The organism is Enterococcus sp. DIV1368f (assembly GCF_051712245.1).
Classification (GTDB): domain Bacteria; phylum Bacillota; class Bacilli; order Lactobacillales; family Enterococcaceae; genus Enterococcus; species Enterococcus faecalis.
In genome coordinates this window covers 1,230,858-1,288,528 of record NZ_JBIOON010000001.1, presented here as the reverse complement: position 1 = coordinate 1,288,528, position 57,671 = coordinate 1,230,858, and the positions used below count along the sequence as shown (strand labels likewise).

Sequence of the window (57,671 nt, the reverse complement as noted above, 5' to 3'; positions counted from 1 at the left end):
ATTAGTATGCGCTGCGTAAACAGCAATATCGTGTTTTAATAAATCAGCGTACATTTTTTCTTGAAAATTATCTGTGGTTAATCGCTTAACTGGGCGGAAAATAGGTGGGTGTTTCGCAATAATTAAATCAACCTGCTTCTCAATTGCTTCTGCAACGACCTCAGGACGAACATCTAAGGTAACCATCACATTTTCAATTGGTTTATCTAACGTACCAATGTGCAAGCCCACAGGATCTCCCGTTTCAGCTAACCACTCGGGACAATAGTCATTGAAGCGTCGAATCAATGTCTTACCGTTCACAGCCATTGGCCAGCACCTCCTCAATTAATTGTTGGTCTTGCTGTAGTTTCGCTTGTTTTTCAATATGTTCTCCACTTGCTTTTGCTAGTTGTGCAAGAACAGTTTTGCGCTGTTTTAATTCTCGATGCCATTTTTTGGTAAAAACCGGTCCTTGTTTTTTAATTAAAACTGGCCCAAATAGTAATTCTCGGTCCGTATAAGAAACGGATTGCTCTGTTTTTTCGGCTACGATAATTTCATACAACTTACGGTTTTCTTCCACGATTGTTTCATCAATAATACTGTAGTCATTTGCCATTAACCAGCGGCGTAAAGTTGGTTCACCAATATTCGGTTGTAAAACAAGGCGTTCCTTCCCTGTTAAACGATTTTTTTTGCGTCCTACTTCTAAAATATCTCGGATTAATGTGCCGCCCATTCCACAAATACTAATGACGTCTATTTGATCTTCAGGTTCAATTGCATCTAGCCCGTTCGCTAAACGTACGATAATTTTATCCGTCAAATTGGATTTACTGACTTGGGTTTTGGCAGATTGATAAGGGCCTTCTACCACTTCCCCAGCCACAGCAAAAGACAGTTTATTTTCTAACATTAAAGCAACTGGTAAATAAGCATGGTCTGAACCAATGTCTGCTAAGCGACTTCCTCTAGGGATTAAATCACCAACCGTTGCGAGACGTTTTGATAATTGATTTTCATTCATATTTTTGATTCCTCCGTTGCTTATTATACCATTGTCAATTGAAGATGAAAACTTACACATTCGTGCAATCTACTGTTTCCTCTCCTTAATCATTTATAAAAAAGAACCCCCTTCAAAATCAATTTCATAACTTTGAAGAGGGCTGTCATTATTGCTATAAAGAGCATTCTCCTTATATTAATAATAGGGAAAACATTTTTAATTAGGCCTTTGCCAACCAGTTTTCAACTTCTGCTAAGGCATCCGCAATCCCTGCTGGATTTTTCCCACCAGCTTGAGCCATATCAGGACGACCACCGCCGCCACCGCCAACTTTTGGCGCAATTGCTTTGATTAAGTCACCGGCTTTTAAGCCTTTCCCGTTCATGTCTTTTGTCATAGCCGCTAACAAGCTTACTTTTTCATCTTGTGCAGTTGCCAGAACTAGTACATCAGACAATTCTTTTTGTTTCCATTGGTCGGCCAATTGGCGTAATTGATTCATGTCTTTAACATTGACTTGAGCGGCAATATAACGAACACCGTTGACGTCTTTGACATCTTTAAAAATGTCACCAGCTTGTTGATTCGCTAATTTGCCAGCCAATTGTTCGTTTTCTTTTTGTAGATCACGTAATTGTTGTTGCAATTGCTCTGTTTTCGTAACCACTTCTTTTAATTGAGGTGATTTAACTAATGTAGCAATCTCTTTCAATTGACGTTCTTCTTCTTGTAAAAGTTGATACGCTTCTTTACTCGTCACTGCTTCAATACGGCGTACTCCTGCACCAATCCCAGATTCAGAAACAATTTTGAAAATCCCGATATCTTCTGTATTAGCAACGTGTGTTCCACCACATAATTCGATAGAGTAATCCCCAATATTAACTACACGGACTTCTTTGCCATATTTTTCACCAAATAACGCCATTGCGCCCATGTTTTTCGCTGTATCAATATCTGTTTCAATTGTGACAACAGGAATAGCTTCCCAGATTTTTTCGTTAACGATGGCTTCCATCCGCGCTAGTTCTTCTGATGTAACTTGCCCAAAATGAGTAAAGTCAAAACGTAGATGTCCTGGTGCAACTAATGAGCCTGCTTGGTTGGCATGCTCCCCTAACACATCTTTTAAAGCACGATGCAATAAATGGGTTGCCGTATGGTTTTTCAAAATACGTGTCCGCATCCGTTCGTCCACTTGCAATTGATAAATTTGGCCTTCAGCTAATGGCGCCAAAACTTCTACTTTGTGTAAAAATTGACCGTTTGGTGCTTTTTTCACATCCACCACGTTGGCAACGACTTCCCCTGCGGTATTTTTTACATAGCCGCGGTCAGCAATTTGTCCACCCATTTCCGCATAAAATGGTGTTTCAGCAAAAATTAATTCGGCTGTTCCTGCAGATGCTTCATTTACTAGTGCGTCACCTTGAATAATAACAAATAATTCACTATCATGTGTTAATTCTGTATAGCCAACAAATTTACTTTCTACTTTAATATCTGTTAATAAAGCAGATTGAACACCCATTGAAGTTTCTTTACTGCGGGCAGAACGAGCACGTTCACGCTGTGCTTCCATTTCTGTTTCAAACCCAGCATGGTCGACTTTCAAGCCTTCATCTTCTGCAACTTCTTCCGTTAATTCTACTGGGAAGCCAAAAGTATCATAAAGTTTGAAGATAATTTTTCCATCTAATGTATCGCCTTTTGCATCTTTAACTTCTTTAATAACCTCATTTAACATGCTTAAACCTTCATTGATGGTTTCATGGAAACGTTCTTCCTCTGTCCGAACCACTTTTTCGATGAAGTCTTTTTGTTGTAATACTTCTGGATAGTAACTTACCATGATTTCGCCAACAACAGGCACTAATTTGTATAAAAAGGCTTCATTAATGCCTAATTTTTTCCCGTGCATTACCGCACGACGTAATAAACGACGTAACACATAGCCACGACCTTCATTTGAAGGAAGCGCACCATCACCAATTGCAAAGGATAAAGCACGAATATGGTCAGCAATCACTTTAAAGGAAACATCCGTTTGTGGTGCATCTCCATATTTTACGTTGGTTCCTAAAGCTTCTACCGCATGAATGATTGGCATAAATAAATCAGTTTCAAAATTTGTTGGTGCATCTTGAATAATAGATACAACACGTTCCAAGCCCATGCCCGTATCAATGTTTTTATGTGGTAATGGTTCATACGTATCTTCTGGTGTATGGTTAAATTCAGAGAACACTAAGTTCCAAATTTCTAAATAACGTTCATTTTCGCCACCAGGATAATTTTCTGGATCATCTTCTGGAATATCTAAAAATTCTTCGCCGCGATCATAAAAGATTTCCGTATCCGGACCACTTGGACCAGCACCGATATCCCAGAAGTTATCTTCTACATCAATAATATGATCTTCAGATAAACCAACTTCATCACGCCAAATGCGTTTTGCTTCTGTATCTTTCGGATAAACAGTCACATATAATTTTTCTGGATCAAAAGCAAGCCATTCAGCACCAGTTAAAAATTCCCAAGCCCAGTGAATCGCTTCATTTTTAAAATAATCTCCAATTGAGAAGTTCCCTAACATTTCAAACATTGTATGATGACGAGCCGTTTTCCCAACATTCTCAATATCATTTGTACGAATAGATTTTTGAGCATTCGTAATTCTTGGATTTTCTGGCACAACAGAGCCATCAAAATATTTTTTCAAGGTTGCAACACCAGAGTTAATCCATAATAATGTTGGATCGTTTACTGGTACTAAAGAAGCGCTTGGTTCTACTGAATGTCCTTTAGACTTAAAGAAGTCTAAATACATTTGGCGAACTTGACTACTTGTTAATTCTTTCATTGATTTTCCTACTTTCTATTAATAATTAACTATTTATATTTTGTACCCTCTTAAGTGGCAGATTGTGAACACAAAAAACACCATTGCAGTCAAGGACGATTGCTCGCGGTACCACCTTGATTGCAATGATGTTGGATCATTACCTCTTAAGCTCTATAACGCAGAGTCGCGTTGATATTTCTATCAAGTCCATCTAAAGGGAGCAAGTAAATTTATCTGATGCCCTTCTCTCAGCAATGAACGGCTTTCTGTGATCAAAATAAGATTCCTCATATCCTTTAGCTTATAGTCAAAAGTATAAGAAAGATCTGCTAAAAAGTCAATTGTTTTCGTAGGAATCTTTCCTTACTAAGCTGTTTCAAACAACGTTTGCTCTAAATAAGGCAAAATTTGTTCATTTATTTGATACCCTTTTCCCCAAGAGGTTGTAATAATCTCTTCATTCATGCCTGCATCACTAAATTTTTGTTTCACTCGTTTACATACGAAAGACAGCTGCGATTTTGTAGAAGCATCTGGTTCTTTCTGCCAAAGCAAGCGACAAATTTGATCACGATCCAACCCTTCGTGGGCATGCTGATACAAGATTTTTAAAAAGCGTTGCTCGTTTTTTGTAAAGCGAATCTTTTTTACTTGGTCATCAAGTAGCTCGGCTGTTACTTCGGCAAAACTTTGATCGACCGTGTCAATTTTTTCACGAATATCTTCCAATGAATCTTTGAGGCCTAACCACCGGATAATACCTCTTTCCTGCCAAATCTCCGCTTCACGTTTATTGCACATCGATTGTGAACGTCGATAAATCGGCTTCTCTAACGAGGAAAGACTTCCTAATAATCTCAAGCAATCGTTCTGAGAAAGTGTTTCGCTTAATACAATTGCATCAAAATAATTAAAAAAAGTTAACTCATGTTCTATAGTTTCTTCACAGCAGTTCGTACAAAAGACTTCATAATTTAAATGTTGTAATTGCTGCTGAAATGTTTGCTCAACTAAAATGTTCTTTGTTAATACCAAAATCCTTCTCATTTCTTCTTTCCTCCTAGAACTCTTTCTGCTACCAATAACTAAACGCACCAATCAAACTACGTTACCAAATCGCGTGTTTTCTCCATCGATTGGTTAATAAACACCTTTTTATCTTCATCTCTCTTCGCTCCTTTATTCTTTATTTTGGTGGTTATTTATATTATATTAGAAAATGATTTTTTTTGTGTGTAAAATTTTTTTATCCTCCGTAAAAAAAAATGAATTTCCTTTAATATCAACTAATAAAGCTGATTTTTTAACAAAAAAAGTGCCGAAACTTCCTACTTTTTGCTAAAACTCGCCAAAAAATCTGTAATTTTATTATTTTTTTCTCGAGAAAACATCAAAATGTTGGTTCTAAACACCAACATTTTGATGTTTTTTAACAAAAATCTTTACAATTAATTGGTAAATTTCTCTACTTTTAGCAATAGTCACTTTAAAAAAAGGATTATTTTAAAAGTGACTTAAATATTTATCATATAAAAAAGTAAGGGACGAGAATCTTCACGATTCTCGTCCCTTACTTTAAATAATCCACAACAATGTTAGTTAGAAGAATTCTTTTTTGCTTTTCTAGCAGAACGATCTTTTTGACGACGTTCAATTTTACGTTTTTTCTTATTGCTGTCTTCAATTGCCCAATTAATTTTTTTCTTGTATCCTGGTTTAATTTTTTTCTTTTTCTTTTTCACTAAACCAATTAACGTTGGGTCTAATTCTTCTCGAGATTTTTCTCGTTTTGTTCGACGATTGCGATCATACGTTTCTACAATCTCACCATTTTTAATTTCTTTTGGTTTGAAAGAAACACCTAACTGCTCAATCTGAGTAATCGCTTCATCATCCGCTGGTGAATATAATGTTATGGCAGTTCCATTCAATCCATTACGTCCTGTGCGGCCAACCCGATGGATAAAGAAGTCCAATTCATGTGGAACTTCTGCATTGATGACATGTGAAACCCCTTCAATATCAATCCCACGTGCGGCTAAATCAGTAGCTACCACATATTGGTAGTCAAGATTTTGAACTTGACGCATCACACGTTTTCTTTCGCGTGGTGTAATGTCTCCATGAATTTTGGCAACTTTTAGGCCCTGATCTTTTAAGTAATCGGTGATTTCATCAACTCTTTGTTTAGTATTTGCAAAAACAATCGCTAAATAAGGATGCCCGATAGTCAATAATTGATAAATTATTTGATTGCTGTTTTTTCCTTTGGTGGAAATCAACCAATTGTCAATTGTTTCTGAAATAACTGCTTTTGGTTTGATATGTTCAATCACTGGATTTTCTAAATATTTTTTTAAAAATGGTCGTAATTTTTCTGGAATGGTTGCAGAAAAAACGAGCATTTGTAATTTTTCTGGCAAACGACCAGCAATTTGATCGACTTCTGCTAAAAAGCCCATATCTAATGTCATGTCTGCTTCATCGACAACAAAGGCAAAAGCCGTATGCACTTTCAAGGCTTGTTCATTCATCATATCTAAAATACGCCCTGGTGTACCAATCACCACATGAGGTTGCTGATGCTTTAATTTATTTAATTGACGTTGTTTATCTGTTCCGCCAACAAAATTTGACACTCGAATTTCTGGTTGACTGAAACGAGCCAGTTGCTGCGCTTCTTGATAAATTTGATTGGCTAATTCACGACTAGGCGCAGTAATCACAATTTGTACTTCGTCGATAGTTGGCTTAACTTTATCCATTAATGGAAGTAAAAAAGTATGCGTCTTTCCACTTCCTGTTTGCGATTGTCCAATAACACTTTTCCCTTTCTTAATGATTGGGATTAATTTTTCTTGGACTTCTGTTGGTTCTTCAAACCCTTTTTCTGCGAGTGCTTCGTTGATAAAAGGTTGAAATTGAAATTGTTTAAATGAAGGCACTTGCCTCACCTCTTCTCGTTAAATTCTTTATGCACTTTGGCATTATAACACAAAAACAACTTTTACTCACCTGCTGATTCCTTTGTTTTCGCAACTTCTAATGTACTGACTGTATAAGTATGGCTGGCTTTTTCATAAAACAAACGCCGTTTTTTACGAATCAAGGTTAACAAAACGTTGATCAAAAATAGTAAATATAAAATTAAACAGAACAAATACAGAAGCAACGACACCATTTGCAACATCCGATTAGAAGAATTCAATAAATCAGTGGCATTAGCTAGATAAATACTAATTAAACCATACACAAAATACAAATAACCATAGCGAACAAACAAGGCTTTTAAACGAATTTTTTCATGTCCTGTTTCAACCACCCGAATGCGAACAACTTTTTTACCTAACGTTTGACCATTTGTCAGTTTCATCATGACGATAAAGACCGCAAACACCATGATAAAGAACCACATCCGATCTGAAAAAATCGGATAATTGGTTGCCCAATTTTTATAAGCTGGAATGAAATTTAGTCCAAAAACGAGCAGGCCTTGCACAAAGCCAATCACCAACCAATCAATCCCCCATGCAAAGAAACGTCTTAACAGGCTAACTGTCTGACCTTTTTCATAAGAGGTGGCATCAATTTCTTCTCTTGTTGGCAATAAAAAGGTAAAGAGTGGCGTCAACCAATAACCGACCATGCCTCCGACGGTATTATTAATTAAATCATTGACATCCGCCAGGCGATACGAACGTGGATAAATAAAATAAAGGCCAGATAACTGTGTTAATTCAAAAAATAATGACAATAAAAAACTCGCAAGAACTGTTTTTAAAAATGAACATTTGAAATAATACCGTAAATACACACCAAAAGGTAAAACTAATAAAACATTAAACAGTGGTTCTAAAACGGCATGCTGTTTTAATGCTGGCAAATACGTACTAGGATCTTTGAGCGAAAAAACAGTTTCGTTTAAAATCCCTGAAATAAAATGAAAAGGCCGCAGTTCCATTGTTGGTCCTGTGTATTGAGCCACTTCTGCCCGAGATGGCAAAGGTAAAATCACCAAGAAATAGGCACATAATAAATAAAAAACAAATGAATACAAAATCATTGCTCGTGTCCAAACAAATGAACCATATTTGCGGTATTCATAGATTAATAATGCCCCAGAAATAAAAAATGCTAGAAACGGGAAAATAATGATTGCCCATTTAATTGGTTCGCTATATACTGCCATAAAAATTCCTCCAAGATAAACAATTTCAAGTATGAATGCCTCAATAACACTATACTTGTTTCTAAAAAAATGTACCAACAATAAATTTTATTTTGCAAATCCTCTCCTTTGCAGTATCATTAAGAAAAAGGAGGACGTTCTCATGTTACAGCCATATTTTGCGTTTGGAGTGCCGCTATTCTTACTTGTGCTCTACTTACTCTTTGCACTGATTCACCGTCAAACAACGATTCATTATTTACGGTTTATTTTGTTACTTATTTCAACATTTCTCATGGTTTTTAGTTTCCAAGTATTGCAAGAATCATGGACCATCAACCCTGAAACGTTAAAAGATGCCGCTTATTCTCCGCAATGGTTATGGATTCCTTTAGGTATCGGGTTAATCCTCACACTTTACAACGCTTGGCACGGCCTTCGTACAATGATAAAATACAAGACCGATAAACATTAGTAAGAGTCTAGGACGATGGTTGTGTCCTAGACTCTTACTGTCTCATCATTCAAATGAAATTTAATTTTTCTTAACAAACTCTGATTTTAACTTCATTGGACCAAAGCCATCTACCTTACAGTCGATGTTATGATCGCCTTCCACTAAACGAATGTTTTTCACTTTTGTGCCTTGTTTAATTGCGCCACTGGCACCTTTAACTTTCAAATCTTTGATTACAGTAACACGGTCACCATCCGCTAAAAGATTGCCATTTGAGTCCTTGACTACTAAGCCTTCTTCTGCAACTTCTTCTGTTGGTGACCATTCATGACCGCATTCTGGACAAATAAATAATCCGCGATCTTCATAGGCATATGCCGACCCACATTCAGGGCAGTTTGGTAATTGCTCTGTCATTAACGTTCTCCTTTGTAAAAAATAATTCTTTTTCATTTTACCTTATTTTCTAGTGAATGAAAAGTAGTCCGAATGATTTATCAACGACCGATAACTACTTTCTAATTACTTATTTATTTTTGAGCCCACTCTTGGCAAGCTGCTTGGATTTCTTGGTAAATCACTTCAATTTCAGCCGCATCACGTGCATTAGCGCCACTTGCCAAAGGATGGCCGCCGCCATGATGGTTTTTAGCAATTGTATTAATGATGGGTCCTTTGGAACGTAACCGAACGCGATAATAACCTTCCGGCTGTTCAACAAAGATTGCCCATGAGAGAACATCTTCAATTTTTCCTGGCATTGAAACAATAGCTGCCGTTTCAGAATCGACAATATCATAACTGTTTAAAATACTTTGTGGTAAAACGACACGAGCAGCGCCATTTGCGTCGATTTCTAAATTTTGATAAATATAACCCGCTAATTTAGCAACCTTTAAAGGCATTTGGTCTAACTCACGATTTAAGTCTGCGGCATTAAAGTTAAACGTACGCAATTGCGCAGCGACAGCGAGTGTATGCGCCGAAGTGGAAGGATAAAGAAAACGTCCTGTATCCCCCACAATCCCAGCATACAATAAACGAGCTGCATTATCTGTCATCGTTAATTCTGCTAAATGCTGTTGCCAAAAATCAACAATAATTTCACTACAACTACTTGCATTTGTATTCACCCAAACTAAATCTCCATAAGGTTCATCATTCGGATGATGATCGATTTTAATTAATTGATCGCCTAAAGAAAAACGCGCATCACTAATTCGTGGAGCATTTGCAGTATCTGTTACAATGACTAATGCACCTCGATAGACATCGTCAGTAATAACGTCCATTTCAGCTAAAAACTCTAAGCCTTCCACTGGTCCGCCTACTTGATAAATATTTTTTTCAGGAAAGCTCGCTCTTAAGAGTTCTGCTAACCCAACCTGTGAGCCAATCGCATCTGGGTCGGGCCTTTGATGTCTATGAATAATAATTGTTTCATATTGTTTAATTGCTGCCATAATTTCTTTTACTACGTCCATTCTTTGTAGCCTCCTACGTTCTCTCCATCACTTGGCAAACAACAATTGCTTTTGCCACAATGACATTTTCTAAATAAACTTCGATATCTAATTTTGCAGAGCGACGACCAATTTCTAAAATACGTGGACGAATGTCCAATTCACTTTCCAACTGGATTAGCCGCAAATAATGTAGATTCACTTGTTCAATTAGTACATTTCTTTTTTGATTCATCAACATTGTTCGTTGTGTCACGTTAGAAATAATTTCACTTAGGACACCGAACGAGATGGTACCAACACTGTTAACCATTTGGGGCGCAACCGAAAAACGAAAACGGGTTGTTTCTTTGCCATTTTCTTCAACAGGCATCACTTCCCCGGAAATTTGATCTGAAATTGTATCTGCAATTTGTGGTTGTCGTTGCACCAATTGCATGGCTTTCATCACATCTTGGCGAGAAACAATTCCAACAAGCGCTAAATCATCTTCCACCACCGGCATGACTTCTAGACCATCCCAAATCATTTGGTGACTGACACTCGCTACACTCATCATCTTTTTCACAACATTGGGATCCTTTGTCATGACTTTATCCACGGTTAAATGTTCACTTTTACCAATGACATCTTTGGCTGTGACAATCCCCACTAAACGTAATTTCTTATTTACTACTGGGAAACGAGAATGATGGGTACTTTCAGATAATGCCTGATAATCTGCAATCGTCTGAGTTGTCAATAAATAATTGGTTTTTTCAAGCGCTGTATAAATATCACTGACGAGTAAAATGTCTTTTTTAATCAGCTGATCACTTAAAGCACGGTTAATCATAGTAGCCACAGTAAATGTATCATATGTGGTTCTCAAGACAGGCATACCCAGACGATCTGCTAACTGCGCAATCTCTTCAGATGTTTCAAATCCACCTGTAATTAAAACGGCTGCCCCATTTTCTAAAGCAAGCTTTTGCACGCCTTGACGGTTACCAACAATCATTAAGGAGCCTGGAGTAATATATCGCGTCATTGCGGTTTCTGTCATCGCACCAATTACAAATTTATTAAGGACTTTGTCTAGACCAGAGCTACCGCCTAACACATCCCCTTCAATAATCCGGACCACTTCACCAAATGTTAATTTTTCAATATGTTTTTTTAACTTACGCTCAATTCGTATCGTACCAACACGTTGAATGGTGGAAACAAGCCCAATATTTTCTGCATCTTTGATGGCCCGATACGCTGTTCCTTCACTAACACTTAAACTTTTGGCAATGCTTCGAACAGAGATTCGATCGCCAATCGGTAATTCTTCAATATGTTTTAAAATTTGATCATGTTTCGTCGCCATAATTTCCTCCTAAACTAGGATCGTCTCTCCTGGGTTTAATACTTTCCCGCCAACTACTTGCTCTACGAATATTGCTGGATTTTGTTGGATAACAGGAAAGGTATTGTAATGAATTGGAATGGTTATTTTGGGATTTAAGTAAGAGACTGCTTCTAGCGCATCCTCTGGTCCCATCGTATAATTATCGCCAATTGGTAAGAACGCTACATCAATGGATTTGTCTTTTGCAAAAAGGCGCATATCTGAAAACAACGCCGTATCACCAGCGTGATAAATTTTTTTATCTTCTGCTTCTAAAATAATCCCACTTGCTTCGCCCATGTAGGTCATTACGCCGTCTATTTCATAACCGGAACTATGCAAAGCTGGCACAAATTTAACCGAACCAAAAGGAAAGACATAACGCCCACCTAGATTCATTCCATGCGCTTTTACCCCTTGCGACTGCGCATACGTAGCCACTTCAGCTATCGCAATAATCGTTGCCTTGTTGGCTTGAGCAATTGCTAGCATATCGCCAATATGATCGCTGTGTCCGTGGGTGATTAAGATGTAATCAGGGTGTAAATCTGCAAGTGAAACGTCCGCTAAAGGGTTGCCATTAATAAAAGGATCAAATAAAAGGTTCGTGCCGTCGTTTAGACGAATTTCAATACATGAATGTCCATGTCCTATCAGTTCCATTTGTATTCCTCCTACGGTATTTTCTACACACTCTTATGATAATTAATCGTCAAATCCATTCTTAAAAGTAGTACAGTTTAGTACAGTTTACTTTCTTTATTGTAACAGAGAATTAGAAATATACAATCGCATTTGCTTATTTTCTTAGCTAGTAAAGAAACAGACGAGAAAAATCATGGATCTTTCTCGTCTGTTTCTTTTTACTTATTTGGTTGTTTTCCGAAAACGTAAAATCGTTAATATAAAGGCCGCCACACATAATAGAAAGGCGACAAAAAAGGTTTCACGCATTCCCACAATAAATATATCTGGGCGATTAGCCAGATACGTGGTTACTCGTTCACCATAGGCTTCGCTCATGCCACGATATAAAATGGTCGTTGACAACGCAATCCCAATAACCATTCCTAAGTTTCTAGCAAAAGAATTCATACTTCCTGCTACACCTAAATCTTGCTTTTCAACACTGCTCATAACCATTGTATTGTTTGGAGACTGGAAAAGTGCATTTCCCAAGCCCATAATGGCTGTTGCAATGACATAATACCAGATGGGCGAATTCATATCTAAAAACATATACATTAACGACGTACAGCACAAGAGCAACAATCCGCCAAATGTTAAAATACCTGGGCCAATTTTATCCGTCAAATAGCCACTCAGAGGAGCCCCAACCACCATTAATAACGGAAATACCATCATTAATAGACCAGCATAACTAGCACTTAGTTTGCGTGCATCCTGCAAATAAAATGGAATGACAACATTTACAAAAAAGTTTGAGGCAAAAATTAAAACGGCGGACAATAAACTTAAAGTAAAAATTTTGTTTTTAAAAATTGCGAACTTGATAAGTGGACTTTTTCGTTTTCGTTCAACCATGATAAATAATCCTAGTGCGATTACTGCAATAATGAACAATAAATAGGACTGTAACGAGCCAAACCCACTCTCTTGCCCGAGGAAAATCCCGCCGAAGAACGTCATAATTGCAATGGCAATACAAGCAAATCCAGGAAAATCGATTTTTTCTTTTGTTTTTGTAATATCTTTTGGTAGAAACTTTTCGCCAATTAAAATTGTAACTAGCCCCACGGGAACATTAATCCAAAAAATATACGACCAAGAAAAGTTTGATAAGATCAATCCACCAATCCCAGGACCAGCAATCGCGCCTAAAGAGACAAAGGCACCTACTGCACCAAGCGCCCGCCCTCTTTCATTTAAAGGGAATACTTCCGTAATAATTCCTGAATTGGTCGCCATGGTCATGCTAGCACCAATACTTTGAACGACTCGCGCAAATAATAGAAAGCTCAGCGATTGATTAAAGCCACAAAGTAACGAACCAATCGTAAAAATAACCGTGCCAATTCGATAAACTTTTATTTTTCCAAAACTGTCGCCAATTTTTCCAAATAATAATAAACAAGCACAGACAACCATTAAATAAATAGATACGACCCATTCCGCTTGATTCATGGGTACGGACATTTCTTTTGAAATAGTCGGTAAAGCAATATTTACAATGCTGGAATCTAATGTAGACATGAAGGTAAACATAGCCACAGAAACTAAGATCCACCAACGATTTTTCTGCACTTCAGAATCCTCTTGGTAACTTTTAATTTTCTCCATTGATTCATCCCCTCTCGCTCCAAAACAGTTTACTTACTAATAATAACTCTATTTCTTCTTTTTTTCATCGGAAATTTTCTAAAAAATCACTCATGAGATGTTCACCTTCTTATTACACGCTCGCAATTGACAACCATTCGCTTTTACGCTAATTTAAAATTAGCAAACGGAAAACGCAAGGAGGACTTGAAATGACCTTAATTTCTCGCATTAAACAATTAGCTCAGTCAAAGCAATTAACCCTCGCCCAATTAGAAAGAAACGTCGGCATTTCCAATGGACAAATTCGTCGTTGGGATACCTCTTCGCCTAAAGTAGAGAATCTTTTAAAAATAGCAGACTATTTTTCTGTTTCCTTGGACTATTTAATGGGCCGCACCCAACAAACAGAGATCAATCATCAGGCACCTATGACAAGCACACAAAAAGAGTTACATATTCAGATTACTACGGAAGAGTTAACAGAAGAAGAAATTACTCAGTTAGAGGAAGAAGCAAATCGTTTCTTGCGGTTCCGTAAATTTGAAATGACAAATTCTTAAAGAGCGTTCACTACTCCTAGTCAATTAATAGCAAAAACTAGAACCTAAACAAAAAAACCACCACGACCGTCGTCTGTGGTGGAAATGAAGGTTGTTATTTACTCTTGGTAGGAGTAAGTATGAAAAAACCAATTCGGGATAATTGGCATAACGTAAGTATAGTGGTTTGTGCCTTTTTTATCATGAGTTTCAGCTATATTTTTTATAAAACTTTTATTAGAGCACCATTAACAGTCCTTTATTTAGATTCTTTAAAGCGTTTTCTTTTATTGAACATATTGTTTTAAACATTCGATTTCCTGTGCTACACTTACTTTTAGAAGGGGGATTTTATTATGGCAAATCAAAAAAAAGATAGCTTATCAACATTATTTTCTGAAGAAGTTCATGGACCGTTTGTTACTTTCTTGTTTAACACCCATGTCGCTCATCAAAACGTAGAAAAAGATTCGCTTGTTTTGAAAAATTTTGCAAAAGCGGCAAAAACACGCTTTGAAAAAAAATTTCCTGAGGAAAAATGGGCCGTTTTTCAAGAAAAAATTGACGCACTTCTAGCTGATGCTTCCTTCTGGCGCAACGGCACAGCAAGTGTTTCAATCATCTTATCTCCAGAAAACACCTTTGTTCAACGATTAGATGTGCCCGTTGACGATCAATATTACGTGGACACGATTCCTTATTTACTTGGACTAGTCAAAGACAAACAATTTAACTACCATTATTACCTACTTGCTCTAAATCGCGATTCAATGAAACTTTACAAGGTCGATCATACGACTGTGACTCCTGTTGAATTGCCTAAAGATGCACCAACAGACGTGGTTACAGCTTTAGGTGATGAATTAACGGGGGGTAATTTAAACTTTTCAACTCAAGGTAGTTCTAACGGTTCTAAAGAAGGTGTCGCTTATCATAGCATCAATACTAAAGATAAAGAAGTTGAAATTGATTGGGTGAACTACTATCAAGCAGTCGATACTTTCTTAAAAGATCAACTGGATAATCCTGAAAAATTACCGCTTTATCTTTATGCTTTACCAGAAAACCAAACACTCTTTAAAAAGATTGCTAAAAACCCTTATTATGATTGCTCAATTTCAGTTGCTGCTTCACCTGCACAAGCAACCATTCAAGATATCCGCAGCGCTAGTGAAAAAATAGCTGCAGAGTTAACAGAAAAAGAAACAGCTTCTTATAACAATTTACTAGATCGTAAATTCTTAGATCAATTTACAGATATTTCGCCAGCGGCAGCTGACGGCAAAATTTCCCATCTTTTTATTGCAACGTCACTCTTTGTTACTGAAAACAATGAAATGTCATCTGAAGAGTACGATCGTCGCAAACTTTTAAACACCATTGCTTACCAAGTCATTCAAAACGGCGGTCAAGTTTTTGTTTTAGACCAAAAAGCTGCACCAGATGAAAAATCTTTAGCGGCTATCCTCCGTTATTAAAAACAGGCAAAAAGCCCATTGTAAGAAAGCGCCTTACAATGGGCTTTTTTTCTGAGTCTTATTGAAACAGCACTATAACAGCCTTATCTTCACTTTCTAGTTTTTAAAAAACATCCGATAAAAAAGAAAATAAGGTTATCGCTATACAAAAACCAGTTAGTATGCTATAGTAATAGATGTAGTTTTTGTTCGGTAATATGGGTAGCTGTTTCAAATAAACATCTTCCACATTTTTCACCTTTCAAGTAATTGCAAAATATGAATGTGTTATAACACACATCTAGGAGGATATTTATTATGGAAACAGGTACAGTAAAATGGTTTAACTCAGACAAAGGCTTTGGCTTCATCACTGCAGAAAACGGAAACGATGTATTCGTACATTTCTCAGCTATCCAAGGTGACGGCTTCAAAACTTTAGAAGAAGGTCAAGCAGTAACTTTCGAAATCGAAGAAGGTCAACGTGGCCCTCAAGCAACTAACGTTACTAAAGCTTAATTAAACAATACTGACTCAAAAACCTGACGTTAATCGTCAGGTTTTTTTTATAAAAAAAAGAACAAGAAAACTTTCTGAAACTAAGTGCTTCCTCTATTTTTTTTGAAGAGTTTTCGTTATACTGAAGAGGAAAAATGTTTTAAAGGAGTTTATTTATGCAATTTTATGGTGATTTAACCTTTTTAGGTGTTTATTTATTGGGTCTCTTTTTCATTCCCTCGTGGCGGAAAAAGAAAAAAGAACACGATTGGTTGCCGTGGATGTTTGGCTGGACTGTCTTTATGTTCTTCTCATATGTTTTATATTTAGAAATCATTCGTGGTACAGCCTTCTTTTTAATCCCCATTGCTTTTTTTGGCTTGTTTGCGCTCTTCTATTTCAAAGAAAAAAGGCGTTTACTGAATGGAACATTATTTAATATTTTTCTTGTGGTTCTAGCGACTTATTTAGGGATTACTGCGATTCGTACAAACAACTACTTTTTAATAACCTTAGCAATTATTGCAATTCTAGCTATTTTAATTGCTTTGGCTCTAGGAATCTATGCTTTAATTATTTTCCTCTATTGGAATGCGGTCGTTGTTATGAGAAAAGAAGGTCGGTCTCTAGGGAACTTGTTGACGTTGTTGCTGGCAATTGGCTTAACATTACTATTAATTTATAATTTCTTTTTTCAATCGTTGTTACCAACTTGGCTCTCCTTACCCTTAACTATTGCGCCATTTATTTTGACTTATTTCGCGTTTGTTTTTTATAATTTTTTAACTGTTTCTACGTTGTATCAATTTAATCAGCCAAAATATACACAGGATTATATTGTTGTGTTAGGTTCGGGGTTAATCAATGGTGAGATTGTGCCGCCGTTATTGCAAGCCCGCATCAACAAAGCCATTCAATTTTACAAGGCTCAAAATCGCGCAACGTTAAATCCACCAAAAATCGTCATGTCTGGTGGCCAAGGTCCCGATGAATTACTTCCTGAAAGTGTCGCGATGAAAATGTATGCTTTGACACAAGGTATTCCTGATGATGATATTTTAGTAGAAGCTCATTCAAAAAACACACTAGAAAATATGCGTTTTTCCAAAGAAACAATGATTGAGGATTTTGGAAATGCTAATTTCCAAGCCATTTTTACTACAAACAATTATCACCTTTTCCGAGCGGGTCTTTTCGCTCGAATGGCTGGCTTAAAAGCTGATGGCATTGGTGCAAAAACCGCTTTTTATTTTTTACCTAACGCGTTTATTCGAGAGTTCATCGCCATTGTAGTGATGTACAAACGCCGCCATATTATTGTTTGCGGCCTAGCTGCCATCGGTATGGTTATGTTATTCTTAACAGGATTGATTATTCAGTAAAGAAGGAGTTTCCCCTATGAGTTTGTATCAAAAATTTATTCAAAATGAACGTTTGCGACGTTTTTGCGTCCTTGCTTTGATTATTTTTGTGCTTTATTTATCCAGAAGTATGATTACAACCATTCTTTTAACATTTATCTTTACCTATTTAGCTGTTCGTTTGGTCCATTTTGTTCAACGCTATATGAAAATCCCGACGATTGTCATCGTTCTCTTAACCTATGCATTGGTTGTTTTTCTAATCTATCTAGCGATTACTAAATATGTTCCCGTTCTAGTTAACCAAACGACTCAAATGATTAATTCTGTAGTTGATTTTTATCAAAGTCCACATACAGATACAAATCAAGTATTGCAATTTATTGATCAATACTTGGAAAAATCTAACTTACTCTCTCAACTCCAGAATGGCGCTTCAATGATTTTACGCTACATTCAAGATATTGGCGCTGTCGGCTTATCATTTGTCATGTCCTTTATTTTAAGTTTCTTCTTTATGATTGAGAAGAAGCAAATGGCCGATTTTTCTAAGTTATTTTTAAAAAGTGATTTTGATTGGTTTTTTCAGGATATCTATTATTTCGCCAACAAGTTCGTCAACACATTTGGTGTCGTAATGGAAGCTCAGTTTTTCATTGCTGTGGTGAACACAGTCATTACTACTTTGGCCTTGGCGATAATCGGCTTTACTCAGTTACCTAGTTTAGCCATTATGATCTTCATTTTGAGCTTAGTCCCAGTTGCTGGTGTGATTATTTCCTGCATTCCGCTAAGTTTCATCGCTTATTCCCAAGGTGGCTTGAACGATGTGATTTATATCTTAGCTTTAATTACAATCGTCCATTTATTTGAATCTTACGTGCTAAATCCTAAATTCATGTCTAGTAAAACAGAGTTACCAATCTTTTATACGTTTGTCATTTTATTAGTTAGCGAGCGTCTCTTTGGTGTATGGGGACTTATTGTAGGAATCCCTGTGTTCACTTTCTTCTTAGATGTCTTAAAAGTAAAACCGATTCGTGGCCTGAAACGGCTACCTAATGTGAAAAAAAACAGTTCAGCAGAATAATTTCTGCTGAACTGTTTTTTTATTGTTTTCTTAAATCATTTAAAATAGCCAAGGCTCGGTCTTGGTTCATCGTTTTTTGACGTTTTAATTGTTGAGCGACTGCCTCAACTTCTTTACCAGTAGCTCCGACCGTCATCGCTAAAGAACGTGCTTGTAGAGCCATGTGTCCTTTTTGAATTCCTTCAGAGACTAAGGCCCGTAACGCCGCTAAATTTTGTGCCAAACCAACAGCCGCTACTACTCGACTTAGTTCTTTTGCATCCGTCACTGCTAACAAATCAGCGGCTGCTTGAGATTTAGGTAAGACTTTTGTGGCACCGCCAACCGTGGCTAAAGCAAGCGGAACTGAAATTTCACCAATTAGTTGTTCGCCATCCAGCGTCCAACTAGTCAAGCCTTGGTAGCGACCTTCTTTCACCGCAAAAGCATGACAAGAAGCGCTAACAGCGCGTGTATCATTTCCTGTAGCTAAAACTACAGCTTCAATGCCATTCATGATCCCTTTGTTATGCGTGACTGCCCGATAGGGATCTAATGAAGCATAGCGTGAAGCTAAAACAATTTTTTCAGCAATTTCCCGGCCATTGATCCCCTTACTTAAACGTGAAACTGGAATAGCCGTTTTCATCGTAACAACCGACTCCGTGGCATAATTACTTAAAATACTGAATAAAATCTTTTGCTCCGCAAACCATTCACGGAACAACTCGGCCACACCTTCCAACATAGCGTTAACGATATTTGCCCCCATTGCATCCTTAACATCTACTAAAAAGTCGACAGATACAAATGATTCATCAAAAGCACGATATTGCAAATCTCTTAAGCCGCCGCCCCGTTTAACGATAGATGGATAACTTAACTCTGCTTGTTGAAAAATTTCCGCTTCTCTTACTTGTAGTTTATCAATCAATGACTCGGGGTCTGCAACATCGTAAAAAACGATTTGTCCACGCATTAAGCGTTGTTGACTCACTGTTTTAAATCCTTGTGCTATTTTTGCACCATTACTCAAAGCCGCAATCACTGAGGGCTCTTCTGTCGCCATTGGTACCAAATAATCAGTTTCGTCCACTGTTAAATGTAAGCCAACGCCCATCGGCACTTCTGTTTCACTGATTTGATTTTCAATCATATGATTAGCAATCTGCGAAGATAAAGCCGTATTTTCAAATTCTTTTTTTGTATCAGCAGAAATCTGGCCTTCATTAAGAAGAGAAGCCAGGCGTTCCTCAGGACTCATTTGATAAAATCGGCTGTTTTTTTTTTGCTGAGGTCTCTCTAGTAGCATAGCGAGTCCTAAGCCACCGCCGATACATAAAGAAGCCACGCCATATTTCTTTTCTTTTTGATTTAATTGATAACTTAAACTCGTTAATAAACGAGCACCTGTGGCACCAATCGCATGACCTAATGAAATACCGCCACCATAAATGTTAACCTTTTCCTCTGGTAAAGCCAGTTCTCTTTGGACCACAATTGAAGTTGCTGCAAATGCTTCGTTGATTTCATACAGATCAATTTCTTCCGTAGTAAGTTGATTGCGCGCTAACAGTTTTTGAATGGCTTTAATCGGCGAAATTCCCATATAGGCTGGATCAATACCGACTTCCACACTGTCTCGAATAATAGCTAAATAAGGAAGACCGTGTGCTTCGGCATATTCTTGTGAAGCAATAATCAAAGCAGAAGCCCCATCATTAATGGTTGATGCATTCCCTGCTGTTACAGTACCGTCTTCTTTAAAAACAGTTTTAAGCGTTCCTAGCTTCTCGACGCTCGAATTAGGGCGAATCCCCTCATCTTTCTCCACAAGCGTTCCTGATACTTCTAAGGGGGCTATTTCGTCAGCGAATATCCCTTCTGCTTGTGCTCGAGCTGCTTTTAATTGTGAATGTACAGAAAATTGATCTTGCTCTTCTCTGGTTACATGATACTTTTCGGCAACATTTTCAGCAGTTAAGCCCATTGCTTGACCGCTAAAGGCATCTGTTAACCCATCGTACATCATACTAGAAAAAGGCGCATCGTAGCTTTCTGTTTCGTAATTAAATCGTTGTAATTTAGGTGCTTGGGACATATTCTCAATCCCACCAGCAATTAAAACTTCCGCTTCTCCTAATTGAATCAATTGTTTCGCCAAAATAACGGCCTTCATGCCTGATCCGCAGACCTCATTAACCGTCATGGCGGGAATTTCATGAGACAAACCGCTGTTTATAGCTATTTGTCGTGCGGGATTTTGGCCATTTCCAGCTTGTAAAACATTTCCAAAGATTACTTGATCAATTTCTTCAGAAATAGTGGAATGTCTTTTTAAAAGTTGTGTTGTAACATGTGTTCCTAAGTCTACGGCACTTACTTGACTTAAGCTGCCTTTATATTTTCCAATTGGTGTTCGTAATGCATCAATAATAACTACTGTTTTCAACTAAATGCACCTCCATCTTGAAATATATCATAAAATCCCAGAATCACAAGTGCCAATTACTGAATGTTAACAGACTTATAAGATATTTTTTAATAATCTATGAAGTTAATACAAAAATTCCCCATTTTGGTTCATTTCGTGCTATTTTATATAATGAATCTATTTATCGTAAAGGAGTTAAAGAAATGACAATTGGGATTGATAAAATTAGTTTTTTTGTGCCCCCTTATTATATTGATATGACGGCACTGGCTGAAGCCAGAAATGTAGACCCTGGAAAATTTCATATTGGTATTGGGCAAGACCAAATGGCGGTGAACCCAATCAGCCAAGATATTGTGACATTTGCAGCCAATGCCGCAGAAGCGATCTTGACCAAAGAAGATAAAGAGGCCATTGATATGGTGATTGTCGGGACTGAGTCCAGTATCGATGAGTCAAAAGCGGCCGCAGTTGTCCTACATCGTTTAATGGGGATTCAACCTTTCGCTCGCTCTTTCGAAATCAAGGAAGCTTGTTACGGAGCAACAGCAGGCTTACAGTTAGCTAAGAATCACGTAGCCTTACATCCAGATAAAAAAGTCTTGGTCGTAGCGGCAGATATTGCAAAATATGGCTTAAATTCTGGCGGTGAGCCTACACAAGGAGCTGGGGCGGTTGCAATGTTAGTTGCTAGTGAACCGCGCATCTTGGCTTTAAAAGAGGATAATGTGATGCTGACGCAAGATATCTATGACTTTTGGCGTCCAACAGGCCATCCGTATCCTATGGTCGATGGTCCTTTGTCAAACGAAACCTACATCCAATCTTTTGCCCAAGTCTGGGATGAACATAAAAAACGGACCGGTCTTGATTTTGCAGATTATGATGCTTTAGCGTTCCATATTCCTTACACAAAAATGGGCAAAAAAGCCTTATTAGCAAAAATCTCCGACCAAACTGAAGCAGAACAGGAACGAATTTTAGCTCGTTATGAAGAAAGCATCATCTATAGTCGTCGCGTAGGAAACTTGTATACGGGTTCACTTTATCTGGGACTCATTTCCCTTTTAGAAAATGCAACGACTTTAACCGCAGGCAATCAAATTGGGTTATTCAGTTATGGTTCTGGTGCTGTCGCTGAATTTTTCACTGGTGAATTAGTAGCTGGTTATCAAAATCATTTACAAAAAGAAACTCATTTAGCACTGCTGGATAATCGGACAGAACTTTCTATCGCTGAATATGAAGCCATGTTTGCAGCAACTTTAGACACAGACATTGATCAAACGTTAGAAGATGAATTAAAATATAGTATTTCCGCTATTAACAATACCGTTCGTTCTTATCGAAACTAAGTATTTATATCCCCCGATTCAATCAACAAAAGAGCTAGACATTCAAGTTTTTGCTTGAATGTCTAGCTCTTTTTATGAAAGCCAAACTTCTTTGACCCCGTCTGTCACGGCGATACCATCTGTCAAAGCTAAACGTTGTGAATAAGAAACGTAGCCATAATAAACATCAACACCGCCGCCATTGTTCCAAGTAACAGTGATTTTAACATTTGGAGTAATCGATTTTGTAGCTGGTTGGGTCGTCGGGCGATAACTAGTCGTATCATAACTTAAAATAGTGCCCGAAGCTCCACTTATTTCGGCTTTTCCTGTGTAAATTTCGCCATTCGTATTCGTCTGCGTGACCGCTCCATTCGCTTCAATGATTAAACCCGCTTGCTTTTGATCTCCTCGTGGATAATAAAAAAGATACGTGGTTGCCCATTTAGCAAATTCATCTGGAATTGGTTTAAGTGATTCCGTTGGTGCCGGACTCGACTTCGTTTGCTTTTCAACCGCGACTTCTTCTTGTCTTTTTAAGCCTTCATTATTTTGATTATTTAGTTTCTCAACCGTTTCTTTAACGATCGAATAGTGTGGTTTCCCTAAATCGCTAATAGGGATCGTAGCTAATTTTTCTTCTGATTCTTTATATTGCCCCTCTGCCGTTAACTTTTTAGCTTCTGTAATAATGGCATCATACTTGGTTTGGTCTACAGAAGAGGATGTGCTTTGTCCCGTAGCTTCGACTTGTTTTGTGACACTGGTTTTTTCCGTGGTCACGTCTGACGAATTTCCACAAGCACTTACAAACATTGAGCTAACGATTAATAAACATCCCACAATCACATGCTTTTTCATCTTTAAATCCCCCATTGGTCTATCTTTGTTATTTTTTGTTACTTAAATTATCCCATAGATAAACAAAAGAAACCATTATTTATAAAAAAGTTTAGCAAGCGCTTCAAGAGAGGCACTTGCTAAACTTTTTTCTCACTGTTATTGATTGATTACTTTGACTAGTTCTTCAAATAATAATGCACTAGATGCTGCTCCTGGATCAATATGACCAATTGCTCGTTCCCCTAAATAAGAGGCACGTCCTTTTTTCGCCACCCAATCTTTTGTTGCTTCAGCAAATTGTTCAATTTTTTCTTCATTAAATTGTTCCGCTCCAATTACTTCAGCAACAGGTGCCCAGACATCAACCATCGTTTTATCTCCTGGTTCAGCTTTGCCGCGCATCTGAATCCCAGCTAGACCTTGCTGAACAATTTCTTTTAATTGCTCTGGCGAACTGATGGTTTCCAAATCTTTTGTCGCTTTAGTCATATTCATAAACGCAGTACCATATAAAGGACCAGAAGCTCCGCCAACTTTTGAAATCAAGGCCATGGATAGGACTTTAAATGTCTCCGTGATTGTTGTTGGTACTTTTTTGTCAAACGCAATTTTGTATTCAGCCATACCACGAGCCATATTGTTGCCATGATCCCCATCACCAATCGGCGTGTCTAACTCACTTAGATAGTCTTTTTTTTCTTCAATAACTTTTGAATAATTATCTAACCATGTTTGAATGTCTTTTACTGTTAATTCCATCTTTTATCACCCTTACCAAGAAATTGTTGTTACATTGCTTTCTAGCGCTGTTTGCCAGTCTTTTGTCGCCAAATCAATCATCGTTAAAGATAAACCTTGCATGTCAATAGACGTCATATAGTTACCCACTTTATGGAAGGTCACTTGAACACCTTTATCTTCTAATAATGTTAGCACGTCGTTCATAAATACAAATTGTTCCATTAATGGCGTGCCGCCCATGCCATTGACAAGTACCCCCACTGTTTGTGGTTGTTGTTCATAGCTACTTAATGTTTTTTCAACTAATTCTTTCGCTAACTCTTTCGATGGTTGGATTTTTTCACGACGATAGCCTGGTTCTCCGTGAATCCCTACGCCAAATTCAATTTCATCTTCTGGTAAAGTAAAACCTGGTTTGCCAACTTCAGGCACAGTGGCTGCTTTTAAAGCCACTCCAATTGTTTTCGTGGCTGCTACAATCTTTTCTCCTAAAGAAACGAGCTCTTCTAAAGAAGCACCTTGGCGGGCATGATGTCCTAAAATTTTATGGACAAGAACAGTCCCGGCAACGCCGCGTTTTCCAGCGGTATAGGTGCTATCTTCGACAGCAATATCGTCATCGACAACGACCATTTCTACATGAATGTCTTCCATATCAGCCATATCTTTGGCCATTTCAAAGTTCAAAATATCGCCTGTATAATTTTTTACGATTAACAGAACACCGGCCCCTTGGTCTGCCGCTTGGATCCCTGTTAAAATTTGATCTGGTGTTGGTGAAGTAAAGACATCACCTAAAACTGCGGCATTTAACATTCCATCACCAACAAACCCAGCATGTGCAGGCTCATGACCACTTCCACCACCAGATACTAACCCAACTTGTTTGTTTGAGTCGTTGCGAGCAATCACGCGAGAATCTTCGACTTGATGAACAAGGTTTCCATAGCTTTTCACAATTCCTTGGAGCATTTCTTCAACAATTTTACCAGGTTCATTAATAATTTTTTTCATTTAGTTCCACCCTTTCTTACCAGCATTTTGAGCTTCTGCTAAAATTTGCGTCAAATCATCTGAGACACCTGCAGTAATTGCTGCCGCAAAGGCACCTTCAACCAATGGGGCATCGACTAAATGATAATGTTTCTGTTGGTCTTCTTCTAGCATATCAAAAGCTAATTCTGAACTTAAAACGGCACTGCCTAAATCGGCAAAAATTAAAAATTCTCGGTCAGAGTCCGCTTCGTTAATCGTGTCAATGATTTTCATTGGATCTGAACCTAATGAACCATCTGATGTGCCACCAAGTGAATGAATTGTAATTTCTTCACTGGCGTTCATCTGTTCAATCATCTCTTTAATACCATCTGTAATCATTTTGCTATGTGAAACGAGTAAAATATCTGCTTTCATGTGGACACTTCCTTAATCTAATTTATGTCTTGTTTTATATTCTTGTCCGACTTTATCTGCAACAATGATTGCATTCGCTACTTCTTCAACGACAATTGGGAATGGCATTGAATGAATTGATTCTTCTGGAATGCAAGCAATTTTGGCTACTTCTAACGCTTCTTCATAAGTGATTTCATCGACACCAATATCTGAAAGCGTTAATGGTAAACCTACAGAAGCGCTAAAGTCTAAAACAGCTTCTAATTCGTCTTTTGCTGCATCTTCTAATACAAGTTGTGCAATTGTTGCAAAGGCTACTTTTTCACCATGTAAATAACTGTGCGCACCAGGTAAGACTGTCATACCGTTATGAATCGCATGCGCTGCAGCTAAACCGCCACTTTCAAAACCTAAGCCTGAAAGTAAGATATTTGTTTCGATAATCTTATTCAATGATTCAGTAACCACGTTTGCATCACAAGCTAATTTCGCTTTTAACCCATCTTCCTGTAGGTTTTCCCAGCAAAGTTTTGCCATGGCCAAAGCTGCATATGTGCCGCTAGCAGCGGGCGTTAAGCCTTCTCTTGAACCCATGGGCAAACTAGCATTAACCCGAGAATATGAATTGTGTGTTGCGCGTGCTTCAAAATATGTGGATAAGGCATCCCCCATTCCAGCAACTAAAAATCTAGTTGGCGCTTTGGCAACCACTTTTGTATCAACCATCACGACGCTTGGACTTTGTTTAAAGTAAGCATAATCATCAAATGAGCCATCTTCATGATATAGTACAGCTGAATGCGAAGTTGGTGCATCTTGAGCCGCAATCGTTGGTACAATAATTAAGTTTTCACCTTCTGCTACGACTTTTGAAGCATCGATTGCTTTACCGCCACCTAAACCAATGATACAGTCTGCTTGTTCTTTTTGTCCAACGTTTTGCAAGCGCTTTGTTTCTTCACGCGTTACTTCTCCACTAAAGCCGCCCTCTACGAAGGTAATGTCAAACTTTTTCGCTGTTTCTTCCAATTGCGGACGTACACGATCAACGTCAGCAGGATTTGCAATTAGTAACGCTTTTTTTCCAAAAGTTGAAACGAAGTAACCTAAGTTTAGTAATTCATCTTCCCCTTGAACATATTTCGTTGGTAAAATCAATGCTTTTCTCATGTTGATAGCCTCCTATATTTTGTTTACATACATAGTATAAAACGCTTTCATCCAAAAAGCATTGAACTTTTGGTATCGTTTTCTTGCAAAAAATGATAGAATTATTTTGTGAAATAATAAAATATTATGATTTTTAAACTTTAGATTGAAGGATTGCCTTATGACTGTAGAATTAAAAAATATTTTAGATTTAGAAAAGTGGGAAAAATTGCAAGAATCATTAGCCTTAAGCACTCGTTTAGCCATTATTTTAGTCGATTATAAAGGTCGTCCTGTGACGAAACATAGTCAAGTTCAACCCTTTTGCCAACTGGTACGTCACTCCCCTGAGCTCTCGAAACTTTGTGAAAAATGTGATGCTCGTGGTGGCTTGGAAGCCGTTCGCACTGGTCAGCCTTTTATCTACCGTTGTCACTTTAATATCGTTGATATGGCCATTCCCATTATTGTTGATGACCAGTATGTAGGAGCCATTATGGCTGGTGAAGTTTTGCTCGAAGATCACCAAGAAGAGTTAGAACAGGTTTTAACCATGAATGATGCCTTCATTCAAGAATTTTTAGTAACACACCAAGAGCTGTATCAACAATACCCTGTTTTAGAACTAGCAGACTTAGAAAAGAGCGCGACATTAATCGCAGATTTAAGCCAATATATTATTTCTGAAGCCATCAAAAAAGATTATTTAATCAATACGTACAAACAATCCTTACAGATTAGTTCGCGAAAAGAAGAGCTGGAGCCATTGACTATGATCCAAAAAGATATTCAACAAACTTTATTAACTGCTCAATTAACTCCTTCAAGTGCCTATCAAACTAAAAATAAGCAATTACAACCGGTTTTAGATGCCCTTTGGGAAAACAAAGCGCTGCGTTTAAATTTACAAGAACTGGCAGACCTTGTTCATTTGACACCGACGTATTTAAGTCGTTTATTAAAAGAGGAGTTTGGTATTCCCTTTAGTCAATTTTATCGACAATTAAAAATCACATGGGCTAAACAGCTTCTTTTGGAGACAGATAAAACAATTGCCCAAATCAGTGAAGATTTAGGGTTTGTTGAAGATAGCTATTTTGTCCGGATCTTTAAACAAGAAACGGGTGAAACACCTCTTAAATACCGTAAAAGAAAGAACAGAGCATAAAAAAACAACGACTCCGAGAAGTCGTTGTTTTTTTACACCTTTTGCTCTTGCTGTGGCTAATGCAACAAGTGCAAAAGGCGCATTATATCTGTCGTGCGACAAAGTGATACTATTAAATATGAATTGGTAAACCTAAAGCCAATTCAGCTGTATCCATAGTAATTTCGCCCAATGATGGGTGTGGGTGGATTGTTAAAGCAATGTCTTCTGCATTCATGCCAGATTCAATAGCTAAAGCTAATTCAGAAATCATGTCACTTGCACCGACACCGGCAATTTGTGCACCGATGATGACATTGTCTTCTACAGTTGTAACTAAACGCATGAATCCTTCAGTTTTATCTAAAGAGATTGCACGGCCGTTACCAGCAAATGGGAATTTGTAGCCTTTTGCTTCGATTCCCGCTTCTTTTGCTTCTGCAACAGTCATACCAACGCTTGCCAATTCTGGATCAGTAAAGGCAACAGCTGGCATTGCTTTGTAATCAACTGCAACTTTCTTACCAGAAATTGCTTCAGCAGCAATTTTTGCTTCGTAGCTTGCTTTATGCGCTAACGCAGCACCTGGTACGATGTCGCCGATTGCGAAGATGTTTTTCACGTTAGTACGTCCTTGGTTGTCAACTGGGATTAAACCACGTTCGCCAATTTCAACGCCCGCTTGTTCTAAGCCTAAGTCGTCTGTGTTTGGACGACGTCCAACAGTGACCATTACGTAATCTGCTTCAACACTTTCTTCTTTTCCGTTAACTTCATATTTAACAGTGACGCTATCGCCATTGTCAACAGCTTCTTTAGCCATTGCAGAAGTCACGATTGTTACGTTTTTCTTCTTGAAGTCGTCTGTGACAACTTTAACCATATCTTTTTCATAAGTTGGTAAAATTGATGGGCTACCTTCTAAAATTGTTACTTCTGAACCTAAGTTAGCATAAGCGCCACCTAATTCAGCACCGATGACACCGCCACCGATAATAACGAATTTTTTAGGAACTTCTTTTAAGTTTAAACCGCCTGTAGAATCTAACACGCGTCCGCCAAATTTGAATCCTGGGATTTCAATTGGACGAGAACCTGTTGCTACAATAGCATTATTGAATGAGTAAGTTTGTGCTGAGTCTGGGTGAATAACACGCAATGTATTTTCGTCAACGAAGAATGCTTCGCCTTCAATAATTTCCACTTTGTGTTTTTTCAATAACATGCCAACGCCGCCTGTTAATGATTTAACAACTGTGTTATCTTTCCAGTCTTGTGTTTTTGCAAAGTCTAATTCGACTCCTTTAGCTGTTACACCAAAAGTTGAAGAATCTTGTGCTTCTTGGTAATGATGTCCAGCAGCAATTAAAGCTTTTGAAGGAATACATCCAACGTTTAAACAAACGCCTCCGATGTATTCACGTTCGATAATCGCAACTTTTTGACCCATTTCTGCGGCACGAATTGCAGCAACGTATCCTCCAGGTCCAGCTCCGATTACGACTGTATCTAGTTCAATGGCGAAATCTCCTACTACCATTTGTTAATCATCCTTCCATTAATAGTAATTCTGGATCAGCTAATAAGCGTTTAATGTTGTTCATTGCTTTTTGAGCAGTTGCGCCGTCAACGATACGGTGGTCAAAGCTTAATGATAATTTCATCATGCGTCCCACAACGATTTCGCCGTCTGCATTAACAACTGGTTCTTGTGCAATTGTACCAACGCCTAAAATAGCAACTTCAGGGTAGTTGATTACTGGTGTAAACCAGCCGCCACCGACTGAACCAATGTTACTAATTGTGATTGTACCATCACGCATATCTTGTGCAGTTAATTTGCCTTCGATAGCCAATGCTGCTTTTTCGTTGATTTCATCAGCGATAGCAAACATGCTCTTCGTATTAGCATTTTTAACATTTGGTACATATAAACCATGATCTGTATCAGTAGCGATACCAATGTTAAAGTAATTTTTGTAAACAATTTCTTGTGCTGCGTCATCGATTGATGCATTCAAGATTGGGAATTTTTGAACAGTTGAAGTCAATGCTTTTACAACGTATGGTAAGAATGTTAATTTTGTACCATTTGCAGCAGCAACATCTTTAAATTTCTTACGGTGATCCCATAATTTAGAAACTTCTACTTCATCATGTAATGTTACGTGAGGAGCAGTGTGTTTGCTGTTAACCATTGCTTTAGCAATTGCTTTACGTGTTGGTGTCATTTTTTCACGTGTTTCCATTTCGCCTAAATCAGAAGTAAAGGCTTTTGGCGCTGCTTTAGGTGCTGCTGCTTCCGCTTTAGGTGCTGCTTCTGTTGCGGCAGCTTCAGTAGCTGGTGCTGCTTGAGAACCACCAGAAACAAAGGCATCAATATCCGCTTTAATGACACGGCCACCTTTACCAGTTGCAGTTACTTGTGTAATATCAACGTCTTTTTCACGCGCATACTGACGAACAGATGGCATTGCTAAAACGCGTTTGTTTGGATCAGCGGCTGCAACTACGCCTGTTGAAGCGGCTGGAGCTGATGCTTCCGCTTTAGGAGCGTCAGTAGCTGGTGCTGCGGCTGCCGGTGCTGCTGAATTATGACCAGGTGCGTCAATTTCAACTAACACGTCACCAACATTGGCAACTGTTCCTTCTGGTACAACGATATTTTTTACAGTACCTGTTACTGGTGATGGAATTTCTTCTACTGATTTGTCATTTTGTACTTCTAATAATGAATCATCTTCATTAATTGTATCGCCAGCTTTAACGAACCATTTAACGATTTCGCCTTCGGCAATTCCTTCACCGATGTCTGGTAATTTAAATTGGAAAAATCCGCCAGCTGCTTCGGTTGTTGGTACAGCAGCAGGTTGTGCTGGTGTTTGTTCTTGTGCAGGAGCTGCCGGTGCTGCATCGTTATCTTCGTGACCAGGTGCGTCGATTTCGATTAACACGTCACCAACGTTTGCAACTGTTCCTTCTGGTACAACGATATTTTTTACAGTACCTGTTACTGGTGATGGAATTTCTTCCACTGATTTGTCATTTTGTACTTCTAATAACGTATCGTCTTCGTTGATTGTATCGCCAGGTTTTACAAACCATTTAACGATTTCGCCTTCGGCAATCCCTTCACCGATATCCGGTAATTTAAACTGATAAGCCATTTTTTAAGTCTTCCCTTCTTCGTTGGATCTGTCTATTTTCTTAGGAGCAAAACGCGGGGAAACGACTATAGTAGCTGAACATCTCATGCCTATAGCCGTATTCCACCTGTTTAATTCTTCGTTTATCTACTTCGAATAACTATTAAAATTCGACGATTTCTCTAGCTTTTGCTTCGATATCTTTCGCATTTGGTAACCAGATATTTTCTGCTTGTCCGAATGGGAAGATTGTATCTGGAGCAGATACACGTCCGATTGGTGCTTCTAATGATAATACGGCACGTTCAGAAATTTCAGAAACAACCATAGCGCCAACGCCAGCTTGTTTTTGTGCTTCTTGAACGACAACCACACGGCCAGTTTTTTCAACAGAGTTAATAATTGTTTCCACATCTAAAGGAGCCACTGTACGTAAATCAATGATTTCTGCTGAAATATTGTCTTTCGCTAAGCTATCAGCTGCTTTAATCGCTTCACGAACCATAGCGCCGTAAGTGATGATTGATACGTCTGTTCCTTCACGAGTTACAGCCGCTTTATCTAAAGGCACTTCATAAGCTTCGTCTGGCACTTCCTCACGGAATGAACGGTATAATTTCATGTGCTCTAAGTAGACAACTGGATCGTTGCTGCGAATAGATGAAATTAATAGTCCTTTTGCATCGTAAGGGTTTGATGGAATAACAACACGAACACCTGGTGATTGTGCGATTAATCCTTCTAAGTTATCTGAGTGAAGTTCTGGTGTATGAACACCACCACCAAATGGGGCACGAACAGTAATTGGCATATTACGAGTTCCACCCATACGGTAACGCGTACGAGCCATTTGACCAACGATTTCGTCAAATACTTCAAAAACGAAACCAAAGAATTGGATTTCAGGAACTGGACGGTAACCTTGCAAGGCAAGACCGAAAGCCAATCCACCGATACCAGATTCAGCTAAAGGTGTATCGAAGACGCGGTCTTCACCAAATTTTTCTTGTAAACCTTCAGTTGCACGGAAAACCCCACCGTTGTTACCAACGTCTTCACCGAAGATTAAGACATTTTCGTCTTTCTCTAATTCAAGAGCTAAGGCATCTGTAATTGCTTGGATCATAGTTTTTTGTGCCATTTTTATTTCGACTCCTTCGCTTCATAAAATGCAATTTGTTCTTTAATTGTTTGAGGTTGAACTTCAAACATATTTTTCAAGAAATCAGAAACTTTTTGTTTTGGCGCTTTATCCGCTTCTGCAATCGCTACTTTGATTTCTTCTTTTGTTTTTTCAATAATTTCTTCTTCTTTTGCTTCAGACCATAAGCCTTTATCTGTTAGATATTTACGGAAACGAGTCAATGGATCTTTTTGTACCCATTCGTCATCCATTTCTTTTGAACGGTAACGTGTTGGATCGTCTCCAGATAAAGTATGTGGACCATAACGATAGGTTAATGTTTCAATTAAAACTGGACCGTTTCCTGCAGCTGACCAATCGCGTGCTTCTTTTGCAATTGCGTAAACTGCTAATGGATCCATACCATCAACTTGAATACCAGGAATTCCTGCTGCAACAGCTTTTTGAGCTAAAGTTTTAGCCGCTGTTTGTTTTTCACGAGGTGTAGAAATCGCAAAACCATTGTTTTGGATAATGAAGACACCGTTTGCTTGGTAAGCACCAGCAAAGTTAATTGCTTCATAGAAGTCCCCTTGTGAAGAACCGCCGTCACCAGTATAAGTGAAGACAACATTTTCTTTTCCACGTTTTTTCAATCCTAAAGCAACACCAGCTGCTTGGATGTATTGAGCACCAATGATAATTTGTGGTGGTAATGCATTTAAATCTTCCGCGTAGTAGTTCCCTGCTACGTGACCACGAGACCATAAGAAAGCTTCTCTTAATGGTAAACCATGTTGTACTAATTGAGGTACATCACGGTAACCTGGTAGTAAGTAGTCTTCTTTTTCCATTGCAAATTGACTTGCCAATTGGCTTGCTTCTTGTCCAGCTGTTGGCGCGAAGAATCCTAAGCGTCCTTGACGGTTTAATGCAGTAGAACGTTGGTCTAACACACGAGACCAAACCATGCGTGTCATTAATTCAACTAATTCCTCATCCGATAAATCAGGTACTAAATCTTCATTCACAATTTTTCCATCTTGATCCAAGATTTGGAAAGTTGGGAAATCAGCGTCGACTTTAGCCATTAGCTCTTTAAAGTCAATAGGTTTTTGTTTCTTAGCCTTTGCCATTTTGTCACACAATCCTCTCTATTACGTTTCTTTAATTTCGATAAAAGTAAAACAGAGTGCGAAACTGTATTACTTTTTATCGACTACACTTAACAAATTATCACTAAATTCGAAAAAGCGCAAGAAAAAAACTCTAATTTCTTCATTTTTTCACAAAAGAGCAAAACCGCATGTTTTTGCGGTTTAGTGATAATTTTCACAAACAAGAAAACGGTTTCCGTTCTACACTTCTTCTGTACTATTTTTCTCCTAACTGTTATATTCTATTTTGAAAATATTATATAACAGTTCTATTAATTTGAGCCCCCTTATCCCCGAGCTGGCTAGTAATCTGATTTCCGAACTTTGCGTTTTCATGAAAATTATCTTGAAAAAACCAAAAAATAAAAACCGTCAGCCGAGTAACCTACTCAGCATGCGGTTTTTTATTTTTTAGAGAACAAAGTTTTTTTCGTTAATTTTTATTTTTTGGGGCTCGTTTTTTTGCCAAATACTTTACCTTAGGTTTTATCACGAACATTCATTGCTTAAAATCACCAAATTTTCGCAAAACGAGTAATACAGCTTAGCAAATTCTTTTCTCTTTCAGTAGATTTTACTAAATCCATTCCTTGGTAATTTTAATATATAAACGTTTAGCTACTTCAACAGTTAACATGTACGCAATGATGATTCCAAAGAACCATGGCCAGTAGTTAGCCGGAAGTTTCACAAAGTCAAAAACCTCTCTTATAGGCGTTGCTACAATCAGGAAACCGAGTAAAATTGCGCCTAAACTACTTAACATCACAGGCATTGACGCACGACTTTGAATGAATGGTATTTTCCGCGTCCGGACCATATGAACAACTAACGTTTGACTAACAAGTCCCACCATAAACCAACCTGTTTGGAATAAATGTTGAGTTGCCAAACTATTGGCGCTAAACACAAACCACATGACAAGATACGTTAGAATATCGAAAATACTACTTACCGGGCCAATACATACCGTAAATTTCGCTAGTCCGTTCGTTTCCCAACGAACAGGGCTTAATAACTCTTCTTCATCGACATTATCCCAAGGAATTGTCAACTGAGCCACATCATAAATTAAATTTTGAATCAAGAGTTGTAAAGAAAGCATTGGTAGGAATGGTAAAAAGGCACTGGCTACTAAAATTGAAAAGACATTCCCAAAATTAGAACTGATGGTAATTTTAATATATTTCATCATATTGCTAAATACTTTTCGTCCTTCAATCACACCAGATTCCAGTACATTTAAACTTTTTTCCAGTAAAATAATCGAACTAGCATCTTTAGTAATATCAGCTGCAGTATCTACTGAAATGCCCACATCAGCTTTTCGTAATGCCGGTGCATCATTAATGCCATCCCCCATAAAACCAACCGTATGACCTTTTGCTTGTAGCAATTCAATAATTTTAGATTTTTGCATCGGATTTAATTTGGCAAATAAATTAGTTTCTTCTACTTGCGCCCGCAACTCTTCATCTGTCATTGCTTCAATTTGAGAACCTAATAACACATGGGAAACTTCAATACCTACATCTTTACAGACTTTTTTGGCGACAATGTCATTATCGCCCGTTAGCACTTTCACGTTGACACCATGTTCATGTAAGGAGCGGATAGCGCTGACAGCTGACTCTTTTGCTGGATCAAGAAAACCCATAAACCCAATCAATGTCATCTCTTTTTCATCTTCAACTGAATAAACTGCTTCTTTATGGACATCTTTTTTAACAGCTACCGCTAACACACGCATCCCTTGTTTGTTCATTTGAACATTCACTCGGCGTAGTTCTTCTCGTACAGCAGTGCTTAATGGTACAATTTCGCCATTAATTTGCGCATGCGTGCACACTTCTTCCATTTCTTCCACGGCGCCTTTCGTGATCATCAATTGATGATCATCTGCATTCACGACAACCGTTAAGCGGCGTCTGGAAAAATCAAAAGGAATTTCATCAATTTTAGTGACATTTTTAAACGGCGTTTTCCATTGATGCTCTTCATAAAAATTAATAACGGCAATATCCATTAAATTTTTCCAACCTGTTTGATAAGAAGAATTTAAGTAGGCTAAATTTAGAACCTCGTCACTCAAATCACCTAATGGATTCAAATGTTGAACCAAAACTACACGATCTTCGGTAATCGTTCCAGTCTTATCTGTACAGAGCACATCCATACCACCCAAATTTTGGATAGCCGCTAATTCTTTAACAATGACTTTATGTTTCGATAAGGATAATGCACCCTTGGCTAAGTTACTCGTAACAATCATTGGCAACATTTCTGGTGTCAAACCAACTGCAACGGCAATCGCGAAGAAAAACGCTTCGCCCCAAGCACCTTTAGTTAAACCATTAATCAAGAAAACGATTGGAAACAAAATCATTACCATTCGTAATAAAAACTTACTGACTTTTGCTAAGCCTAAGTCAAAACTAGTTTTTCCTCGTTGTGTTGTAGCATTTTTAGCAATATCACCAAAAAATGTATGTTGCCCAGTTTTTAAAATAATCGCTTTTCCTTGTCCACTCAAGACATCTGTGCCCATAAACACTAGGTCTTGCATATCTAATGCAGAAACCTCTGTTTGTTGACGATCCACACCTGCATCCACAAATTTTTCGACAGGCATGGATTCGCCTGTTAGCGACGATTGATTAACGAATAAATCTTTGGTCCAAATCAACACGGCATCTGCAGGAATCATGTCTCCTGTAGCTAAAGTTACAATGTCTCCTGGAACAATTTCGTCCATTGGAATTTCTTTCGTAATCCCTTCCCGTGTCACTGCAGCGGTGTTTTCAATTAATTCTTTTAAATCCAAACTCGCTTTCTGAGAACGATACTCTTGTATAAAAGCAATCAAGACACTGGCTAAAATCATCACGCCCATCACGATAGCGGCTTCGAAATCTTTCGTTAAAGTTGAAACGACCATCAATAAGGCTAAGACATAGACAAACGGATCTTTGAATGCACTTAAAAATAAAATAATTGCTGGGGTTGGCTTTTGTGCAGAAACTTCGTTTGGTCCAAATTCCTCTAATCTTTTTTCGGCATCTTCATTCGAGAGTCCTTTTTCAGATGTCCGTAATTCCATCATTAATTCCCGTTCAGAAAGCAACGCCAATTTACGTAATTCTTGATCTTTGGTTGCTTTTCTCATATCCATTGTTTTTTTGTTCATCATTTTCTTTTCCTCCAAGGTTGTGGTCACCTGCCGAAAAGAGTGCTAAAATCTTCTCCTTTCGTTGGTGACTGTATTTTGTTTCTCTGTTCACTTCCAGGGTCTTCCATGACAGTCATCCTTTCTTTTTCTTATTTATACTTCCAGTGAATAATTGCTTTTTTGCCAAACACACAAAAAAGGACCTACTCAACAATAGAGTACGTCCCAAAATACCATCTTTAAATAAGATTCTCTATCGTTGAGCTTTAGCACTATAGGGCGTAGATAACATGTATCAGCTACATTATGAATAACCTTCACGATTATTCCTGTTCAACCAACTAAGGGTCTCTCGATCCTTTCGCGGCAGCAGCATTTGTCCAAATAGGAGCCTCACCTAACAATTATTCAGTTTTTATCCACTTCTTATAATAGAGGAGTTTGACATTCTTGTCAAAAGATTTATGACTTTTTTGTTATAAATAAAAAATGACTACTTTAAAGTTTCCTTTATTTCTGCTTTTCGCTCAGGAATAAACCACATGACTAAAACAATCGTATCAATAATCAGAACAGCGATTGGCGCTACCAGTTTACCCACAATCAACGCAATAATATTCAACACAATCGAAAGCGTTAATTTTGGATAGTGGCCAAACAAACGTTGTACTTCGGATTTGGGCCCATTTGCCTGAATCAATGCCCGCACCACTAGATAATAAGCAACATCAGCTCCTAATACTACTAAGCCATACAAAGCTTGTGGCGGCCAAGAAAATGGATGTTCACCTACCCAACCAGTAACAAACGGGAAAAACGTCAACGTCAAAATTAATAAATTATTCATCCAAAGGACACGTCCATCAATTTTACGGACACTTTGAAATAAATGATGATGATTGTTCCAATAAATTAATAAAGTAACAAAACTAATTAAATAAATAATGATTTTGTGTCCAGATTGGGTCAGAGCAGACCAATCTGCTTTTTCAGGTATTTTTAATTCTAAAATTAACAACGTTAAAATAATCGCAATGACTGCATCTGTAAATGCTTCTACACGTGTTTTCGGCATCATTTCCCCCTACTTTCATAAAATTAAATAACTTACCCAAAGTAAGTATAACGCATTTCTGCAAAAATTCAATTATTTATGAAGTCTCTCGGTTGTTGAAGTTCCTAAAAATGAGTGCAAGAGTCCTACTTAAAAGTAAGTCTCTTGCACTCATTATAGAACAAATCAGTTATTGGAAGACCCCTGCCTGATAAGGTGCTAACTGCATCCGTTTCTTCACTGTAAAGTCTTGATTCCCTAACAATTGTTGCCACTTTCTGCCTAGTAATTTATTCGGCAAGTCAAATTGGCACTTTTCTCCACTTAAATTGACAATCACTAACGCTGTTGCCTCAGTTGTTTTTCTTAAAAAAGCAAAAACAGACGGATGATTGGGTGCTAATAGTTCAAACTGTCCATCTGTAAAGACCGGATTGTCTTTCCGCAACGCAATTAACTTTTTGTAATAATTCAACACGGATTGCGCATCCTTTTCTTGGTCAGCCACATTTATTTCTTTGAAATTGGGATGAATTGCTAACCACGGATGCCCCGAGGTGAATGAACTTGCCTCTTGACTCGTCCACTGCATAGGCGTACGCGAATGGTCCCGCGTCCAATGCGCCACTTCTTTTAATGCTTGTTTCGCATCGTAGCCATTTTCTATAAGCAAACGATAATGGTTATGGGAATCTTTAGCATCTAACTCGTCAATCTGTTGAAATGGATAATTAACCATGCCGATTTCCTGTCCTTGATAAATAAACGGCGTTCCTCGCAAGAGCAAGGCGATTGTTCCAATCGCCTTAGCAGAATGAGAGGTTTCATTGCCTAAAATCGAATTGATTCTGGGATTATCATGATTTTCTACATATAATGCATTCCAGCCTTCTGTCCCTAAATGCTTTTGCCAGCGAGCCATTACTTTTTTATAGCCTAAAATATTTAACCGTTCTTCTCCTGGCTTTCCTTCTCGAACATTGTGCTCTAATTCAAAAATCATATTCAGATAGCCCGCATCATTGGTCCATTCCACCGCTTTTTTACTTGAAACGCCACTAGCTTCCCCCACTGTCATGATGTCATACTCAGCAAAAATAGCTTTCAAATCTAGCATATAGTCTTCAATGCCTTTTACATTCATAAATGGAGCCCACGGATTCGTGGTAATTTTAAAATCCCAAGGTTCTTTTTGGATATGACTAATCGCATCCAATCGGAAACCATCAATTCCCAAATCTAACCACCAGCGAATCATCGCATAAATCTCTTCACGAACTTTAGGATTTTTCCAGTTCAAATCAGGTTGCTCTTTTGCAAACACATGAAAATATGCTTGTTTTGTACCCTCGTCATACGTCCAAGTCGAGCCACCAAAAAAGCTTTGCCATTCATTCGGCATACGATCTGGTGTCGCATCGGCCCATAAATAATACTCACGATACGGATTATCTAAACTTTTTTTCGCTTCAACAAACCACGGATGTTGATCACTTGTATGATTGACCACTAAATCAAGAATAATCTTCAAACCTAATTGATGCGCTTGGTCCAAAAGTTCTTGAAAATCTTCCATCGTACCAAATTCTGGCTGAATCCCTTGATAATCCGCAATATCATAACCATTGTCAACGTTCGGCGAAGTGTAAATCGGATTTAACCATAAAAAATCGACCCCTAGTTCTTTTAAATACGGTAATTTCTCAATAATTCCCTGCAAATCACCAATGCCATCCCCGTTGCTATCTTTAAAACTCCGAGGATAAATTTGATAACCGACAGCATTTTTCCACCATTGGTCCATCTTATTGACTCACTTTCACAACAAATGCTTGCCAAGGCGCTAACGAATAGTCTACTAAAGCAGTGACATCTGTCGGCATATTTTCAATCATTACTTGTTCTACATGAACGTCTGCAGAAAATGGCTGAACTTTGTCAGAAAAGTTCGTTACAACAAGCCAGCGTTCCTCACCATAGGTACGATAAAAACTAATCACTTCGTCCACTGTTTCCAGCAATTCAAAGTCGCCCCAAACAATTAAAGGATGTTCTTTTCTCAAACGAATCATTTCTTGGTACGTATAGAATAGTGAATTTTTATCTGCCAAAGCAGCAGCGACGTTAATCGTTTGATAATTGGGATTAACATCAATCCAAGGTGTACCAGTCGTAAAGCCCGCATTTTTTTCAGCGGTCCACTGCATAGGCCGGCGTGCATTGTCGCGACCTTTAGTATTAATTTTCAGCAAAATTTCTTCTTTAGAATATCCTTTTTCTAGATACTCATGGTACATGTTAATTGTTTCGATATCCCGTGCTTCACGAATATCTGTAATCGGCGTATTGGTCATACCAATTTCTTCCCCTTGATAAATATAAGGTGTGCCTTTCATCATGTGCAGTAAAATAGCGAATAACTTACTACTTTCCAACCAATGTTCCTGATCATTTCCCCAACGTGAAATCATTCTCGGTAAATCATGGTTATTCCAAAATAAAGAATTCCAGCCATCATTTCCTAATTCTGTTTGCCATTTTGCAAAAACCTGTTTCAACTTGGCAACTTCCATTGGCTGAAGGTCCCATTTTTCTTTACCTGGTTGTTGATCCAAGCTCATATGTTCAAACTGAAAAATCATGGATAATTCATGACGCTCTGGACTAGAGTACATTTTTGCAATCTCAGGTGTGGCCCCCCATGTTTCACCTACAGTTAACAGCTCTTTGCCGCCAAATGTCGCGGCGTTCATTTCTTGTAAATAACGATGTAAATGAGGGCCATTCGCGGTGATCTCTTCTCCTGGAATTTTACCCACTAAGTCAATTACATCTAAACGGAAACCGCCAATTCCTTTATCAATCCAAAAATTCATCATCTCGTAAACCGACTGACGCATTTGTTGGTTTTCCCAATTTAAATCTGGTTGTTTTTTACTAAACAAATGCAAATAGTATTGCCCACTCGCTTCATCAAACGTCCACGCCGAACCCGAAAAGGCAGATTTCAATCGGTTAGGCACACCGCCATCTGAAGCAGGATCAGCCCATACATAATAGTCTCGGTAGGGGTTCTCCTTGCTTTTTTTCGCTTCAATAAACCAACGATGTTCATCTGACGTATGGTTAACCACTAAATCCATAATAATTTCAATCTTTCGCTTTTTCGCTTCCTCAATTAGACGATCCATATCCGCCATCGTCCCAAACTCTGTCATAATCGCTTCATAATCAGAAATGTCATAACCATTGTCATCATTGGGTGATTGATAAACTGGTGATAACCAAATAGCCCCAATGCCTAACGTTTCCAAATAATCCAATTTTTCAATAATTCCTGGTAAATCTCCAATGCCATCTCCATTGCTATCCTTAAAACTGCGAGGATAAATCTGATAAACCACGACTTCTTGCCACCAATGTTTTTCCATTCTTCTTCACATTCCTTTGCTTAATTATTATGCTTCATATAAAAGAAAACCTTTTGGTAAAACCATTATCTGTTCTGAAGCAATTTCGATAGAAGAACTTAGCAAAACTTCTCGATCAGTTCTATCGACAAATTGTGTCTCTTGGCCAGTATTAAAAATCCCATAGATCGTCTGTTCCTCCAAACGACAAGCGAGTCTAATCAACCCCGTTTCAAAAGAAGTGCCTGTCCAATCGATTGTTCCACCAGAAAAAACAGCTGCATACTTTTTGCGAAGGGCAATCAATGATTTTACAAATCCCTTCAAATCCAAATCTTGCTGATTTTCCTCCCAAACCATACAACGACGACAATCAGGATCCATATCACCTGTCATACCAATTTCATCACCATAGTAAAGACAAGGGACGCCTGGTTGAATATACGTAAACGCTAATACTTGGCGCATCAACTCTTTATCCTCTTTCGTTTCATGCAATAAGCGTGGTGTATCGTGGGAATCTAAAACATTAAACTGCATTTGATTCGTTTGTTGTCGATAGAGCATTAACTGGTTGTTCATTTCAGAAAGCATCTTTTCCAAGGACAGTTCTTGCTTGACAAAGTAGCCCATAATCGCATCTGTGTATGCATAATTCATCACTGCATGAAATTCGTCTCCTTGGAGCCAGCTTTGCGACGAGTGCCAAATTTCTCCTAAAATATAAAAATCTTCTTTTGCGTCATCACATGTTTGCCGGAATTTTTTCCAGAACGCATGATCCACTTCGTTTGCCACATCTAAACGCCAGGCATCAATATCATATTCCTCAATCCAATAACGAGCAATTTCTAAAAGATAGGCTTGCACTTCTGGATTTGCTGTATTTAATTTAGGCATATGCGGAGTGAATGCAAAAGTATCATAGGTAATGTTGCTTGCTTCTTCAAAATCAGCACTTTCTTCATAGCTAGCTGGAAACTCATTTACGTGGAACCAATCGGCATAAATTGAGTCCTGGCCATTTTTTAACACATCTTGCCATTGAGGCGAAGTGTCCCCCATATGATTAAAAACGGCGTCCAACATAATCTTAATGCCCCGTCGATGACACTCTTCGACTAAACGCTTAAAGGTAGCGCCATCACCAAAAGCTGGGTCAATTTTTAAATAATCAATCGTATCATATTTGTGATTAGAAAACGCTTCAAAAATTGGGCAAAAATATAAGCCGTTAACACCTAAATCTTCAATGTAATCAAGATGATCTAGCACCCCTTGCAAATCCCCACCAAAAAAATCTTGTCGATCTGGTCTTTTAGATCCCCAAGGCAACGTCCCTTCAGGATCATTGGCAGGATCACCATTTGCAAAACGCTCTGGAAATATTTGATACCAAACCGTTTCTTTCACCCATTCAGGTGCTTTAAAACGATCGATTTCATGAAAATACGGCATCCGAAAATAATTATTCGCCATCGCTAAATACTTTTCTTCTAAAGGATAAATGCCGTGTTCGCCATAAAACGCCGTCAAACCATCCGTCCCTACTAAAGTAAAAGCATATGAAAGGCGTTTAAATTTTGCACTTAATGCAATAAACCAGTAATCATATAACTCCGTAGATACTAACTTCTCCATGGTTAACGACTGTTGGTACCACTTTTCTTTCCCTAAAAGATAAGGATCTCCTTGCACTAATTGGACAGAGGCAATGTCGCCTTTTGCCGTACGCAAACGAATATGCATTGTTTCTTCTGTATAAAGATAAGCAAATTCACTTTCTGGACGATGGTAGATTGCAGCAGTGTTCATTTAATTCTCTCCTTTAATTGTCGCTTTTCGTGTATTTTCTAATACTCGAACACATTTTAGCGCAAACGATTGCATTTGTATACCTTTTTTTATTTTTTTATTTAAAATGCTCAATTAGTGGTATACACCACTTTAAATAAACAGTATGTTATTTATAACAAAAAAACTTTTTTAACTTTCTCGATGAAAAACACTTGATTATTTCCGCAATCGGTTGCATAATAAGACTTGTAAAAAATAATTTTTGGAGGGTTCAAAAATGAAAGCGAATTGGAAAAAGATTTTAATGGGCGGTATCCTTTTAAGTGCTTCCGCGGTTTTACTTACTGCCTGTGGTGGCGCAGAAAAAACGAAAGCTGAAAATGAAAGCGGTTCAGCAAATAAAGCAGCTGGTGACGTAAAATTATGGGTTGATACTGAATATATGGGCGTCTTTAAAAAAGTTGTCGCCGATTTTGAAAAAGAAAACCCCGATATTAAAGTTAACTTAACTGCTGGAAATTCGGCAGATGCTAAAAAAGACATTGCAAAAGATCCTAAAGCTGCCGCAGATGTTTTCATGATGCCACATGATCAAATTGGTCAAATGGCAGAAGCTGGTCTGATTTACCCTAACACAAAATATGAAAAAGAAGTCAAAGAAAACAATATCGACTCGGCAGTCGCAGGAGTCACTTGGAAAGACAAAGTCTATGCCTACCCTTATGCCGTAGAGTCACAAGTTCTTTATTATAACAAAGATACGTATTCTCCAGAGGAAATCAAAACTTGGAAGTCTTTAACTGAAAAAGGCAAAATCGGTACCAATTTTGGCGAAGATGGCGCAAATTATATCTTCGGTCCTCTATTTATGAGTAACGGCGATTACTTATATGGTGAAAATGGCGAAGATCCAAAAGGTACCAACTTTAATAATCAACAAGGCATTGAGGTATTACAATGGATTGCCGATCAAAAAAATAATCCTGGTGTGATCCAATCAAATACAGAAGCATTGTCTAATCTAGGTTCTGGCAAAACGGATGCCTTCCTTTCTGGTCCTTGGTCTAAAAACGATGTAGAAAAAGCTCTTGGCGACAAAATGGGGGCTGCTGCCTATCCAACCATTGATTTTGGCAATGGAGAAAAACAAATGAAAGCTTTCTTGGGCGTTCGTAGTTTTGCTGTCAACCAACAAACACAAGCACCATTGGCCGCAATGACATTAGCAAACTATTTAACCAGTGAAAAAGCACAAATGACTTACTTCAAAGAAATCGGCTTTGTCCCTTCAAACAAAAAATTACAAACAAACGAAGAAATTACACAAGATACTGTTGCAAAAGCTATCTTAGAAATGGCGCAACCAACCCACTCTGTGGTAATGCCAAAAATCCCAGAAATCGTTTCATTCTGGCCTGCGATGGATGCAGTGATCAATGATACGTACAAAGGCAATATCAAACCTGCGGATTATCAAGCAAAATTAGATAAATTAGTCCAAGACACATCAAAAGAAGCAAAAGAATAAAAAGAGTAAAGAAATGGGACGAGCTTCAATCTGCTGTCCCATTTCCTCTATCTTTTTTATTTAAGTAGAAAGTGAGTGAACGAAGATGTTCAAGAAAAAGAAAGCCCAGACGTCATTTCGAGAGGTCTTTAAAAAAGGCGACTTCGCTACAAAACTATCTTTTTTAGTTATGGGTGCTGCAAACTTCGCCAACAAGCAGTGGTTAAAGGGAATCATCTTTTTAACAGCTGAAATTGGCTTTATCTATTGGTTAATCCGTAATGGTTTCCACGCATTAATGATGCTAGGAACACTAGGGACCCAACAGCAAGGATTAGTATATGATGATTCTTTAGGGATTGAAGTTCTAAAAGAAGGCGATAATTCAATGCTCTTATTATTATTCGGAATTGCAGCAATTTTAGTCTGTTTATCGCTAATCATTTTATATGTAATCAATTTAAAAAGCGCCCGTCACCTATATGAATTAAAGACAGCCGGCAAAAAAATTCCAACAACTATGGATGATTTACGTAGCTTGTTAAACGAACGTTTCCATGCAACTTTAATGACGATCCCCTTACTAGGCGTTCTTTTCTTTACCATCTTGCCGTTGTTATATATGATTTCAATTGCCTTTACCAACTACGACCATAACCATCTGCCACCGAAAAACCTTTTTACTTGGGTTGGATTGGCAAATCTAGGTAATGTAATCACAGGCGATATGGCTTCAACGTTCTTTCCAGTACTTGGCTGGACCTTGATTTGGGCTGTTTTCGCAACCGCAACTTGTTTCTTTTTTGGAATCATTTTAGCCTTGCTTATCAATACAAAAGGCTTAAAATATAAAGCGTTTTGGCGGACTATTTTTGTTATCACGATGGCCGTACCTCCGTTTGTTTCACTTTTAATTATGCGAAACCTCTTAAATGGTTCTGGACCTATCAATGCTCTGTTGTTAAATTGGGGCTTAATCGATTCTTCTATCCCCTTCTTAACAGATCCGAATTGGGCAAAATTAACCATTATTGTTGTCAATATGTGGATTGGTATTCCTGCTACGATGTTAATCTCTACAGGGATTATCCAAAACCTTCCTGAAGATCAAATCGAAGCAGCTAGAATTGACGGTGCCAATAAATGGCAAATTTTTAAAAGTATTACGTTTCCACAAATTCTATTTGTGATGACCCCGGCGCTGATTCAACAGTTTATTGGCAACATCAATAACTTCAATGTCATTTATCTATTAACAGGTGGTGGGCCAGCCAATTCTAACTTCTACGGTGCAGGCTCAACTGACCTTTTAGTTACCTGGTTATACAAATTGACTGTCGATACAATGGATTACAATTTAGCCTCTGTGATTGGTATTTTAATCTTCATTCTCTCCGCAGTCTTCAGTTTAATTGCCTATACACGGACGAATTCATTTAAGGAGGCGTAACTTATGGCTAAAGCAAAAAGTTACCAGAAAAAACAACGCACTGCACTTACCAGCGTTTACATCATTCTAACCATTTTAGCAGTTTTTTGGATGTTCCCCATTGTGTGGATTATCTTAACAAGTTTTCGTGGCGAAGGCGGTGCATTTGTTCCCTATATCATTCCCAAAACATTCACTTTAGAAAACTATAAAGTATTATTAACAAATCAGACTGGCAACTTCCCCTTTGTCCGTTGGTTTTTGAACACCTTGTTCGTTTCCATCGCAAGCTGTCTGTTATCAACTTTTATTACAATCGCAATGGCTTATGCGCTGTCACGGTTGCGTTTCCGCTTAAGAAAACCATTTTTAAAAGTGGCGCTCGTTTTAAATATGTTCCCTGGTTTTATGAGTATGATTGCCGTTTACTATATTTTAAAAGCCTTAAATTTAACTGAAAGTTTATTCGCTTTAATTCTGGTTTACTCTGCAGGCTCGGCGCTAGGTTTTTACATCGCCAAAGGGTTCTTCGACACCATTCCGATGGCTTTAGACGAATCGGCTATGATTGACGGTGCCAACAAGTGGCAAATTTTCACAAAAATTACGTTGCCATTGTCGAAACCAATTATTGTCTATACTTCTTTAACCGCCTTCATGGGCCCTTGGATGGATTTTATTTTCGCAAAAGTTATTATGGGTGATAAAGTTGAAAATTACACCGTTGCGATTGGTCTCTTTTCGATGATGACCAAATCAACAGCCAATTCACTATTCATGGCTTTTACAGCAGGATGTGTGCTAATTGCCATTCCAATTACTATTTTATTTATATTAATGCAACGTTTCTATGTAGAAGGCGTGACTTCCGGCTCTGTCAAAGGCTAGAAAAAAACATCGTTTGGTTTATAGCCAAACGATGTTTTTTATTTTTTGGCGTTGTTTTCCTTACACGTTTTTCTTCGTAGCGCTTGATAATTGGACAAAATTTTCATGACCGCCAAAAAGTGTTGATTGACCTCTTGATAATCCTCTAAGGAAAGAACACTAAGCGTTTCAGATAGTTGCTGTTTTACTTGATTTTCTTTTTGCTTAAAGAGCTTCTCGCCTTCTTTTGTCGTATAAACATTAACCACGCGGCGATTTTCTTGATTATGGCGACGTTGAACAATCGCTCGTTCTTCTAACCCCGCAATAGAGCGACTCACTTGAACTTTCGACGTTCCTACTTGGTTGGCTAACTCCGTCATACTAATTCCTTCATTCGTTGCCACAATTAATAAAATTAACATGTCTAACTTTGTTAATTTTAGATCCTCCAAGTCTAGGTCTTTAAAAAGCAATTGGCTCATATATGAAAAAATTTCAGTAAAGACACTAATATCTAAATTTGATGAATGCTTCTCTTTATCCATATGTTCTCCCTCGTTTCCCACCTAGTGTATACTAAATTCACTTGATTATCAAATGGTAATGATTGATTTTTGTTAACTATTATGTTACGTTATACACTAACTTAAGGTTGTGTTGTTGATAAATTGGAAGAAGGATGCGAAAAATATGCTAGAACTCAAAGAGATAAAAAAATATTATACTGTCGGCGGAACGACCACTAAAGCTTTAGATGGCGTCTCTGTCGCTTTTCGAAAACAAGAATTTGTAGCCATTCTGGGTCCCAGCGGCTCTGGTAAAACGACGATGTTGAATGTGATTGGCGGATTGGACAATTACGATTCTGGTGACTTAATCATTAACGGCAAATCAACAAAAAATTTTAAAGAAGCCGACTGGGATGCTTATCGGAATAACTCAATTGGTTTTATTTTTCAAAGTTACAACTTAATTAGTCATCAAGGGATTTTGGATAATGTCGAGCTTGGTATGACACTGAGTGGTATTTCAAAAGCAGAAAGACGCCAAAAAGCCGAAGATGCACTCATCCGTGTCGGTTTGAAGGACCATATCCATAAAAAACCTTCCCAATTATCTGGCGGTCAAATGCAACGGGTTGCCATTGCTCGCGCTTTAGCTAATGATCCCGATATTTTACTTTGTGATGAACCAACTGGTGCATTGGATTCAGAAACCAGTCTGCAAATTATGGCACTTATCCAAGAACTTTCGAAAGAAAAATTAGTCATTATGGTGACCCACAATCCTGAATTAGCTCATGAATACGCTGATCGAATTATTGAATTTTCAGATGGCCAAATTCGGCATGACTCGCGTCCTCATATTGAACATGAAAAAAAAGAACCTTTCGAATTGAAACGCACCAAAATGAAATTCACGACTGCGCTGCGTTTATCTTTTAATAATATCCGCACTAAAAAAGGGCGAACTTTTTTAACCGCCTTTGCTTCAAGTATCGGAATTATCAGTATCGCGATTGTCCTTTCTCTTTCAACAGGATTCCAGAAACAAATTGATAAAACTCAGTCGGAAACGTTAGCGCAATTTCCGATTACCATTTCTAAAATAGCGACAGATCAAGATCCAGAAAGTTTCAATAATCAGGACAAAAAAGGCACCTTCCCGAAAGAAAAAGAAGTGACTGCTAAAATTAGCGATGCGGACCGTGCGCAACACACGAATTTAATTGATCAAAAATTTATTGACTATGTCAATCACATTGATCCTGAATTAAGTAATAATATCGGCTATACTCGTCTAGTCAATATGAACTTATTAAGAGAAATCAACGGGAAAGCACAAGCTGTCAAATTTTCAAACGATGCACCTGATGGTCAATCAAACGCGATGGCTTCCATGATGGCTGCCCAAACTGGCGTCGGCGTTTCTGCTTTTCCTAAACAACTAGAAAATGGAAAAAACAATTTCTTAAAAGACAATTACTCGTTGCTTGAAGGAAATTATCCAGAAAAAGAAACCGATGTCGTTTTAATCGTCGATAGTAACAATACCACCAATATTAATGCCTTAAAAAATCTTGGCTTTGATGTGAAAGATAATCAAAAGATTGCCTTTTCAGACATTGTTGGCACAAAAATGAAATTAGCCAATAATAATGCATTTTACACCAAATTACCGACAGGCAACTTCATTCCTAACCAAGATTTGCAAGCTGTTTACGATAACCCAGAAAATACTGAATTAACAATTTCAGGGATTTTGCGAATTAAAGATTCTTCAACAATGAATCTATTAGCACCTGGAATTGCTTATAGCGATGCACTTTCAACTAATATGATTGCCAAAAACAAAACCTCTGATATTGTTAAAGCGCAAGAAGCCAGCAACACTAACGTTATGACTAACGAAACATTAGATGCTTCCGCGAAAGAAAACCTGTTGTCTTATTTAGGAGCGAATGAAATCCCTTCAAGTATTATGATTTATCCAAACGACTTCAAATCAAAAGATAAAATTCTTGATTATTTAGATGCTTATAACAAAGGAAAAGATAAAAAAGACCAAATCATCTATTCTGATTTAGCTGGAACAATGACCCGCTTAACAGGTGGTTTAATGGATGCCATCACCTATGTGCTGATTGCATTTGCTGGGATTTCCCTTGTTACAAGTATGATTATGATTGGAATCATCACCTATACTTCTGTCATTGAGCGGACCAAAGAAATCGGTATCCTGAAAGCGTTAGGAGCTCGTAAAAAAGATATTACCCGGGTGTTTGATGCCGAAACTGCTATTTTAGGCGTTGCCTCTGGCATTCTTGGTGTTGTGATTGCCTTTCTCGCAACATTTCCAATCAACGCAGTACTCTATAACCTGACTGATTTAGAAAATGTTGCCACCTTAAATCCAATTCACGGGATTATTTTGATTGTAATTAGCACAATCTTAACCATGATTGGTGGCCATATTCCTGCCCGAATGGCAGCCAAAAAAGATGCGGCAGTTGCTTTACGTGCAGAATAAATAACAAAAAGCAATCCTTTAATTTCTCTTAAAGGATTGTTTTTTATTTGTATTTCTTATAAAACCTCCGTATACTAAATGATTGTGAATACTTAATAAAAGGAAACGAGGTAATTTCATGTTAAAAAAACCATTTTTACTATTTTTTTCACTTTTAGGAGCTATTTTTATTTTAGCTAGTTGTGGTATAGGAAAAGATGCCGTCACGGATACAAAGTACAAAGTTAGTTTGCAGCAAGCTGCTGAAATCTACGAAAAAGAAGCCGGCAACAGCAAACCATTAGTAAATGTCCAATTTGATACAAAACCAGAAAGTGACTACAGCTATATCTTTACCAACGATACAGAAACACTTTACGTGAATCCTGAAACAGGAAAAGTCACCAAAAATACTGAAGCAAATCAACTTGGCGAAAACGAGACAGCCTTTTCAGCTGCTGAAGTCAAAGAATTAGGCGCTGTTAACGACGTCTTAGCCAAAGCAAAAAAAGAAGTTGGAGGACTTTCTCCACGTATTTTGACTTGGAAGTTAACCAAAAATAACAATAAACTTGTTTATACAGTAGATGTTAAAACGACTACAGCAGATGAAAAAGTTACCTTAGATGCCAATAAATAAGTACAAGCATATAACTTATCACGAAATAACCAAATCTTAAAATACTCTTCGGGACAGAACCTACGCTTTCGGAAAGCTTAACATTTTCCGAAGCCAATCGTTCTGTCCCAATTTCATTCTTTTAAGTAATAATAATTGTTCGTTACCCCTGCTACCGTTATACTTAGTTTAAAAGAAAAGATGGGAGTATCAAATCATGGTTTATACAGTTGATTTTAAAGAAGTATCCACTATTGGTTTAGAAAGTTCACCAGTGGCACCTGCTCTGGCTGGACTAAGAGCGAATGAAGCTCGCTATTTTTGGAATAAATACAAACATCGCTTTACGACCGTCCCTGCCTCTGAAGCTCCAGAAACATTGGCCTGGATTGAAAAAATTTTATTAGAACGAGAATTACATTTCCCTTACAAGCCACTTGAAATTTCTTCTTTCACTTTAGATGGCATAAAAATGGCCTATGTATTTTATGAAAACGGCTTAGCAGTTAACGTGATGTACACATTAGCTGAGGAAGGCAAACGCGCCGTTGGGTTTAAACTTTCAGATGGTATGGCAATCCCTGCAGAATTTGAAGGAAAATTCAAATTTGCTCGTCAAAAATCAAAATTAGCTGGAACCATTCGTGGCTCTTATTTTGTCATTAAAGGAACCTATTAAAAAAATGCTTTTGCCCTTATTATTAAAGGCAAAAGCATTTTTTTATTTTAATTCTTCAATATAGTTAAATACTTGTTGTCCAGCAATACCGCCTTCACCGACCGCTGTCGTGATTTGACGCAATGTTTTTTCACGGACATCACCAATGGCATAAACACCAGGAATTTTTGTTCTCATCTCTTGGTCTGTTTCAATCCAACCAGCCTCATTCGTAATACCAGCTTTTTTAAATGGTTCTGTTAATGGATCTAGCCCCACGTAAATGAACACGCCGTTTGCTTCAATTTCAGAAACTTCATCTGTTTTGACATTCCGTGCTTTCACACCTGTCACGACCATTTCATTGCCAACAATTTCTTCGACAACTGTATCCCAAACAAAGGAAATCTTTTCATTTGCAAAGGCACGATCTTGAATGATTTTTTGCGCACGCAATTCATCACGACGGTGAACAATCACTACTTCAGAAGCAAATTGTGTTAAATAGATTGCTTCTTCAACTGCAGAATCGCCGCCACCAACAACTACTAAGCGTTTATTTTTAAAGAAGGCACCGTCACAAACAGCACAATAAGAAACACCACGGCCAGCAAATTCTTCTTCGCCTTTTACACCCAATTTTCGGTGTTCACAGCCTGTTGCAATAATTACCGCTTTAGTTTCATAAGATTTGTCATCACAAATCACTTCTTTATAAGATCCGTGGTCTTCAATGCCCATCACAATGCCATACGCATTTTCCGTACCAAATTTCTCTACATTTTCATACATTTTATAGGCCAATTCTGGACCCATAATAGAATCAAAGCCTGGGTAATTCTCTACCTCAGCAGTGTTGTTCATTTGCCCACCAGGCGCACCGCGTTCAATCATCAATACAGAAAGATTGGACCGTGATGCATAAAGTGCTGCCGTCATCCCAGCAGGACCGGCACCAATGATAATTACATCATACATTTTATTTCCCCCAAAATTTTAAGTAAGTTTACTTTACTCCTTAAACAATTTCTTGTCTACTTTTCTGCCCTTTTTTGACATTCGGAGTAGGCGTGTCTATTACGTAAGTTATTGTACCACGGTTTTGTGTTTTCTAGGAGGGGGAAAAGAAAAGTTTAAAAATAACGATCACCACGAATCATTTATTTTTTAGAAGCCATTGTACTGTCGCATCAGAGAATTCTTCTTTATCATTTTTTTAGCATTCCTGTTGGTTTTGCCCTTGTGGAACAAAACGAAATACAGTGAATGATGCAGATAACGTATCAGGATTACTAATCCGATGAAGACTATTATGCATCCGAATAAGTTCTCCTTCTGCACAAATTCTTGAAACAATTTGCTGATTTTCTACCTCTTCTACTTTCACTTTTCCCGACTGCACAAGTAAAACTTCTTCGATTTCGTGATGTTTATGCCAACCTTGCACAGTTTTTCCTGGCAAGCTATTTATATGTATTTCAAACTCTGGAAATAGAAAATAATTTACTTCTGTTCCATCTGGCTTTTTACGAAAGATGGCCTCGTCTCTTGTTAAAATTTCTATATATTTCTGTAACATGGCAGGCTCCTTTTAACTTTTTTTATAGCCGAAAGCTATTCTTTCAAACTAAGTTTGAAGCTACTTTCTGAAAATTCGAGTTCCTTTAAATATACTTTTATCACCATTTGAAAATCACTTTTTTTAAAACAATTGACTGTTCAGCATCAATCTTCACTAATCCATCTGTTCACCAGAAAAAATATAGTATTTTCGATTATCCGCGTGCTTATTATCCAACTTCAAAGGAAAATCAGTCCATACACAGCCGACATACCTAACACCAGAAACACTTCTACTCTTCTCAATTACCGCGATGGCATACATTAACCTTACTACTAGCATTATAGCATCAAGTTTTAATCATATGTAGATTAAAAAAATTGATAGCACTCGAACTGACGTTTTCGTCGTTCATTTAATTTTCAAAATTATTTTTTAAATACTAATTAAATGTTTGTCAGTAACCTAAATTTTTGATATTTTTATCCAGATTACTTATGTCGGTTTATCAGTTGTGCTAACAAAAAATGATTGTTTTTAAAGATAATTTAATTCATAATATATATAGAATGAAAAAAAGGAGGTTTTATTGTTGAAAGTTGCTATTTGTGATGACAATCCAACGTTAACCGAAAAAATAAACACGATGCTATTTAATTATAACCCAAATATATTTGAAACCTATACCTACTACAATCCTATCAAGTTAGTCAATCAACTTGAACAAGAAAATTTTGACTTTTTTATTTTAGATATAGAAATGAGTGAAATGAGCGGAATAGACTTGGCAAAAAAAATCCGAGAACGTGATATTTTATCACCTATCGTTTTTTTGACGAGTTACAAAGAATACATGGAAGAAGTCTTCCAAGTACAAACTTTTGATTATTTATTGAAACCGCCTACGAAAGATCGGTTGCACCAAGTTTTGGAAAAACTGAGACAACAGCTAGAAAAAAAAAGAAATTACTTTGTATTTTCTAGTAACAAAGTTACTTATAAAATACCAACCAAAGATATCATTTATTTCGAAAAAGATAAAAGACAAGTATTGATTCATACAGTTGGAGAAATCTACAAACCCTATATGTCAACGAATCAGATAAACGAACAACTTGATACGAATTTTGTGCAAGTCCACTCTTCTTTCATAATAAATTACGCTTATATAAAAGAGTTAGGAAAAAATTTCCTATTAATGGATTCTAAAGAAAAATGTATTGAAATACCAATAAGTAGGCGCTTCAAAGCCGCCGCTCATAAAAGTATAGTTATGTCCATGAGAGGAAAGATATAATGCTTGATATAACATTACGAAGCCTAAGTTTGTTAGTTTATTTATTTCTTATCTCTTATTTTTTTTCTAATTGGTCAACAGCTATTAAAAATCATAGGGAATTTTATAATGTCATCTGGATTGTTATAATCATATCAGCCATGGTTACGATTATATTATCCAATGTTTACATACCGAACATTTATTTACCGTATCTTAACTTATTACTAAGTTTCATTTTAACTTACACTATTGCTATGCTACACTCGGTCCCTTATCTCGACTCGGCCGTATGGACAATGACACTTATATCAATAAATTTAATCTGTGAAGTATTGTCGTTACACTTTACGAAAATAATTTTAAATGCAGAATTAACATCCTATGGTAGCCCTACTTTTTTCATAACTTCAATAACAATTACAACTTTGATTGGGGTAGCCTGGATAGTCATACTTAAATTTTCAATAGTTAAGGAAGCAAAGTCTGAATTATCGACAAACTTATCATTTATTGTGATTTTATTACCTATTCCCATACTATCAATAATCATTTTATTTGGGCTTTTAATAGGAAACAACAATGACAAAATTTCTGAGATTACTATTACGATTAGTGTCATATTTTTAAACATCTGTGTAATTTTTCTTTATAAAATCACTATAGAATATCAAAAAAATCAATATGATCTTACTTTGAGAAAAAAAAATATCGAAGTGGAGTATAGAATTTTAAATGAAATAAAGAGAAACAGAACTAACGTTTTAAAATTAAAACATGATTTGAAGAATCAATACTTAACAATCCTCGGACTTATCGAAAATGAAGAAGTTAATGAAGCTATCGATTATATTAAGAGTAGTTTTGATATTTTAGAACCACCAACAAAAACTTATGCTGCCGATGGAGTATTAAACTACCTATTGAATGAAAAGCTTGCTGAAGCAAGAAAGAATCAAATTAATGTTGATCATCAGATATTTGTCTCTAAAAATATAAAAATTAATAATGACGTTCTAACTATTGTAATTGGAAATATAATTGATAACGCCATACAAGCATCGAAGAGAATCAAACCGATTGACAGATATGTCAATATAATTATCAAGCAAGTCAATAATGATTTATTTATTGAAGTATCGAATAACTATAATTCTGAAGAGATTTTTACAAGAAAACATAGAAAAGATAAAGGTTTAGGAATGAAAAACATTGGTGATCTCTTACAACAATTAGGTGGTATTCAACGTCACTGGACGAAAGAACGTAGATATTTTGTAACTATAGTTATATTTAATGTATACAAAGGAAACAAATGCGGTGATAACTAATCAAGTAAATCACCGCATTTTTTAGTATACTTCCATGTCGCATAATTTATCAGAAAATTTCAAAAATAACCAAGCAAGCGTCAATCCCATAATCGTTGAAAATAGGAATGTTATAGTTGGAAAATTCATAAGACCCATAGCAGAAAAATTCGAATATATTAGCATTAGTACCACTGACGTTATTATTGAAGCAATTTCCGATTGTTTCCAAATTGAAATTATTTCTGACAATATCAAAATTACGAATAGTAGACTACAACTTGTAACTATGGTAATAAGACCAAGGTAAATTTCAAAAAATAAATTTGAACTATGAAACTTCAAAATTAAGTTAAGCAAAACCTCAGTCACAAATGAAATAAGAAGCGCACTTCCAAAGCTAGATAAGATTATCACGTAAAAAGAACTTGTTTTTTTTACGAGAAGCTCTTTTCGATCAATCGGAAAAAGAAACGTTCTATTCCGATGATTGCCAACATAAAATCGTACAAGCTCTTTCCTTAGTAATACAGCTCCATAAATTGATATGCCGCACATAGAAACAGTGTTCGATAATGCTATAATTCCTTGAAATGACGAGATCGTATCAGCACTTTCATCAAATATTCCCACAAATGAGAAAAACATAAAAAATAACATTTGGATTACCAGTGTAATTAAGAAAACTTTAAACCAAACATTTTTAATTTTATCTAATTCATATCTATAAACATTCAATTTTGAGTCACTAATCATGTTTTCTCTTTTGTTCATCATAATACTCTTTCAACCCCTCTCTATACTCTTCTCGAATCTCAACCATTGATTTTGGTTTTTGTACATTGCCTTTCTCTATAAATATAACGTCATCAAGAAATGTTTCCATATCTCTCAATATATGACTACTAATTATCAACACTCTATTTTCGGACAAGGTCTTAACATTCTCTATAAATAACTCTGCACCATCAGGATCTAAACCGTTAAATGGCTCATCTAATAATACTAATGAAGGGTTGTGAGCTGTAGCAAGACCTAGCAAAAACCTTTGTTTCATTCCTAAAGACATCGTATTAAACTTTCTTTTTTTATTTACATTTAAACCAACATCCATTAATAGAGTCTCTATCATTAACAAATTTTTTAACTTGTAATAAAAAGCATGGTCATTGTATATATCTTCAAGCATAAATCCATTTAAACTATCTGAGTTAACAAAGTTAGTACCCACCTGCAATAATATTTTAGGGTCTGCTATTTCTACTTGTAGATTGTCTATTTTAAGTATTCCGCTATCAGGTCTAAGCAAACTGCATAGACATTTCATCAAAGTTGTCTTACCTGCACCATTCGGACCAACTAATCCATAAATTTTCCCTACTTCTAAATCTAATTGATCAACCTTTAAATTGAATGTATCACTTACTTTTTTATATAAATTATCTATCTTTATTGTTTGCACTTTGCAATTCAGTCCCTTCTTGACAACGAAATAAGTGAAAGTAATGTAGTTAACACGAACCAAAAATAAACTATAATAATATTAGAAACATTAACAGCATTTTGTTCATAAAACAGTGATCTTATCAAATTACTCGATGGAACAAATGGTAAAAATTCAAAAAAGTTCACTAAAGCAGAAGGCAATCTATCTGTTGGATAAGTAATAGGCGAGAATAAAAGTCCACCTATCATAATTATCTGAGTTGCTAATCCTACTACATTGGGTGTTAACCAATATGCCAAAGCAAAACCTATAGAGATCATACATAATTGAATTAGACTAAGAATAGCTAGGGCCTTTATTGAGAATCTAATTTGGACATCGAATCTTAAATATGCCGCTAAAAATGACATAAACACCCCAGGTAGTGAGGCCATTCCCCAAATTATAAAGTCGGAAATTAATATGTTCAACCGAGAAACTGGCAATGTCCTTTGATAGTCCACAATGCCCTCCTGTTTTGCTGTACTTACTATTTGAGCAGCAAGAACGCACCCTACCGCAATAATCCCAAGAGTAGTTGCTCCAGATGACAGATAGATAGCTGTCTGATTATTCACATCTGGTATTAGAAGTGCTAACCCGTAGACAATTGCTAATGATAGAAATACTTGAGTTAATGTAAAAACAGGCAATAAGTATTTATGTCTTAATAAACTCCACCCTACTAAAGCAAATAATTCCTTAATCATTGATTTTCTTCTATAATTTTTTATCATTTTCATCTATTAACTCTCCATAGGTTTCATTTAAGGATTTTGGGGAAACTTTATAATTTTGGACTTTTCTTTCTATTACTAATTTCATGACCCAGTCAACTGCTTCTAACACTTGACTGTTCTCTAATTCCATTTCTATCATTAATTCCTCATCGTTTATGTTAGTCTGAATTGCACTCGGTACTATTACACTCTTCAAATCACTTAGATTAAGAAAGTTAACAGTCATATAATTTCGATCGTTTATTTTTATAGACTGTTTTTTTAAGTTCTTATCCTCAAGAACCTTTCCATGATTCATTAAAATATATCTATCAGCATATTTTTCAACTTCTAAAATATTGTGTGTGACCACGATGATTATATGCCCCTTATTAGATAATTCTTTCAGATATCTCCATATTTTTTGCCGTCTAATAGGATCCACATCATTAGTAGGTTCGTCAAGGACTATTATTGGAGAAGGATATACAACGGCCATTGCAAATGAAGTTAGCCTTCTAAGTCCGCCTGAAAGTTTCTGTCCTGGTATATCTTTCCATCCATCTATTTGTAATTCTTTTAAAATTTTAATACACTCTTCTTCAGCTATTTTCTGACTGCCTCCTCTTATTCTTATTATTGACTCGACAGATTGAGCCATCGTTATACCTGCCAAGGGAGCATGTAGTTGAGGCATCATAGAAACATATTCTCTTGCAATTTTACTATCTCTCGCAAATGATATACCATTAAATGTTATAGAACCCTTTGTTGATTTCGTTATACCTATAATCTGATTCAACATTGTTGTTTTACCAGCGC

49 protein-coding genes and 1 riboswitch (2 of these 50 cut by a window edge) are annotated in these 57,671 nt (G+C 37.2%); of the genes, 16 read left to right on the top strand and 33 right to left on the bottom strand.

From position 1 onward, the window contains the following. The 6 genes from IGL07_RS06515 to IGL07_RS06490 all read right to left on the bottom strand — a co-directional run. Positions 1-309, bottom strand: partial view of a Nif3-like dinuclear metal center hexameric protein gene (locus IGL07_RS06515; RefSeq protein ID WP_010712404.1) — the 5' portion only. The gene continues 810 nt to the left of window position 1, outside the view; the window shows 309 of its 1,119 coding nt (coding positions 1-309); it begins with the start codon at positions 307-309; the stop codon falls past the left edge of the window. Beyond that, on the bottom strand, positions 293-1,009 hold the full coding sequence (locus IGL07_RS06510; RefSeq protein ID WP_010712403.1) for a tRNA (adenine(22)-N(1))-methyltransferase: 717 nt from the start codon (positions 1,007-1,009) through the stop codon (positions 293-295). Before IGL07_RS06510 ends, IGL07_RS06515 begins: the two co-directional genes overlap by 17 nt. 202 nt (positions 1,010-1,211) lie before the next feature. Continuing rightward, positions 1,212-3,854 carry an alanine--tRNA ligase gene (gene alaS, locus IGL07_RS06505; protein ID WP_010712402.1) on the bottom strand — a complete coding sequence of 881 codons (2,643 nt, stop codon included), beginning with the start codon at positions 3,852-3,854 and terminating at the stop codon, positions 1,212-1,214. Positions 3,855-4,202: 348 nt separating this feature from the next. Then, positions 4,203-4,883: a helix-turn-helix domain-containing protein gene (locus IGL07_RS06500; protein WP_010712401.1), complete on the bottom strand. Its 681-nt coding sequence runs from the start codon at positions 4,881-4,883 to the stop codon at positions 4,203-4,205. A gap of 548 nt (positions 4,884-5,431) precedes the next feature. Further along, positions 5,432-6,790 (bottom strand): DEAD/DEAH box helicase, encoded by a 1,359-nt coding sequence (locus IGL07_RS06495; RefSeq protein WP_002385937.1) that lies wholly within the window; start codon positions 6,788-6,790, stop codon positions 5,432-5,434. A 53-nt stretch (positions 6,791-6,843) separates the two neighbouring features. Then, positions 6,844-8,025, bottom strand: a complete 1,182-nt coding sequence (locus tag IGL07_RS06490) for a VanZ family protein (protein ID WP_002377637.1) — start codon at positions 8,023-8,025, stop codon at positions 6,844-6,846. 55 nt (positions 8,026-8,080) lie between these two features. Here IGL07_RS06490 and IGL07_RS06485 point away from each other — a divergent pair, with 55 nt between their 5' ends. Next, a complete protein-coding gene (locus IGL07_RS06485; RefSeq protein ID WP_002382283.1) occupies positions 8,081-8,479 on the top strand; it encodes a hypothetical protein in 399 nt (132 codons plus the stop codon). Between the two features lie 60 nt (positions 8,480-8,539). Here IGL07_RS06485 and IGL07_RS06480 read toward each other — a convergent pair whose 3' ends face one another. The 5 genes from IGL07_RS06480 to IGL07_RS06460 all read right to left on the bottom strand — a co-directional run bounded on the left by IGL07_RS06480 (position 8,540) and on the right by IGL07_RS06460 (position 13,600). Beyond that, on the bottom strand, positions 8,540-8,878 hold the full coding sequence (locus tag IGL07_RS06480; protein ID WP_010817253.1) for a zinc ribbon domain-containing protein YjdM: 339 nt from the start codon (positions 8,876-8,878) through the stop codon (positions 8,540-8,542). A 113-nt stretch (positions 8,879-8,991) separates the two neighbouring features. Then, complete coding sequence (locus tag IGL07_RS06475) at positions 8,992-9,945, bottom strand: DHH family phosphoesterase (RefSeq protein ID WP_010712398.1); 954 nt, start codon at positions 9,943-9,945, stop codon at positions 8,992-8,994. Between the two features lie 13 nt (positions 9,946-9,958). Next, positions 9,959-11,278, bottom strand: coding sequence for a DRTGG domain-containing protein (locus IGL07_RS06470; protein WP_002357743.1), 1,320 nt, complete (start codon positions 11,276-11,278; stop codon positions 9,959-9,961). 9 nt (positions 11,279-11,287) lie between these two features. Next, positions 11,288-11,962: a metal-dependent hydrolase gene (locus tag IGL07_RS06465; protein ID WP_010817252.1), complete on the bottom strand. Its 675-nt coding sequence runs from the start codon at positions 11,960-11,962 to the stop codon at positions 11,288-11,290. Positions 11,963-12,166: 204 nt separating this feature from the next. After that, positions 12,167-13,600, bottom strand: coding sequence for an MFS transporter (locus IGL07_RS06460; RefSeq protein WP_002369482.1), 1,434 nt, complete (start codon positions 13,598-13,600; stop codon positions 12,167-12,169). Between the two features lie 191 nt (positions 13,601-13,791). On the opposite strand from IGL07_RS06460, the gene IGL07_RS06455 reads away from it, so the two are divergent. The 5 genes from IGL07_RS06455 to IGL07_RS06435 all read left to right on the top strand — a co-directional run bounded on the left by IGL07_RS06455 (position 13,792) and on the right by IGL07_RS06435 (position 18,527). Continuing rightward, positions 13,792-14,142, top strand: coding sequence for a helix-turn-helix domain-containing protein (locus IGL07_RS06455; protein ID WP_002377642.1), 351 nt, complete (start codon positions 13,792-13,794; stop codon positions 14,140-14,142). A gap of 335 nt (positions 14,143-14,477) precedes the next feature. Then, positions 14,478-15,599, top strand: coding sequence for a baeRF6 domain-containing protein (locus IGL07_RS06450; RefSeq protein ID WP_010817251.1), 1,122 nt, complete (start codon positions 14,478-14,480; stop codon positions 15,597-15,599). A gap of 297 nt (positions 15,600-15,896) precedes the next feature. Continuing rightward, complete coding sequence (locus tag IGL07_RS06445; protein ID WP_002357750.1) at positions 15,897-16,097, top strand: cold-shock protein; 201 nt, start codon at positions 15,897-15,899, stop codon at positions 16,095-16,097. A 155-nt stretch (positions 16,098-16,252) separates the two neighbouring features. Further along, positions 16,253-17,458 carry a YdcF family protein gene (locus tag IGL07_RS06440; protein ID WP_010817250.1) on the top strand — a complete coding sequence of 402 codons (1,206 nt, stop codon included), beginning with the start codon at positions 16,253-16,255 and terminating at the stop codon, positions 17,456-17,458. A gap of 16 nt (positions 17,459-17,474) precedes the next feature. Beyond that, positions 17,475-18,527 (top strand): AI-2E family transporter, encoded by a 1,053-nt coding sequence (locus IGL07_RS06435; RefSeq protein ID WP_002357754.1) that lies wholly within the window; start codon positions 17,475-17,477, stop codon positions 18,525-18,527. A gap of 19 nt (positions 18,528-18,546) precedes the next feature. Here IGL07_RS06435 and IGL07_RS06430 read toward each other — a convergent pair whose 3' ends face one another. Next, the gene (locus IGL07_RS06430; protein ID WP_010817249.1) at positions 18,547-20,958 is read right to left on the bottom strand and encodes a hydroxymethylglutaryl-CoA reductase, degradative; all 2,412 of its coding nucleotides are present in this window, start codon (positions 20,956-20,958) and stop codon (positions 18,547-18,549) included. Between the two features lie 185 nt (positions 20,959-21,143). On the opposite strand from IGL07_RS06430, the gene IGL07_RS06425 reads away from it, so the two are divergent. After that, positions 21,144-22,295 carry a hydroxymethylglutaryl-CoA synthase gene (locus IGL07_RS06425; RefSeq protein ID WP_010817248.1) on the top strand — a complete coding sequence of 384 codons (1,152 nt, stop codon included), beginning with the start codon at positions 21,144-21,146 and terminating at the stop codon, positions 22,293-22,295. Positions 22,296-22,367: 72 nt separating this feature from the next. On the opposite strand, the gene IGL07_RS06420 is transcribed toward IGL07_RS06425, so the two are convergent. From IGL07_RS06420 to IGL07_RS06400, 5 genes are all read right to left on the bottom strand, one after another. Then, the gene (locus IGL07_RS06420; RefSeq protein ID WP_025189519.1) at positions 22,368-23,150 is read right to left on the bottom strand and encodes a hypothetical protein; all 783 of its coding nucleotides are present in this window, start codon (positions 23,148-23,150) and stop codon (positions 22,368-22,370) included. 123 nt (positions 23,151-23,273) lie between these two features. Then, positions 23,274-23,876 carry a dihydroxyacetone kinase subunit DhaL gene (gene dhaL, locus IGL07_RS06415; RefSeq protein WP_010817246.1) on the bottom strand — a complete coding sequence of 201 codons (603 nt, stop codon included), beginning with the start codon at positions 23,874-23,876 and terminating at the stop codon, positions 23,274-23,276. 12 nt (positions 23,877-23,888) lie between these two features. Beyond that, complete coding sequence (gene dhaK, locus IGL07_RS06410) at positions 23,889-24,872, bottom strand: dihydroxyacetone kinase subunit DhaK (protein WP_002357760.1); 984 nt, start codon at positions 24,870-24,872, stop codon at positions 23,889-23,891. Beyond that, positions 24,873-25,271, bottom strand: coding sequence for a dihydroxyacetone kinase phosphoryl donor subunit DhaM (dhaM, locus tag IGL07_RS06405; RefSeq protein ID WP_002357762.1), 399 nt, complete (start codon positions 25,269-25,271; stop codon positions 24,873-24,875). 12 nt (positions 25,272-25,283) lie between these two features. Continuing rightward, positions 25,284-26,423, bottom strand: coding sequence for a glycerol dehydrogenase (locus IGL07_RS06400; RefSeq protein WP_002363858.1), 1,140 nt, complete (start codon positions 26,421-26,423; stop codon positions 25,284-25,286). Positions 26,424-26,583: 160 nt separating this feature from the next. Between IGL07_RS06400 and IGL07_RS06395 the strand changes: the two genes are divergently transcribed. After that, positions 26,584-27,570 (top strand): PocR ligand-binding domain-containing protein, encoded by a 987-nt coding sequence (locus IGL07_RS06395; protein WP_010817245.1) that lies wholly within the window; start codon positions 26,584-26,586, stop codon positions 27,568-27,570. Between the two features lie 112 nt (positions 27,571-27,682). Here the strand turns inward: IGL07_RS06395 and lpdA are convergent, their stop codons facing one another. From lpdA to IGL07_RS06350, 9 genes are all read right to left on the bottom strand, one after another. Beyond that, positions 27,683-29,089 carry a dihydrolipoyl dehydrogenase gene (lpdA, locus tag IGL07_RS06390; protein WP_002357765.1) on the bottom strand — a complete coding sequence of 469 codons (1,407 nt, stop codon included), beginning with the start codon at positions 29,087-29,089 and terminating at the stop codon, positions 27,683-27,685. A 7-nt stretch (positions 29,090-29,096) separates the two neighbouring features. Continuing rightward, entirely contained in the window at positions 29,097-30,716 is a 1,620-nt protein-coding gene (locus IGL07_RS06385) for a dihydrolipoyllysine-residue acetyltransferase (RefSeq protein ID WP_002357766.1), read from the bottom strand. Positions 30,717-30,858: 142 nt separating this feature from the next. Further along, positions 30,859-31,836, bottom strand: a complete 978-nt coding sequence (locus IGL07_RS06380; protein ID WP_002357767.1) for an alpha-ketoacid dehydrogenase subunit beta — start codon at positions 31,834-31,836, stop codon at positions 30,859-30,861. Between the two features lie 2 nt (positions 31,837-31,838). Then, the gene (gene pdhA, locus IGL07_RS06375) at positions 31,839-32,954 is read right to left on the bottom strand and encodes a pyruvate dehydrogenase (acetyl-transferring) E1 component subunit alpha (RefSeq protein WP_002357768.1); all 1,116 of its coding nucleotides are present in this window, start codon (positions 32,952-32,954) and stop codon (positions 31,839-31,841) included. 598 nt (positions 32,955-33,552) lie between these two features. After that, the gene (gene mgtA, locus IGL07_RS06370; protein WP_002388982.1) at positions 33,553-36,165 is read right to left on the bottom strand and encodes a magnesium-translocating P-type ATPase; all 2,613 of its coding nucleotides are present in this window, start codon (positions 36,163-36,165) and stop codon (positions 33,553-33,555) included. A 223-nt stretch (positions 36,166-36,388) separates the two neighbouring features. After that, positions 36,389-36,556: riboswitch (M-box (ykoK) riboswitch) on the bottom strand. A gap of 81 nt (positions 36,557-36,637) precedes the next feature. Then, positions 36,638-37,219, bottom strand: coding sequence for a TMEM175 family protein (locus tag IGL07_RS06365; protein ID WP_010817244.1), 582 nt, complete (start codon positions 37,217-37,219; stop codon positions 36,638-36,640). Positions 37,220-37,388: 169 nt separating this feature from the next. Further along, the gene (locus IGL07_RS06360) at positions 37,389-39,002 is read right to left on the bottom strand and encodes a glycoside hydrolase family 13 protein (RefSeq protein ID WP_010817243.1); all 1,614 of its coding nucleotides are present in this window, start codon (positions 39,000-39,002) and stop codon (positions 37,389-37,391) included. Between the two features lies 1 nt (position 39,003). Then, positions 39,004-40,629, bottom strand: a complete 1,626-nt coding sequence (locus IGL07_RS06355) for a glycoside hydrolase family 13 protein (protein ID WP_010712389.1) — start codon at positions 40,627-40,629, stop codon at positions 39,004-39,006. Between the two features lie 27 nt (positions 40,630-40,656). Then, positions 40,657-42,423, bottom strand: a complete 1,767-nt coding sequence (locus IGL07_RS06350; RefSeq protein ID WP_010817242.1) for a glycoside hydrolase family 13 protein — start codon at positions 42,421-42,423, stop codon at positions 40,657-40,659. A 259-nt stretch (positions 42,424-42,682) separates the two neighbouring features. On the opposite strand from IGL07_RS06350, the gene IGL07_RS06345 reads away from it, so the two are divergent. The 3 genes from IGL07_RS06345 to IGL07_RS06335 all read left to right on the top strand — a co-directional run bounded on the left by IGL07_RS06345 (position 42,683) and on the right by IGL07_RS06335 (position 46,229). Further along, complete coding sequence (locus IGL07_RS06345; protein ID WP_002382263.1) at positions 42,683-43,933, top strand: extracellular solute-binding protein; 1,251 nt, start codon at positions 42,683-42,685, stop codon at positions 43,931-43,933. Between the two features lie 85 nt (positions 43,934-44,018). Next, on the top strand, positions 44,019-45,362 hold the full coding sequence (locus IGL07_RS06340; protein ID WP_002357775.1) for a carbohydrate ABC transporter permease: 1,344 nt from the start codon (positions 44,019-44,021) through the stop codon (positions 45,360-45,362). Positions 45,363-45,365: 3 nt separating this feature from the next. Next, complete coding sequence (locus IGL07_RS06335) at positions 45,366-46,229, top strand: sugar ABC transporter permease (protein WP_002360454.1); 864 nt, start codon at positions 45,366-45,368, stop codon at positions 46,227-46,229. Between the two features lie 38 nt (positions 46,230-46,267). On the opposite strand, the gene IGL07_RS06330 is transcribed toward IGL07_RS06335, so the two are convergent. After that, positions 46,268-46,777: a MarR family winged helix-turn-helix transcriptional regulator gene (locus IGL07_RS06330; protein WP_002365578.1), complete on the bottom strand. Its 510-nt coding sequence runs from the start codon at positions 46,775-46,777 to the stop codon at positions 46,268-46,270. 124 nt (positions 46,778-46,901) lie between these two features. Between IGL07_RS06330 and IGL07_RS06325 the strand changes: the two genes are divergently transcribed. From IGL07_RS06325 to IGL07_RS06315, 3 genes are all read left to right on the top strand, one after another. Beyond that, positions 46,902-49,241, top strand: a complete 2,340-nt coding sequence (locus tag IGL07_RS06325; RefSeq protein ID WP_002360456.1) for an ABC transporter ATP-binding protein/permease — start codon at positions 46,902-46,904, stop codon at positions 49,239-49,241. A 118-nt stretch (positions 49,242-49,359) separates the two neighbouring features. Beyond that, the gene (camE, locus tag IGL07_RS06320; protein WP_002395110.1) at positions 49,360-49,860 is read left to right on the top strand and encodes a plasmid sex pheromone cAM373 precursor; all 501 of its coding nucleotides are present in this window, start codon (positions 49,360-49,362) and stop codon (positions 49,858-49,860) included. A gap of 196 nt (positions 49,861-50,056) precedes the next feature. Then, positions 50,057-50,518, top strand: a complete 462-nt coding sequence (locus IGL07_RS06315; RefSeq protein ID WP_010817241.1) for a hypothetical protein — start codon at positions 50,057-50,059, stop codon at positions 50,516-50,518. Positions 50,519-50,560: 42 nt separating this feature from the next. Here IGL07_RS06315 and trxB read toward each other — a convergent pair whose 3' ends face one another. Together trxB and IGL07_RS06305 are read right to left on the bottom strand one after the other, a co-directional pair. Continuing rightward, positions 50,561-51,475, bottom strand: coding sequence for a thioredoxin-disulfide reductase (gene trxB, locus IGL07_RS06310; protein WP_010817240.1), 915 nt, complete (start codon positions 51,473-51,475; stop codon positions 50,561-50,563). A gap of 238 nt (positions 51,476-51,713) precedes the next feature. Further along, complete coding sequence (locus IGL07_RS06305) at positions 51,714-52,076, bottom strand: cupin domain-containing protein (protein ID WP_002377665.1); 363 nt, start codon at positions 52,074-52,076, stop codon at positions 51,714-51,716. A 574-nt stretch (positions 52,077-52,650) separates the two neighbouring features. On the opposite strand from IGL07_RS06305, the gene IGL07_RS06300 reads away from it, so the two are divergent. Together IGL07_RS06300 and IGL07_RS06295 are read left to right on the top strand one after the other, a co-directional pair. Beyond that, on the top strand, positions 52,651-53,355 hold the full coding sequence (locus tag IGL07_RS06300) for a LytR/AlgR family response regulator transcription factor (RefSeq protein ID WP_010817239.1): 705 nt from the start codon (positions 52,651-52,653) through the stop codon (positions 53,353-53,355). Between the two features lie 278 nt (positions 53,356-53,633). Further along, on the top strand, positions 53,634-54,665 hold the full coding sequence (locus IGL07_RS06295; protein ID WP_224785632.1) for a sensor histidine kinase: 1,032 nt from the start codon (positions 53,634-53,636) through the stop codon (positions 54,663-54,665). 21 nt (positions 54,666-54,686) lie between these two features. Here IGL07_RS06295 and IGL07_RS06290 read toward each other — a convergent pair whose 3' ends face one another. The 4 genes in view from IGL07_RS06290 to IGL07_RS06275 are tightly spaced (at most 8 nt apart) and all read right to left on the bottom strand, a layout consistent with a single transcriptional unit that may run on beyond the window. Beyond that, positions 54,687-55,421, bottom strand: a complete 735-nt coding sequence (locus IGL07_RS06290) for a hypothetical protein (RefSeq protein WP_025187318.1) — start codon at positions 55,419-55,421, stop codon at positions 54,687-54,689. Continuing rightward, positions 55,393-56,106 (bottom strand): ATP-binding cassette domain-containing protein, encoded by a 714-nt coding sequence (locus tag IGL07_RS06285; RefSeq protein WP_010817236.1) that lies wholly within the window; start codon positions 56,104-56,106, stop codon positions 55,393-55,395. The genes IGL07_RS06290 and IGL07_RS06285 overlap by 29 nt, the downstream gene beginning before the upstream one ends. Positions 56,107-56,114: 8 nt before the next feature. Continuing rightward, positions 56,115-56,873, bottom strand: a complete 759-nt coding sequence (locus IGL07_RS06280) for an ABC transporter permease (protein ID WP_438747273.1) — start codon at positions 56,871-56,873, stop codon at positions 56,115-56,117. Beyond that, positions 56,851-57,671, bottom strand: partial view of an ABC transporter ATP-binding protein gene (locus IGL07_RS06275; protein WP_002377674.1) — the 3' portion only. Its footprint extends 124 nt past the window's final position; only the last 821 of its 945 coding nucleotides appear in the window; its start codon lies off the right edge, out of view; the stop codon is at positions 56,851-56,853. Before IGL07_RS06275 ends, IGL07_RS06280 begins: the two co-directional genes overlap by 23 nt.

Coding starts and splice junctions, on each gene's coding strand:
- IGL07_RS06295 (WP_224785632.1), top strand. CDS start 53,634: ATGACACTTATATCAATAAATTTAATCTGTGAAGTATTGTCGTTACAC.
- IGL07_RS06425 (WP_010817248.1), top strand. CDS start 21,144: ATGACAATTGGGATTGATAAAATTAGTTTTTTTGTGCCCCCTTATTAT.
- IGL07_RS06365 (WP_010817244.1), bottom strand. CDS start 37,219: ATGCCGAAAACACGTGTAGAAGCATTTACAGATGCAGTCATTGCGATT.
- IGL07_RS06460 (WP_002369482.1), bottom strand. CDS start 13,600: ATGGAGAAAATTAAAAGTTACCAAGAGGATTCTGAAGTGCAGAAAAAT.
- IGL07_RS06450 (WP_010817251.1), top strand. CDS start 14,478: ATGGCAAATCAAAAAAAAGATAGCTTATCAACATTATTTTCTGAAGAA.
- pdhA (WP_002357768.1), bottom strand. CDS start 32,954: ATGGCAAAGGCTAAGAAACAAAAACCTATTGACTTTAAAGAGCTAATG.
- IGL07_RS06475 (WP_010712398.1), bottom strand. CDS start 9,945: ATGGACGTAGTAAAAGAAATTATGGCAGCAATTAAACAATATGAAACA.
- IGL07_RS06490 (WP_002377637.1), bottom strand. CDS start 8,025: ATGGCAGTATATAGCGAACCAATTAAATGGGCAATCATTATTTTCCCG.
- IGL07_RS06360 (WP_010817243.1), bottom strand. CDS start 39,002: ATGGACCAATGGTGGAAAAATGCTGTCGGTTATCAAATTTATCCTCGG.
- IGL07_RS06440 (WP_010817250.1), top strand. CDS start 16,253: ATGCAATTTTATGGTGATTTAACCTTTTTAGGTGTTTATTTATTGGGT.
- IGL07_RS06315 (WP_010817241.1), top strand. CDS start 50,057: ATGGTTTATACAGTTGATTTTAAAGAAGTATCCACTATTGGTTTAGAA.
- mgtA (WP_002388982.1), bottom strand. CDS start 36,165: ATGATGAACAAAAAAACAATGGATATGAGAAAAGCAACCAAAGATCAA.
- IGL07_RS06455 (WP_002377642.1), top strand. CDS start 13,792: ATGACCTTAATTTCTCGCATTAAACAATTAGCTCAGTCAAAGCAATTA.
- IGL07_RS06400 (WP_002363858.1), bottom strand. CDS start 26,423: ATGAGAAAAGCATTGATTTTACCAACGAAATATGTTCAAGGGGAAGAT.
- IGL07_RS06325 (WP_002360456.1), top strand. CDS start 46,902: ATGCTAGAACTCAAAGAGATAAAAAAATATTATACTGTCGGCGGAACG.
- IGL07_RS06335 (WP_002360454.1), top strand. CDS start 45,366: ATGGCTAAAGCAAAAAGTTACCAGAAAAAACAACGCACTGCACTTACC.
- IGL07_RS06350 (WP_010817242.1), bottom strand. CDS start 42,423: ATGAACACTGCTGCAATCTACCATCGTCCAGAAAGTGAATTTGCTTAT.
- IGL07_RS06500 (WP_010712401.1), bottom strand. CDS start 4,883: ATGAGAAGGATTTTGGTATTAACAAAGAACATTTTAGTTGAGCAAACA.
- lpdA (WP_002357765.1), bottom strand. CDS start 29,089: ATGGTAGTAGGAGATTTCGCCATTGAACTAGATACAGTCGTAATCGGA.
- IGL07_RS06435 (WP_002357754.1), top strand. CDS start 17,475: ATGAGTTTGTATCAAAAATTTATTCAAAATGAACGTTTGCGACGTTTT.
- IGL07_RS06305 (WP_002377665.1), bottom strand. CDS start 52,076: ATGTTACAGAAATATATAGAAATTTTAACAAGAGACGAGGCCATCTTT.
- dhaK (WP_002357760.1), bottom strand. CDS start 24,872: ATGAAAAAAATTATTAATGAACCTGGTAAAATTGTTGAAGAAATGCTC.
- IGL07_RS06510 (WP_010712403.1), bottom strand. CDS start 1,009: ATGAATGAAAATCAATTATCAAAACGTCTCGCAACGGTTGGTGATTTA.
- IGL07_RS06345 (WP_002382263.1), top strand. CDS start 42,683: ATGAAAGCGAATTGGAAAAAGATTTTAATGGGCGGTATCCTTTTAAGT.
- IGL07_RS06280 (WP_438747273.1), bottom strand. CDS start 56,873: ATGAAAATGATAAAAAATTATAGAAGAAAATCAATGATTAAGGAATTA.
- IGL07_RS06385 (WP_002357766.1), bottom strand. CDS start 30,716: ATGGCTTATCAGTTTAAATTACCGGATATCGGTGAAGGGATTGCCGAA.
- dhaM (WP_002357762.1), bottom strand. CDS start 25,271: ATGAAAGCAGATATTTTACTCGTTTCACATAGCAAAATGATTACAGAT.
- trxB (WP_010817240.1), bottom strand. CDS start 51,475: ATGTATGATGTAATTATCATTGGTGCCGGTCCTGCTGGGATGACGGCA.
- IGL07_RS06470 (WP_002357743.1), bottom strand. CDS start 11,278: ATGGCGACGAAACATGATCAAATTTTAAAACATATTGAAGAATTACCG.
- IGL07_RS06465 (WP_010817252.1), bottom strand. CDS start 11,962: ATGGAACTGATAGGACATGGACATTCATGTATTGAAATTCGTCTAAAC.
- IGL07_RS06395 (WP_010817245.1), top strand. CDS start 26,584: ATGACTGTAGAATTAAAAAATATTTTAGATTTAGAAAAGTGGGAAAAA.
- alaS (WP_010712402.1), bottom strand. CDS start 3,854: ATGAAAGAATTAACAAGTAGTCAAGTTCGCCAAATGTATTTAGACTTC.
- camE (WP_002395110.1), top strand. CDS start 49,360: ATGTTAAAAAAACCATTTTTACTATTTTTTTCACTTTTAGGAGCTATT.
- IGL07_RS06340 (WP_002357775.1), top strand. CDS start 44,019: ATGTTCAAGAAAAAGAAAGCCCAGACGTCATTTCGAGAGGTCTTTAAA.
- IGL07_RS06420 (WP_025189519.1), bottom strand. CDS start 23,150: ATGGGGGATTTAAAGATGAAAAAGCATGTGATTGTGGGATGTTTATTA.
- IGL07_RS06290 (WP_025187318.1), bottom strand. CDS start 55,421: ATGATGAACAAAAGAGAAAACATGATTAGTGACTCAAAATTGAATGTT.
- IGL07_RS06480 (WP_010817253.1), bottom strand. CDS start 8,878: ATGACAGAGCAATTACCAAACTGCCCTGAATGTGGGTCGGCATATGCC.
- IGL07_RS06445 (WP_002357750.1), top strand. CDS start 15,897: ATGGAAACAGGTACAGTAAAATGGTTTAACTCAGACAAAGGCTTTGGC.
- IGL07_RS06380 (WP_002357767.1), bottom strand. CDS start 31,836: ATGGCACAAAAAACTATGATCCAAGCAATTACAGATGCCTTAGCTCTT.
- IGL07_RS06355 (WP_010712389.1), bottom strand. CDS start 40,629: ATGGAAAAACATTGGTGGCAAGAAGTCGTGGTTTATCAGATTTATCCT.
- dhaL (WP_010817246.1), bottom strand. CDS start 23,876: ATGGAATTAACAGTAAAAGACATTCAAACATGGTTAGATAATTATTCA.